Annotated in this window: 48 protein-coding genes, 1 pseudogene and 1 riboswitch (2 of these 50 only partly in view); of the genes and pseudogenes, 20 read left to right on the top strand and 29 right to left on the bottom strand. The window is 34.7% G+C overall.

Features of this window, described 5'->3' with window-relative positions; genetic code table 11:
* Nucleotides 1-600, top strand: the 3' portion of a protein-coding gene (locus tag ABWU28_RS06190) for a hypothetical protein (protein ID WP_019236750.1). It extends 201 nt beyond the left edge of the window; the window shows 600 of its 801 coding nt (coding positions 202-801); its start codon lies off the left edge, out of view; the stop codon is at nt 598-600.
* On the opposite strand, the gene gshA is transcribed toward ABWU28_RS06190, so the two are convergent.
* Nucleotides 597-1,751 (bottom strand): glutamate--cysteine ligase, encoded by a 1,155-nt coding sequence (gene gshA, locus ABWU28_RS06185; protein WP_010406439.1) that lies wholly within the window; start codon nt 1,749-1,751, stop codon nt 597-599. The genes ABWU28_RS06190 and gshA overlap by 4 nt on opposite strands.
* Before the next feature lie 82 nt (nt 1,752-1,833).
* On the opposite strand from gshA, the gene hslV reads away from it, so the two are divergent.
* The gene (hslV, locus tag ABWU28_RS06180; RefSeq protein ID WP_010406442.1) at nt 1,834-2,388 is read left to right on the top strand and encodes an ATP-dependent protease subunit HslV; all 555 of its coding nucleotides are present in this window, start codon (nt 1,834-1,836) and stop codon (nt 2,386-2,388) included.
* Between the two features lies 1 nt (nt 2,389).
* Nucleotides 2,390-3,841, top strand: coding sequence for an ATP-dependent protease ATPase subunit HslU (gene hslU, locus ABWU28_RS06175; protein ID WP_010406444.1), 1,452 nt, complete (start codon nt 2,390-2,392; stop codon nt 3,839-3,841).
* A gap of 70 nt (nt 3,842-3,911) precedes the next feature.
* On the opposite strand, the gene ABWU28_RS06170 is transcribed toward hslU, so the two are convergent.
* Together ABWU28_RS06170 and ABWU28_RS06165 are read right to left on the bottom strand one after the other, a co-directional pair.
* Complete coding sequence (locus ABWU28_RS06170) at nt 3,912-4,784, bottom strand: FKBP-type peptidyl-prolyl cis-trans isomerase (protein ID WP_052264717.1); 873 nt, start codon at nt 4,782-4,784, stop codon at nt 3,912-3,914.
* Nucleotides 4,777-5,559 (bottom strand): polyprenyl synthetase family protein, encoded by a 783-nt coding sequence (locus ABWU28_RS06165; protein WP_006014603.1) that lies wholly within the window; start codon nt 5,557-5,559, stop codon nt 4,777-4,779. The genes ABWU28_RS06170 and ABWU28_RS06165 overlap by 8 nt, the downstream gene beginning before the upstream one ends.
* Nucleotides 5,560-5,686: 127 nt before the next feature.
* On the opposite strand from ABWU28_RS06165, the gene acpP reads away from it, so the two are divergent.
* From acpP to thyX, 5 genes are all read left to right on the top strand, one after another.
* Nucleotides 5,687-5,947 (top strand): acyl carrier protein, encoded by a 261-nt coding sequence (gene acpP, locus ABWU28_RS06160; protein WP_007302173.1) that lies wholly within the window; start codon nt 5,687-5,689, stop codon nt 5,945-5,947.
* Nucleotides 5,948-5,953: 6 nt separating this feature from the next.
* Entirely contained in the window at nt 5,954-7,216 is a 1,263-nt protein-coding gene (gene fabF, locus ABWU28_RS06155; RefSeq protein ID WP_019236756.1) for a beta-ketoacyl-ACP synthase II, read from the top strand.
* Nucleotides 7,217-7,762: 546 nt separating this feature from the next.
* Entirely contained in the window at nt 7,763-8,719 is a 957-nt protein-coding gene (locus ABWU28_RS06150) for an IS5 family transposase (protein WP_213863789.1), read from the top strand.
* A 149-nt stretch (nt 8,720-8,868) separates the two neighbouring features.
* The gene (gene murA / locus ABWU28_RS06145) at nt 8,869-10,146 is read left to right on the top strand and encodes a UDP-N-acetylglucosamine 1-carboxyvinyltransferase (protein WP_214303196.1); all 1,278 of its coding nucleotides are present in this window, start codon (nt 8,869-8,871) and stop codon (nt 10,144-10,146) included.
* Nucleotides 10,147-10,155: 9 nt separating this feature from the next.
* The gene (thyX, locus tag ABWU28_RS06140) at nt 10,156-10,998 is read left to right on the top strand and encodes an FAD-dependent thymidylate synthase (protein ID WP_254229278.1); all 843 of its coding nucleotides are present in this window, start codon (nt 10,156-10,158) and stop codon (nt 10,996-10,998) included.
* A gap of 24 nt (nt 10,999-11,022) precedes the next feature.
* Here thyX and ABWU28_RS06135 read toward each other — a convergent pair whose 3' ends face one another.
* The 12 genes from ABWU28_RS06135 to ABWU28_RS06080 form a co-directional block, all read right to left on the bottom strand.
* Nucleotides 11,023-12,192: a hypothetical protein gene (locus ABWU28_RS06135; protein ID WP_353275152.1), complete on the bottom strand. Its 1,170-nt coding sequence runs from the start codon at nt 12,190-12,192 to the stop codon at nt 11,023-11,025.
* Between the two features lie 188 nt (nt 12,193-12,380).
* Nucleotides 12,381-13,337 (bottom strand): IS5 family transposase, encoded by a 957-nt coding sequence (locus ABWU28_RS06130; protein ID WP_213863789.1) that lies wholly within the window; start codon nt 13,335-13,337, stop codon nt 12,381-12,383.
* A gap of 269 nt (nt 13,338-13,606) precedes the next feature.
* Nucleotides 13,607-14,803 carry a 5-aminolevulinate synthase gene (gene hemA, locus ABWU28_RS06125; protein WP_007302191.1) on the bottom strand — a complete coding sequence of 399 codons (1,197 nt, stop codon included), beginning with the start codon at nt 14,801-14,803 and terminating at the stop codon, nt 13,607-13,609.
* 61 nt (nt 14,804-14,864) lie between these two features.
* Nucleotides 14,865-15,335, bottom strand: coding sequence for a hypothetical protein (locus tag ABWU28_RS06120; RefSeq protein WP_353275151.1), 471 nt, complete (start codon nt 15,333-15,335; stop codon nt 14,865-14,867).
* Between the two features lie 8 nt (nt 15,336-15,343).
* Nucleotides 15,344-15,475 carry a hypothetical protein gene (locus tag ABWU28_RS06115; RefSeq protein ID WP_353275150.1) on the bottom strand — a complete coding sequence of 44 codons (132 nt, stop codon included), beginning with the start codon at nt 15,473-15,475 and terminating at the stop codon, nt 15,344-15,346.
* A gap of 11 nt (nt 15,476-15,486) precedes the next feature.
* Nucleotides 15,487-16,788, bottom strand: coding sequence for a group II intron reverse transcriptase/maturase (ltrA, locus tag ABWU28_RS06110; protein WP_353274935.1), 1,302 nt, complete (start codon nt 16,786-16,788; stop codon nt 15,487-15,489).
* 26 nt (nt 16,789-16,814) lie between these two features.
* Nucleotides 16,815-17,201 (bottom strand): hypothetical protein, encoded by a 387-nt coding sequence (locus tag ABWU28_RS06105; RefSeq protein ID WP_353274937.1) that lies wholly within the window; start codon nt 17,199-17,201, stop codon nt 16,815-16,817.
* Complete coding sequence (locus ABWU28_RS06100) at nt 17,191-18,018, bottom strand: hypothetical protein (protein WP_353275149.1); 828 nt, start codon at nt 18,016-18,018, stop codon at nt 17,191-17,193. Before ABWU28_RS06100 ends, ABWU28_RS06105 begins: the two co-directional genes overlap by 11 nt.
* Before the next feature lie 38 nt (nt 18,019-18,056).
* Nucleotides 18,057-19,961: a molecular chaperone HtpG gene (gene htpG / locus ABWU28_RS06095; protein WP_353275729.1), complete on the bottom strand. Its 1,905-nt coding sequence runs from the start codon at nt 19,959-19,961 to the stop codon at nt 18,057-18,059.
* Between the two features lie 158 nt (nt 19,962-20,119).
* On the bottom strand, nt 20,120-21,340 hold the full coding sequence (locus ABWU28_RS06090) for a P-loop NTPase fold protein (RefSeq protein WP_096097163.1): 1,221 nt from the start codon (nt 21,338-21,340) through the stop codon (nt 20,120-20,122).
* A gap of 14 nt (nt 21,341-21,354) precedes the next feature.
* Nucleotides 21,355-21,942 (bottom strand): recombination mediator RecR, encoded by a 588-nt coding sequence (recR, locus tag ABWU28_RS06085; RefSeq protein ID WP_180708353.1) that lies wholly within the window; start codon nt 21,940-21,942, stop codon nt 21,355-21,357.
* Nucleotides 21,943-22,074: 132 nt separating this feature from the next.
* Complete coding sequence (locus ABWU28_RS06080; RefSeq protein ID WP_353275148.1) at nt 22,075-23,463, bottom strand: ankyrin repeat domain-containing protein; 1,389 nt, start codon at nt 23,461-23,463, stop codon at nt 22,075-22,077.
* Nucleotides 23,464-24,037: 574 nt separating this feature from the next.
* On the opposite strand from ABWU28_RS06080, the gene ABWU28_RS06075 reads away from it, so the two are divergent.
* Nucleotides 24,038-24,994 (top strand): IS5 family transposase, encoded by a 957-nt coding sequence (locus ABWU28_RS06075; RefSeq protein WP_213863789.1) that lies wholly within the window; start codon nt 24,038-24,040, stop codon nt 24,992-24,994.
* Between the two features lie 126 nt (nt 24,995-25,120).
* Here the strand turns inward: ABWU28_RS06075 and ABWU28_RS06070 are convergent, their stop codons facing one another.
* Nucleotides 25,121-25,906 (bottom strand): ankyrin repeat domain-containing protein, encoded by a 786-nt coding sequence (locus ABWU28_RS06070; protein WP_353275147.1) that lies wholly within the window; start codon nt 25,904-25,906, stop codon nt 25,121-25,123.
* A gap of 123 nt (nt 25,907-26,029) precedes the next feature.
* Complete coding sequence (priA, locus tag ABWU28_RS06065; RefSeq protein ID WP_353275146.1) at nt 26,030-27,994, bottom strand: primosomal protein N'; 1,965 nt, start codon at nt 27,992-27,994, stop codon at nt 26,030-26,032.
* A gap of 98 nt (nt 27,995-28,092) precedes the next feature.
* Here priA and ABWU28_RS06060 point away from each other — a divergent pair, with 98 nt between their 5' ends.
* From ABWU28_RS06060 to ABWU28_RS06050, 4 genes are all read left to right on the top strand, one after another.
* Nucleotides 28,093-29,061, top strand: coding sequence for a hypothetical protein (locus tag ABWU28_RS06060; protein WP_264376649.1), 969 nt, complete (start codon nt 28,093-28,095; stop codon nt 29,059-29,061).
* Between the two features lie 9 nt (nt 29,062-29,070).
* Nucleotides 29,071-30,654: a collagenase gene (locus ABWU28_RS07260; RefSeq protein ID WP_410541993.1), complete on the top strand. Its 1,584-nt coding sequence runs from the start codon at nt 29,071-29,073 to the stop codon at nt 30,652-30,654.
* A 30-nt stretch (nt 30,655-30,684) separates the two neighbouring features.
* Nucleotides 30,685-32,526: an ankyrin repeat domain-containing protein gene (locus ABWU28_RS07255; RefSeq protein ID WP_410541992.1), complete on the top strand. Its 1,842-nt coding sequence runs from the start codon at nt 30,685-30,687 to the stop codon at nt 32,524-32,526.
* Between the two features lie 211 nt (nt 32,527-32,737).
* Nucleotides 32,738-33,694 carry an IS5 family transposase gene (locus ABWU28_RS06050; RefSeq protein WP_213863789.1) on the top strand — a complete coding sequence of 319 codons (957 nt, stop codon included), beginning with the start codon at nt 32,738-32,740 and terminating at the stop codon, nt 33,692-33,694.
* 193 nt (nt 33,695-33,887) lie between these two features.
* Here ABWU28_RS06050 and ABWU28_RS06045 read toward each other — a convergent pair whose 3' ends face one another.
* From ABWU28_RS06045 to rimM, 3 genes are read right to left on the bottom strand one after another with little or no spacing between them, the layout of a single operon-like run.
* A complete protein-coding gene (locus tag ABWU28_RS06045; protein ID WP_353275145.1) occupies nt 33,888-34,580 on the bottom strand; it encodes an inositol monophosphatase family protein in 693 nt (230 codons plus the stop codon).
* On the bottom strand, nt 34,581-35,147 hold the full coding sequence (gene efp / locus ABWU28_RS06040) for an elongation factor P (protein ID WP_007302193.1): 567 nt from the start codon (nt 35,145-35,147) through the stop codon (nt 34,581-34,583).
* Nucleotides 35,148-35,206: 59 nt separating this feature from the next.
* Nucleotides 35,207-35,707, bottom strand: coding sequence for a ribosome maturation factor RimM (rimM, locus tag ABWU28_RS06035; protein WP_006014540.1), 501 nt, complete (start codon nt 35,705-35,707; stop codon nt 35,207-35,209).
* Nucleotides 35,708-35,804: 97 nt separating this feature from the next.
* Here rimM and ABWU28_RS06030 point away from each other — a divergent pair, with 97 nt between their 5' ends.
* Nucleotides 35,805-37,265: a DEAD/DEAH box helicase gene (locus ABWU28_RS06030; RefSeq protein WP_353275144.1), complete on the top strand. Its 1,461-nt coding sequence runs from the start codon at nt 35,805-35,807 to the stop codon at nt 37,263-37,265.
* On the opposite strand, the gene ABWU28_RS06025 is transcribed toward ABWU28_RS06030, so the two are convergent.
* A complete protein-coding gene (locus ABWU28_RS06025) occupies nt 37,240-38,697 on the bottom strand; it encodes an IS4 family transposase (protein ID WP_353275143.1) in 1,458 nt (485 codons plus the stop codon). The genes ABWU28_RS06030 and ABWU28_RS06025 overlap by 26 nt on opposite strands.
* 64 nt (nt 38,698-38,761) lie before the next feature.
* Between ABWU28_RS06025 and mutL the strand changes: the two are divergent.
* The 6 genes and pseudogenes from mutL to ltrA (ABWU28_RS05995) all read left to right on the top strand — a co-directional run.
* Nucleotides 38,762-40,222 (top strand): annotated as a pseudogene (gene mutL, locus ABWU28_RS06020) (DNA mismatch repair endonuclease MutL); the annotation flags it as partial.
* Between the two features lie 414 nt (nt 40,223-40,636).
* Entirely contained in the window at nt 40,637-41,662 is a 1,026-nt protein-coding gene (hflK, locus tag ABWU28_RS06015; protein ID WP_007302431.1) for an FtsH protease activity modulator HflK, read from the top strand.
* A 2-nt stretch (nt 41,663-41,664) separates the two neighbouring features.
* Nucleotides 41,665-42,537: a protease modulator HflC gene (gene hflC / locus ABWU28_RS06010; protein ID WP_007302430.1), complete on the top strand. Its 873-nt coding sequence runs from the start codon at nt 41,665-41,667 to the stop codon at nt 42,535-42,537.
* A gap of 3 nt (nt 42,538-42,540) precedes the next feature.
* Nucleotides 42,541-44,004, top strand: coding sequence for a DegQ family serine endoprotease (locus tag ABWU28_RS06005; protein ID WP_213863890.1), 1,464 nt, complete (start codon nt 42,541-42,543; stop codon nt 44,002-44,004).
* A 372-nt stretch (nt 44,005-44,376) separates the two neighbouring features.
* Nucleotides 44,377-48,522: a collagen-like protein gene (locus tag ABWU28_RS06000; protein WP_353275142.1), complete on the top strand. Its 4,146-nt coding sequence runs from the start codon at nt 44,377-44,379 to the stop codon at nt 48,520-48,522.
* 416 nt (nt 48,523-48,938) lie between these two features.
* Nucleotides 48,939-50,819 (top strand): group II intron reverse transcriptase/maturase, encoded by a 1,881-nt coding sequence (gene ltrA, locus ABWU28_RS05995; RefSeq protein WP_353275141.1) that lies wholly within the window; start codon nt 48,939-48,941, stop codon nt 50,817-50,819.
* A gap of 241 nt (nt 50,820-51,060) precedes the next feature.
* On the opposite strand, the gene ABWU28_RS05990 is transcribed toward ltrA (ABWU28_RS05995), so the two are convergent.
* From ABWU28_RS05990 to ABWU28_RS05955, 8 genes are all read right to left on the bottom strand, one after another.
* Nucleotides 51,061-52,017, bottom strand: a complete 957-nt coding sequence (locus tag ABWU28_RS05990; protein WP_213863789.1) for an IS5 family transposase — start codon at nt 52,015-52,017, stop codon at nt 51,061-51,063.
* 535 nt (nt 52,018-52,552) lie between these two features.
* The gene (locus ABWU28_RS05985) at nt 52,553-53,233 is read right to left on the bottom strand and encodes a thiamine diphosphokinase (RefSeq protein ID WP_052265049.1); all 681 of its coding nucleotides are present in this window, start codon (nt 53,231-53,233) and stop codon (nt 52,553-52,555) included.
* Nucleotides 53,205-53,489: a SemiSWEET family sugar transporter gene (locus ABWU28_RS05980; RefSeq protein ID WP_052265050.1), complete on the bottom strand. Its 285-nt coding sequence runs from the start codon at nt 53,487-53,489 to the stop codon at nt 53,205-53,207. The genes ABWU28_RS05985 and ABWU28_RS05980 overlap by 29 nt, the downstream gene beginning before the upstream one ends.
* Nucleotides 53,478-53,581: riboswitch (TPP riboswitch) on the bottom strand. It overlaps the preceding gene by 12 nt.
* A gap of 76 nt (nt 53,582-53,657) precedes the next feature.
* On the bottom strand, nt 53,658-54,527 hold the full coding sequence (locus tag ABWU28_RS05975) for an SPFH domain-containing protein (RefSeq protein WP_019236939.1): 870 nt from the start codon (nt 54,525-54,527) through the stop codon (nt 53,658-53,660).
* Nucleotides 54,511-55,551, bottom strand: coding sequence for a M23 family metallopeptidase (locus ABWU28_RS05970; protein WP_019236938.1), 1,041 nt, complete (start codon nt 55,549-55,551; stop codon nt 54,511-54,513). The genes ABWU28_RS05975 and ABWU28_RS05970 overlap by 17 nt, the downstream gene beginning before the upstream one ends.
* On the bottom strand, nt 55,548-56,288 hold the full coding sequence (locus ABWU28_RS05965; RefSeq protein WP_019236937.1) for a YebC/PmpR family DNA-binding transcriptional regulator: 741 nt from the start codon (nt 56,286-56,288) through the stop codon (nt 55,548-55,550). Before ABWU28_RS05965 ends, ABWU28_RS05970 begins: the two co-directional genes overlap by 4 nt.
* Nucleotides 56,289-56,295: 7 nt before the next feature.
* Entirely contained in the window at nt 56,296-56,982 is a 687-nt protein-coding gene (gene bamD, locus ABWU28_RS05960) for an outer membrane protein assembly factor BamD (RefSeq protein ID WP_007302577.1), read from the bottom strand.
* A 67-nt stretch (nt 56,983-57,049) separates the two neighbouring features.
* Nucleotides 57,050-57,671: the 3' portion of a hypothetical protein gene (locus ABWU28_RS05955; RefSeq protein WP_007302576.1), read on the bottom strand. Its footprint extends 335 nt past the window's final position; only the last 622 of its 957 coding nucleotides appear in the window; its start codon lies off the right edge, out of view; it ends in the stop codon at nt 57,050-57,052.

Genomic DNA, 57,671 nt, shown 5'->3' with positions numbered 1-57,671 from the left:
ACATCAATAATATTTGCTCTTCATTTTGGTCTCAATTTAGCTGGATATAAATCTAAAAAACTTCAGAATGGTAAAGGGGGAAATGAACCTGAAAAACCAATACAGGTTGTGGGTAGCTTAGCCTTCTTGGCAAACTGTGTCATAGGAATATTGATGCAGACAAAAATCATTCATTTCTTAGCTAGAAACAACAAGGATGTAATAAGTTATATTAGCTTAACATCAGCAGTTCTATTTCTATTTTCAGAATGCATAAACTGTTATTATACATGGAAGAAGTATCTAGATAATAAGGATTCTGAAAAGTCTGCTAAATATGGCAAAGAAGTTATTTTTAGCACATTCACTTTGTCATTGGGCTTGTTAAGCTTCATATTAAAAAGAATGGAACTTCCAACCATACCAATAGACTTGGGTGGTGGCATAATCTATAATTTCAACTTAACTGTTACGGTTAGTTTGATACTAAGTATAGCATATCTAGTATCAAACATCGATAAGTTTGTCAATCAACCTAATAATGGTACTGATCCTTCTACTGGACTTGATGACGCTCACCATATTCAGCATAATGGCAGCATTGTAGAAATTAATTATTAGAGATGAAAAGACTTAATTTCTACTGCCAATGCTAGCACTGCTAATTTGCTAACAATATTCCAAAGTGGCAAAGTTTTATTTTCTTGGCTGATGTCATAAAATTCACAGTCAGTGGAATTCAAGCTAGAATATACATCTTTCCTGCTATTACATCGGTATAAGTAACATGTTGGAGTATCTCCTATATAGTATATTAGCGGTTCTGCAGAACTACTTTTAAATATGTCAATAGTTGGTACACCTTCTTGTATAATAACACTATTGATTGCTATTCCTTCTTTTATCTTTTTCATTTTATGACGCTTTTTTTTATTGAGATTTAATATTTCCTTTCCACTTGTTGCTGTTATAATGCCCATTCCATATGTGCCATTGCTTGCTTTGATAAAAACGTAAGGTTGTGTTTTTATTTCATATTCCTCATATTTTTTTTGCACTAGAGATAATATTTGGTCAACTTTAGTCGCTACTGCTCCTAGTGATGAATCATCATTAAAGTCAACTCCATTACAGCTTTCTGTAAGCACAGAAATAAGCCATGGGTCCATTTTAAATTCGCCACAAAATTCGGACACTAATTTTTGATAGATTTCAAAATATTGAAATTTCTGCCTACTGTGCCAGCCATATAATGGACTTGGCACTATCTCTTGTTTTACGTTTTCTAGCGTGTCTGGAATGTGGCTCGTCATATCACGGTTCAGTATAATAATATCAGGCACAAATCCTGAAGTTGTCTTCAGCAAAGAGTTTTCTTTCACAACAGTTTCATACTGTTCTATTAAATTGTACGTTTCATTATGAAAGAGGCCAATTCTAGTTTCAAAACCTGCGAGTTGCAGTACCTTTTCTATAGCAAATACATTTTCTATATACATTTTATTTCGTGTGTAATTCTCCGGTATTATAAGGGCCTTTTTATATTGTTTTGTTTCGAAGTAGCTTTTTATCAATTTTGCTGCTATCGCTTTTGATACTTCACTTAGGTTATTAAACCCTGCAGGAAATAAATTGGCGTCTACTGGAGCAATTTTGTAGCCTGAATTCCTAAGATCTATGGAGCTATAAAATGGTAATGTAAAACCATTAAATTTTGTTTTGAACCAATTATTTATATCTTTTTCCAGATTTGGATGAATTATGTTTTGCATCTACACTTTAAATGTTATAAGAAAAGTACTATATTATAAGTTATAATCTTAATATAATATAACGAATTAAAATAACAAAAAAATGATTCATCATGACAGCAGTAAAATGTATGGTACTACTATACTGTCAATTAGAAGAGACAAAAATGTAGTAGTAATAGGTGATGGGCAAGTCTCGCTAGGCCATACCGTTATAAAATCTGGAGCAAAAAAAGTTAGGCGTCTTTCTGGTGATTCCGTAATTGCCGGTTTTGCTGGAGCAACAGCTGATGCATTTACTCTCTTCGAAAGGCTAGAATCTAAACTTGATAAGCACCCAGGACAGTTAATGAGGGCATGTGTTGAACTTGCAAAAGACTGGAGAATGGATAAATATCTAAGAAAATTAGAAGCTATGATGATCGTGGCAGACAAGTCCATTTCATTGGTCATTACAGGAACGGGTGATGTTCTTGAACCTGAAGATGGCATTGCAGCCATTGGCTCTGGAGGAAATTTTGCTTTATCTGCAGCAAAAGCTTTGATTGACGTTGAAGGAATATCAATAGAGGAGATTGCAAAAAAGGCTATGAAGATAGCTGCTGATATATGTGTTTATACAAACCATAATCTAATTATCGAAAAAATAGAGGAGTAATATGTCAAGAACTTTGTGTGCCAATTTTTCTAGTCAATCTGTAGTGGGTCAATTTGATAATAATGATGACTATAATGAGAAAAATAGCCTCTATGAAAATGAAGGTACAGGAAGTAGCAGCATTCAAAGCTCACAAGCTTTATTAGATGATCTACCACCACAGAAGATAGTTAAAGAATTAGACAGATTTATAATCGGGCAGAATGATGCAAAGCGCGCTGTTGCTATTGCACTCAGAAATCGTTGGCGTCGAAATAAAGTCCCACTTCCACTACGTGAAGAGATTATACCTAAGAATATACTCATGATAGGCCATACGGGAGTTGGTAAAACTGAAATAGCTCGCCGTTTAGCAAAGCTTGCTGGTGCACCTTTTATAAAAGTTGAAGCAACGAAATTTACTGAAATAGGATATGTTGGACGTGATGTTGACTCGATAATACGTGATTTAGTTGACGCAGCAATAGTTTTAGTTAAGGAAAAAGCACGTAAAGCCTTAACTAAAAAAGCTTTAGGTTTGGCTGAAAAGATAATAGTCAACTCCATGGTTGGTGAAGATGCAACCGAGGAAAGCAAAAAAGTTTTCAGAGAAAGACTGAGAAATAAGGAATTTGAAGATGGAGAAGTTTCTATTAACGTCAGGGAGAGCAAGGGTATGTTACCCACTTTTGATATACCTGGCATGCCAGGTGGGCAAATTGGTGTGATGAACGTAACAGAAATCGTGGGCAAGATGTTTAATGGGAGCAAAAAAACAAAAACTATTACAGTTAAAGTGAAAGAAGCACGTGAAATATTGATTAATGAAGAAAGCGAAAGGTTAATGGATGAAGACAAGATAATCAAAGAAGCGATTGATCTTGTTAGCAATGAAGGCATAGTGTTCTTAGATGAAATAGATAAAATTGCAGCACGTACAGAAATAAAAGGTGAAGTCAACAGAGAAGGAGTGCAGCGCGATCTGTTACCATTACTTGAGGGAACAACTGTTTCAACTAAGTATGGCCCCGTAAAAACAGACTATATATTATTTATTGCATCTGGTGCTTTTCATTTATCTAAGCCATCTGATCTTTTACCAGAATTACAGGGTAGATTGCCAATTAGAGTGGAACTTAAGGCGCTTACTCAAGAGGATCTAATAAAAATATTAAAGGAACCAGAATCTAGTTTGTTAAAACAGTATATAGCGTTAATGAAAACGGAAAATGTAACACTTGAGTTTACTGATGATGGTATAGAGACTATAGCTGAAATAGCATTTACAGTTAATAGAGAAGTGGAAAATATAGGTGCAAGAAGACTTCATACTGTCATGGAGAAGCTTTTGGATGAAATAAGTTTTATCGCTTCTGAAAAAAATAGTGAAAAATTTGTTATAGATAGCAAATATGTAAGAGATAAACTAGAGTCAATTTCAAAGCAGCTTGATTTATCTAAATTTATACTTTAGAGGAAGCCTACTTTAAGTAATATAGAGCATTCAAGAGGTTTTATTTTTTCTTACTTCGTAATTCTTCAAGCTATTTTCCAATAGTAGAATTCAAGCTTAAATCAATTATTGCAATATCACAATCTATGCCTTTTGTTAACACATCAGTTAAAAGATCAGGTGAAGAAAGAACTGTTCTTTTATTACCAGCTCTCATTCCCACAACTCCAAGTTCTATAGCAAGTGGTATTTTTTTGTCACCAACCTTAAACTGCACTATTTGATCTTTGATTATATACTCACCATTATGTCTCTTTATGCTATATTGAACTGATATCTCATCGCCACATTTTACTCGTTTTCCAGTTTTGTTAATTAAGTCATTAAAAATCATTAGGTTATTTACTGAATCAGGATATTTATCTTTTACTTCAATCAGTTTGATGTAATAAGAGTTAAAACTCATTTTGTTGTCATCAGCGGCAATAGTAACTACACGCTCTCCACCTTCTTTCATACCTATTACCCCTAAACTCACTTCTTTTAAGTAATCCTGACCTATTTTCAAATTGACATCAGTCGGAAGTAGCGTTGCTAGGTTGTTGGAGACTTTGTACATTTGTAGCAGAACTTCTTGGCCACAGAAAACTTTACTGCCACTGCCTTCAGTAATTTCATAAAAGTTTATCATCTCTTCTTCTTTTTGCTGTGTTATTTCTTCTAAATATTCTGCTAACCCATGCTTTTCAATATAACGATCAAGAGCTGATTCAAGTATCGGCCTGACCAAATAACTTGCTATCATCTGTGTCAAACCACCATGTGTAGCATTTATTTCGTAAAGCTTTTCCCTTTTCTCTGGTTTATCTTTGTTTATATAAACAATCGTAATTATAAAAGCAGAAGCTAAAGTGAGAATCATTACTACAGAGATAAACATTTGTAATATAATTTTTCTAACCATCTTTTTTTACTTGATTCAATAAATCATATAAGTCACTAGTATTCCCTGAAAGCGTACTTAAATTATCTGAGGCCTGTTTAAAGAGACTATCTATATAGTTTTCCATTTCATTTTTTCCAAGCACGGACATTAAATTGTTTGTTTTATCTTGCTCATAATCTTCGATATCATCCTTGGCTTGAAAAATAAGCCCTAGATTTATTCCATAGTTATATAATGCTTCCCGCTCCTTGTCTGTAGCGCCTCCTATTATAGCCCCTATTTCACATGAAGCTGCAAATAGTTTTGCAGTTTTCATCAAATGAATTTCTTTTATTTTGTCAAAATCTGCACCTATATCTAAAATCTGCCCTCCCACCATTCCCTTCATTCCTATTGCTTGAGAGAGCACTTTTATGATCTCACAATTTAACAAAGATAATACCTCAAAAGCCAGGGTAAGTAATGCATCTCCGGCCAGTACTGCTGTTGCTTCACCAAATTTTTTGTGGCAGCTTGGCTGGCCTCTTCGAGTGTCACTGTTATCCATACATGGCAGATCATCGTGAATTAGGGAGTAAGCATGAATAAATTCAATTGCTGCTGCTGCTGTTATTGCTTTTTCAACCTTTATGTTGAATATCGACGAAGATGCTATAACTAAAAAAGAACGTATATGTTTTGCAGGAGCAAGAAGTACATAACGCATAGCTGATATAAGTTTATTCTCGCTATTTTCAGGTAAGAGCTTATTCACTTCTACAACAAGCAAATTTTTTGTTGTTTCGTCTAGCATTTTTAAATTTATTAACTATCGAGTGCTAAGAGATAGGAAGTTTTTAATAGTTTATATAATCATAAAAGCTATTGCAAACATCAAAATTTCTTATAACATCAGAGAATAGGTTATTTTTTAGTAAGAAATGAACGAATTGGCAAAAAGCACTAGAGAAGATATAGAAGAAAAAGTAAAGAAGATTATACTAGAGCACATCAGTAAGGATGTAGAGGGATTTAGTAGTTCTTCAAAGCTTTCAGACCATGGCACAGATAGTTTAGATGCAGTTGAAATAATCATGGCAGCTGAAGAAGAATTTGGTATAGAGATTCCTGATGAAGATGCGCAAAAAATGGAAACTATGGAACAGATAGTTGAATATGTAGTAAACAAAGCAAACAATTGATGTTGAATGAGCAAAAGAGTAGTAGTTACCGGTGTTGGCTTAATTACTCCACTAGCAGCAGATGTTAATAACACCTGGTTAAAGCTGAAAGAAGGTAAATCTGGCATAAAAGCAATCAGTACAGATAGGTTCAACTCTTCTGATCTTGCTTGCAGGGTTGCAGGACAGGTATCCTACAACGCTGAAAGCTGTTTTAATCCGCTAGATTATATTTCTGAAAAAGACCTAAAAAGAACAGATCGTTTTATTCACTACGGAATTGCAGCAGCTGTTCAGGCAGTAGAAGATTCACTAATTTTGGAAAATAAAAATATTAATAAAGAGCGAATAGGTGTAGCTATTGGTTCTGGTATAGGTGGTCTTCCATCAATTCAGGAAAATGTAATTACCATGCAGGAGAAGGGGCCTAGACGTGTTAGCCCATTTTTTGTTCCTGCAAGTCTAATAAATTTGATATCTGGTCATATTTCTATTAAATACGAATTTATAGGTCCAAATGACTCAGCGGTTACTGCATGTGCAACAGGTGCGCATGCGATTATAAACTCAGCAAGAGCTATAAAACTCGGTGAAGCTGACATTATGATTGCAGGCGGAGCAGAAAGTGCGTTATGCAGAGTTGGAATTGCAGGTTTTGCATCGATGAAGGCGCTATCAACTAAATTCAATGATAAGCCTGAAGAGGCCTCAAGGCCATGGGACGAAGAACGCGATGGATTTGTCATGGGCGAAGGGGCCGGTATATTAGTTCTGGAAGAATATGAACATGCAAAAAAAAGGGAAGCAAAAATATATGCAGAACTCACTGGATATGGACTCACAGGAGATGCGCACCACATTACAGCACCACATCCAGAAGGAAGAGGCGCACTTAAGGCAATGGAACTTGCTTTAAGGAGTGCACAAGTAAGCCCAAGTCAAATTGGGTATATCAATGCACATGGAACTTCAACAAAACTTGGGGATAAAGTTGAAGTAATAGCAATGAAGCAGTTATTCGGTGACTATGCCTATAAAATACCTGTTTCCTCGACTAAATCTTCTATAGGACATTTACTTGGTGCCGCAGGAAGTGTTGAAGCAATATTTAGTATCCTTGCATTAAACAATGGAATTGTTCCACCAACTTTAAACCTACACAAACCTTCAGAAGGGTGTGATTTAAATTTTGTACCACTTAAAGCTCAAGAGCATAAAATTCAATATGCGCTTTCTAATTCATTTGGTTTTGGTGGTACCAACGCGTCTCTCATCTTTGGAAAGGTGTAGTTAATTATGCTATTTTGAATCGACTACGAAAATGTCATTCGAGTAGCTGAAACTGGAATGGCTTTGTTGCATCGCTACCTATGAAAGGCTAACTATACAAGCAACTTATTGAAAATCTTATTTTTTTTGCAGTCAATCTGATCAAATTTAAGAATAGTAATTTATTGTTTGTATTAGTAAATTTAATTCTACTTAAAATAGCTAAAGCATTGAAATTCTTGAATTTTAGCTAGATTAGTGAATGGTAGTAAAATTTCTTTTACTCAAATTTAGATATTCACTGACCGTCCTTACTATAAATGCTAGAATAATAAGCTACTGATATTCTTCATCTTTTTTATCTTTAATCCGCCGTAGATAGCGATGCAACAAAGCCAACTGGAATCCAGTTAAATTGGTCAGCATAAAAGTAATGTTGAAATATAACATTTTGATGATGATGAAGAAATGGATCCCAGTGGGCTTTGTTGCACCACTCAAGGAAAGAACAGGCAGTTACTGATGGAATTTGTTATAAAATAGATATTTAGCCGACAAAGGAAAAATATGCCAATAAGAATGAAAGTCAGTAACTGCAATGAATATAACAAATTTCTTCAAGAAAGGGGAAATGTTTTTCATTATATCAACGATGCCATTGAAAATTGGTACGAAAATAGTCCAAAAGTAGCAGGTGGCAACAATGTCTACAGCGACAAAGTAGTGATTCTAATTCACATAATAACCTATCTATTCAGGATTGGTCTTAGGCAAACAGTGGGATTTATAGAGAAATATCTTGAGCAAATAGGGAAAATTTTGCAAATTATCAGCTATTCGCAGGCTTCAAGAAGGTTTAAAAAGCTTAATATCAAAATCAACGACTGCAGAGTTGATAAGAACGATATGGAAGATATTGAAATTGCTATAGATAGTACAGGTATCAGCATCTACAATAATATTCCAGGCCATAGTAAGGCAAATGGTACAGATAGAAAGTATCGCCGCTATGAGCAAACAAGAAAGCTACATGTAATGCTAGAGATAGGTAGTAAAAAAGTTATAGCTGCAAAATACAGTAGTGGAGTTTATTCCGACCACTATGGAGCCTGTGATCTTATTGAAAGAGTGGATACCAAGTATAACATAAGCACGATATATGCAGATAGGGCATATAATCGAAAGAAGTTATACAAACTGTGCGATGAGCTTGACATAAAGACAAGGATTCCTCCGCAAAATAATGCAGTAGAGCATCCAAAGTTGGATTATATGAATGAGAGAAATTCTACAATCAAGCTCATAAAGTCATATGATGAAGATGGTATGAAGAGGTGGAAAAAAGAGATAAATTATTGGAAGAGATCTTATATAGAAAGTTTTTTCTCGCGACTGAAGCAAATATTTGGATTTAGTTTTAGGAATAAATCTGAGATTAATCGTGAGAAGGAACTGCTACTCAAGTGTTATTTGCTTAACAAATTTACTGAAATAGGCATGGCTAAGTTTGATATAGCTTCATGAATTTATTATACATTACCCACTATCCGAAGAGCTGTGCAACAAAGCCATCCCAGTGTCAGCTACTCGAATGACTGAAGAAGAAAAAGCAAAATTTTGCCTTTTACCGCTAACCTATTATACTTACTTGATAAGTTCTATCGCTTGATTAAATGCATAAAATATTAGTAAGAAGTAACCATAAGCCCTTGATTGGAAAAATCAAGATTAATGGTTCAAAGAATGCAGTCTTGCCAATAATGGCGGCAAGCTTGTTTAGTAATTCTTCAATAACTTTGCATAACGTACCTGATTTAATTGACGTGCATTTGATGTCTGAGCTGCTTAAGAGTCTTGGTGCAGAAGTAAATTTTATATGCAATAAAGACTATAAAGCAAATCATACTTTGGAAATTGACTGTAGCAATATCAATAACCATTTAATATCACATGAAATTGCAAGCAGACTGCGAGCATCTTTTTTAATGCTAGGTCCAATGCTCAGCAGATTTGGTAGAGTTTCAACAGTATTTCCTGGTGGATGTAATATTGGAAAACGTCCTGTTGACATTCATATCAAGGCACTTGAAGCAATGGGAGCTAAAATTGAAATTGATAGCTGTAATATAACTGCAACAACAAAGGGAAAATTGCAAGGCAAAGAAATAACATTTGAAAAAGTAAGTGTTGGCGCAACAGAAAACATAATCATGTCAGCAACACTTGCAGAAGGAGTAACAACAATAAACAATGCCGCAACGGAGCCGGAAGTTCTTGATTTAATAGAGTTTCTGAAGATTATGGGTGCCAATATTGAAGTTAATAATACAAAAATCACAATAGAAGGTGTTGAAGCATTAAATGGGTGTGAGCATAAAATAATACCAGATCGCATAGAGGCCGGTACTTATGCTTTGGCTGCTATCATTACCGACGGCGAGCTAAAGTTAGAAGGAGTAAGTTTGTCTGATATAGAATGTATTGCAAATGAATTGAAGACTATAGGAGCCAGAGTTGAGTTACATGATGATGGTATTATTATTTCTAGAAAAAATGGCTCTATTAAATCTGCTCACGTTGCAACAAATCCATATCCCAACTTTCCCAGTGATATGCAACCACAACTAATGTCTGCTATGTCAATTGCAGGTGGAATATCAATCATTGAAGAGAACGTTTTTGAAAGTAGATTTGCACATGCAAATGAGCTAAGAAAATTAGGTGCTAATATCAGCATCGAAAAAAATAAAGCTACTATAAGTGGAATAAAGAGCTTATCTGGAGCTAATCTGCATGCTAATGACTTAAGGTCAACAGCAGCTTTAATTCTCGCTTCTTTGGTAGCTAAAGGAGAAACTACAATAAATAACTCACATCATTTATGGAGAGGCTATGAAGCAATGGACGAAAAACTCAATTCATGCGGGGCTGATATTTTCGTTTCATCTTGAGGATATATTATGAATGAGACAACTAAGCGAACTACAGTAAAAGAAATAGATGACATTCTATACGAAGAACATAAAGTATTAGATCATGGATTTGTTCGAGTAATTGATTATATGGGCTCTGATAGCGCCATAGTTCAAGCTGCTCGCGTTTCTTATGGAAAGGGAACTAAACAGATAAATCAAGATGAGGCGCTTATAAAGTATTTGATGAGGCATCATCATACAACTCCATTTGAAATGTGTGAAATTAAGTTTCACGTGAAACTTCCAATTTTTATTGCAAGACAGTGGATAAGACATAGAACTGCAAATGTGAATGAATATTCCGGAAGGTATTCGATACTTGATAATGAATTTTATATACCAGAACAGGTTGCAAAACAATCTGATAATAATAAACAAGGCAGCGGTGAAGCTTTTGACTCAAGTACTTCAAAAGAAATAATAGATTCTCTAATAAATGATTCTAATTTAGTATATTCTCATTATGAGAAATTTATTGAACAGGGCCTTGCAAGGGAAATTGCCCGAACTAATCTAACACTTAATTACTATACTCAGTTTTATTGGAAAATAGATTTACACAACCTTCTTCACTTTTTAAGGCTTAGAGCTGATCAGCACGCCCAATATGAAATTAGAGTCTATGCAGAAGTTATGTTGGACATAGTAAAGAAATGGGTCCCGCTGGCCTATAATGCTTTCATTGAATACTCCTTAAAATCAGCCTGTATTTCAAAAACTGGTCTTGAAATAATTCGCAAGCTAATAAAAGGAGAAAATGTTACGAGAGAAGAAAGTGGCATGGGTAAAAGAGAATGGGATGAGCTGATGTCTATACTTGGTAAATAGCCAAAAAGATCGAGTTATGTCCTTTCACAGACTTGCAGGTGTGAGCAACAATTTATTCATACCTTTATCAACTGATATATCAATTATTTTTGAATTTATTCTTTCCATTGTTTCGTAAAGCTTTTCGGCTTTCTTTAACATTAGTGTTGCATTTCTAAGCATAATATAAACTTGGCAATAATCTGCAAAATTTTCAATATACATATCATATGAATAACGGTTTACAGCAAGTTCCATTACCCTACAAACTTCCTCTAATGTAAAATTGGCAGCTCCTGTATCAGGACAAAAGCCAACCGCTCCTTTATTAGAGTCAAAAAATATGTATTTATCATTCTCTGCTTTATACACCAACATAGAATGTCCAGCACCCTTGACATCTGCTCTATTATGAGTAAAACAAAAAGAATTAAATTCTAAGTAGCATCCTATCTCCACATTATTTAAGACATGTTTGATTTGTTCTTGCTCAGTATCGATCCATACTTTTGTTGAAGATAAATCATCACATAATTGCTCATATATTGTTTCATCAGAATAAAATGTATCTCCTTCTCGCTTTTTAATGCTCTGAACATCAAGAATAGGTAAAAATTGCGATAAAAACTTCATCATCAATAACTTAATCGTTTGTTCTTTTCTTCCATCAATATAATTCATAAAATCTTGTTCAGATATAATATTATCAGACTCGAGAAATCCAACAAAATCTTGCCTATTCTCTAATTTTAGAAAAGTAACAAAGTAATTTAATGAGTGACATAACCCTCTTTCGAGAGAAAAACCTAAAATTTCTTCAAATCTATCTTTTAATTCTACAATTTTAGATATACTATCTGACATAAAAGTATTCAAATTAAATTGAATAGCTTTCTCACTTTCAAATAATTTATCATATTGTTCTTCAGCTGATAAATCCGGTGCTTTGTATACATATCTACCATTTTCTCTACGTATACCTTCTATATCTTTAATTATACCTTGTTCTACATTTTTACTGATAGAAATTTGGTGCTTTCCTTTATTGGCAAATTGATTTAAAAACTCCGCAATTTCCTGTTTTGAGAGTCTTGTTTCAACTTGTCCATCTTCTCTATCTTCAGTTTTACAAAACACTTTAACTCTAGGATGTTCCTTATCAGTATAGACTTTTAATACAATAGATTGAGCAATGCGATTAACATATTTTGGCATATTGTTTATTAAGATATTAACTATATATCTTAATAATAGTATAACCTACACCACTTGTCAATTAATATATTAGTAAATTAGTATTATTTATTATATAAAAAAGTAAATTACATAGTGGATGGTCAGTGCTTAACACTGGAATGGCTTTGTTGCACAGCTCTTCGGATAGTGGGTAATGTATAATAAATTCATGAAGCTATATCAAACTTAGCCATGCCTATTTCAGTAAATTTGTTAAGCAAATAACACTTGAGTAGCAGTTCCTTCTCACGATTAATCTCAGATTTATTCCTAAAACTAAATCCAAATATTTGCTTCAGTCGCGAGAAAAAACTTTCTATATAAGATCTCTTCCAATAATTTATCTCTTTTTTCCACCTCTTCATACCATCTTCATCATATGACTTTATGAGCTTGATTGTAGAATTTCTCTCATTCATATAATCCAACTTTGGATGCTCTACTGCATTATTTTGCGGAGGAATCCTTGTCTTTATGTCAAGCTCATCGCACAGTTTGTATAACTTCTTTCGATTATATGCCCTATCTGCATATATCGTGCTTATGTTATACTTGGTATCCACTCTTTCAATAAGATCACAGGCTCCATAGTGGTCGGAATAAACTCCACTACTGTATTTTGCAGCTATAACTTTTTTACTACCTATCTCTAGCATTACATGTAGCTTTCTTGTTTGCTCATAGCGGCGATACTTTCTATCTGTACCATTTGCCTTACTATGGCCTGGAATATTATTGTAGATGCTGATACCTGTACTATCTATAGCAATTTCAATATCTTCCATATCGTTCTTATCAACTCTGCAGTCGTTGATTTTGATATTAAGCTTTTTAAACCTTCTTGAAGCCTGCGAATAGCTGATAATTTGCAAAATTTTCCCTATTTGCTCAAGATATTTCTCTATAAATCCCACTGTTTGCCTAAGACCAATCCTGAATAGATAGGTTATTATGTGAATTAGAATCACTACTTTGTCGCTGTAGACATTGTTGCCACCTGCTACTTTTGGACTATTTTCGTACCAATTTTCAATGGCATCGTTGATATAATGAAAAACATTTCCCCTTTCTTGAAGAAATTTGTTATATTCATTGCAGTTACTGACTTTCATTCTTATTGGCATATTTTTCCTTTGTCGGCTAAATATCTATTTTATAACAAATTCCATCAGTAACTGCCTGTTCTTTCCTTGAGTGGTGCAACAAAGCCCACTAGAATCCAGATTGTTTAGACTGGATCCTATGGTCAAGCCATAGGATGACAAAAGAGTAAACTTTACCTGTGTGAGCTATAGATCCCAGTGTTAGCTACTTTCATGATAAGAAATAAAGCACTGATTTTGTACATTAACTATGCTTTTAAATAGATACCTTATTCTTGGCAACTTTAAACTCAACAACAGACACAAACAGATAATTTCTCAAAAACTTTTACAAGAGATTTTGTTAAATGCTCTATCATTTCATTTGTATGGTAAGGCGTAGGAGTAATACGGAAGCGCTCAGTCCCCTTTGAAACTGTTGGGTAATTTATATGTTGTACATATATTCCATACTCATCAAATAACAATTTTGATGCTTTTTTGGACAACTCAGGATCGCCAATTATGATTGGAATTATATGAGTTTCTGTTTGCATAAAATTCACTCCTGCATTTCTCAGTGAGTCTTTTACTTTCTCAACCACCTGCTTCTGCTTTTCTCTTTCAATGTTGCTTGATTTTAGATGCTCAACGCTTGCCTTTGCTGCTGCTGCTAAAACGGGCGACATAGCAGTAGTAAAAATAAATCCTGGGGCTGAACTTCTTATTACATCCACCAAGCTCTTTGAAGACGCTATATATCCACCCATCACTCCAAAAGCCTTTGATAATGTACCCTGAATAACAGTTATTCTATCCATCAAACCTTCTCTTTCTGCAATTCCGCCACCGCGCGGTCCATACATGCCAACTGCGTGTACCTCATCCAAATAGGTAATTGCATTATACTGATCTGCTAGATCACATATCGCTTCAAGCGGTGCTACATCACCATCCATTGAGTATACAGATTCAAGTGCTATTATTTTCGGCGTTTTTATATCTATAGACTTTAGCAACTGCTCTAAGTGATCAACATCATTATGCCTAAATATGTGCTTCGGTCTTTTTCCTGATTTTATACCTTCTATCATTGAAGAATGGTTTTTCTCATCTGAAAAAATTACCACGCCCGGAATAACAGACGATAAAGTACTAAGTGTAGTTTGGTTGGCAAGATAGCCACAAGCAAAAGTTAAAGCAGCTTCTTTTTGATGCAAGTCAGCCAAAGATTTCTCGAGCTCAACAACTTCCTTTGTTGTACCTGATATATTTCTTGTTCCTCCAGCACCAACAGATGAATTTTGAATAGCAGCAATGACACTATCGTTTTGTGACATTCCCAGATAATTATTACTGCACCAGACAATAACCTCTCTATTTCTTTCATAATCCATAATATAGGGAAGTTTGCCAGGTAATGACGCAAAATGCGTAAATTCACGATAGCGCCCTTCTTCTTTTATATCTTTGATTTTATTTAAGAATATTTTTTCGTAGTCTACCAAGTTTTTATCTATTAACAATCAATATAATTATAATAAATTATTAAATGATAGACTACTATATTTAGTATACAGACCTTTCCTTGAACACAATCTCTGCAGGCTCACCATTCTCAATTAAGCTTTTAGGTCTACAGCAGTATGTAACTGTAGCTGCAATAAGACAACAAGCTGCAACTGCTATTCCTACCGCTAACATTTCCAAGTAAACTGCAACAGCCACCCCTGAAACAATACCAGCTATTGCAAGTGCAGCAGCAGCTACGACATACTTCTTTGTATTTTGTGGATTTTTTTTGAGGCCACTTTTGCTGCTTTGCTCATTAATTCTTGGCAATTCTGTTTTTGGCTGTCCATTTCCGTTAGCAACTTGTTCTACATGCTCAGTAGGTTGATTAACGTTAATATCATTATTAACATCTTCAATTTCAATCGAAAGAAATTCATCTTCATCATCACTTGTTAATTCTACTCTTAAAGTACAAGGAACAGAATTACTAGAAACAGTACCATTAGCTGTTGCTTCAGCTTCCACTGTGTCAATTACAGATATTCTTGTTTGTTCGGTAGAAGCTGTAGCTTTACTCCTCTCGTTTGAGTTTTATTACTACAACTCCCCCTAAAGAACCGTGCTTGCAGATTTCCCGCACACGGCTCATCAATATTAGTTTTCACAGTCGTCCCTCTTATGCATATAAAGAAAAATGTATTTTTGGCTTTGGTAATGGATTTACTTCTACGTAGTGTACAAACTGTTCCCAGGTCATACTCTTTTTCTGACTACGCCGATTTATCCATTTAAATGCTAGCTTTCTTACTGATGTGTAAAATTGTTTCAAACACCAATAATTTCCGCTAATACCAAAGTAGTTATAGTGTCCTGTTAATTTAGCCTTCAGTACTTGCCACCAAGCTTTAAGTCGAATACTTCCGCGGACTATTTTCAACCACTCCTTGATTTCTTTTAGTTTTCTGGCTAGATTTAACTTTGAGGTTTTATGTCCCATTATTAATCTACCACGACGACTTTTTGCACCATAGTGCGTAAACCCCAGAAAATTGAAACTTTCCGTCCTTCGTTTCTCTCTTATCGCTTGTTGCCACTCCCTCTTGCCAAACTTTACTACTCTGGTCTTGTTTTCAGATACTTCCAACCCAAATTTATTTAGCCTTTGTTTCAGTAATTCCAGAAATTCTTCCGCGTCTACCTTACTTTCGCAACAAACCACAAAATCGTCGCAAAACCTTATTAGTTGTATATATCCTCTGGATCTTGGTTTAAATTTCTTTTCTATCCATAAATCCAACACATAATGTAAGTATATATTTGCTAATACAGGACTTACTATACCACCTTGGGGTGTACCTTGTTTTGTTGCTTCATAATTTCCAGCTTCGACTATCCCTGCCTTGAGAAACCGCTTTACTAACCACCGCAAATTTGGGTCAGTTATTCGTTCCCTTAGACATCTCATTAGCCATTTATGCTGTATATTATCGTAGAACTTCTTGATATCCACTTCTACAATGTAGTTTATTGGCTTGTACATAACTGCTTTATCTAGTGCATTTACCGCTTGATGACAGTTTCTTCCAGGTCGAAATCCATATGAGCTGTCCAGAAAGTTTGCCTCGTAAATATTTTCTAGTATCTTCTTCAGCATAATCTGTACTAATTTATCCTCGGTCGATGGTATTCCGAGTCCGCGTTTCTCTTTACTTCCAGCTTTCGGTATATATACCCTCTTTACTGGTTGTGGTTGATATTGCTTCCTCTTCATACTTTCTACTAGCACTTCGAGTTTCTCATTCAGATTTTCTCCGTATGATTCCACTGTTATCTGGTCTACTCCACAAGCCTTGTTACGCTTCAGTTCTTTATAACATCTCGCAAGATTCTCTGTATTTATCAGATGGACTAACGATGTGAATTTTAGTCGCTTATCTTGCTTTGCTCTTACTGCTATCTGGTTTAGTTTATTTTGCATGTTATTCCAACCTCCGTTGTATTGGCCTAGCAATCCCTATTCCAGTTACTATATTGCTGATCGCTTCCCCTTGTACGTGGCTTTCCCACATTCTGAGTACTATCAATCAGTCCGACTTCCCCTGCATCTTCCGCTAGTTCTTGCCTTTGTTGACTTGTTCCAGCGTACCTTTGTAGGAATGCATAGGATCTCCCAAGTTCACTTGAAGTCCATTTCAATACATGGCACGGTCTCAGATCCCGATAGAGTGAGTGATAACTTGCCTTTACGCTATCCTTCATGCTGTCTTCCATGGCCATGAAAATGTCGACCTCTATGTCTTCAGGTATTTCGGAACTCAATCCCTTCACTTTCGTTGTACCCTGCATTGTCCATCCCACTAGCTCTATTACACTCGTTACCTCATGCAACATAGTGGTCTGTTCCAAACTGTTGGCTAGACTTTGTTTGTGTTGGATTTTCACCAACTGTTCTCCAAGCACTTCTTGGCGCACCATACTCTACCTTACTATCTCGAAACTTAAGGGTGAACTCTAAAATAGCATCAACCCTGCATATTTCTTTACCCAGTTGCTTAACAGGCATATTTGGACAATATTTAACGTTTAAAGAATCCTGATCACTACAGACAATCTCTATATGTCTATCATTAGCATCAGGCAATTGCAAACCGTGTCCCAAAAATATAAGAGAGAGCTGCATTAACAAAGAGCCATCATAACCAGCCTGATTGCAACTAGTAATTAATTCTTCTAATAGATTATCATTTGGAATTTCTGCTTTAGCATGTTCAAACATTTTTGTAAAAACATGTTTTGCAATTTGGCGTTGGTCATTTTGATTACATTTATCACGAAGTTGGCTAACGAAATTCTTGTCTATAACTTGACCATTAATTACAAAATCCATCCTGGGTAGGTCTTTGTAAGCTTGCTTGCCAGAATTTGCATCCCTATTATTCTCACTTGCCTTTACTTGACTTAGCAGAGATTGTGTTAGTTGAAACTGTAACGTAATTGGTACACTAGGTTCAACATCAGAATCCCTCACATCAGCTTCTTCTTGACTCTCATCACCTGAATCTCCAGAGTAGCGACGCTCCTTAATTTCTTCTCGCCCTAAAATTTCAAACTCCTCTTCAGTGCCTGAATCTCCAGAATGGCGTCGCTCACTTTCTCCTGCAGTATCTACTGCTGGCGGCATGAGCCCACCAAGTAAATTCCACCCCATGTTTTACCCCCTAATTATTAGCTAAACTAAGTATAGCATTAAATAGAAATTTTGCCAAGCAAGTTATTGAGCCTTTTAGCAAATAGACTTACGTCTTCCATCTCTTCACCTTCCACTATACAAGCTTGATAGAACAATAAGTAAATCATATCTCCAAGTGTTGGATTTTCACCATTTTCAGCGTGAGATTCCATTATGTTTCTTATCAAAGGATGCTTAATGTTAATTTCAAGTACTTTTGGCGTGCGGTAATTTAGCTGCTTCTGTTCACGTAAAAAACGCTCCATACGGAGATCCATAGTTCCTTCATCAACTGCTAGACACACAGGACTATCGGTTAATTTCTTAGAGATCTTTACACTTTTTACTAAGCTTCCAAGAACCTTGGTGAAGTATTCGAGTATAGAATCCGCGTTTTCTTCGCTTTTGTTTTCATCTGATTTATTTTCTTCATCTTTCTTACCTTCTTCTGAAGAAAATTTTTCTAAATCAACATCAGCGCGGGTCACAGACTTAAATTTTTGATCTTTATATTCATGAATCACGCTAGTCCAGAAATCATCAACTGGATCAACAAATAGAAGCACTTCCAATCCTTTGCTGACGAATCCTTCAAGTTGTGGACTGTTTTTTACTGAATCGAGACTATTTCCTGTGAGATAGTAGATATGTTCCTGTTCAGGCTTCATTCTGCTTATATAATCATCAATACTAACTAGCTTATCATCACTGGTGCTATGAAATCTGCAAATGGAAAGCAATGCTTCTCTTTCATCAGTTGGCATAGCTTCGCAAAGACCTTCTTTTAACACCGCACCAAAATTGCCCCAGAATTTTGTATATTCCTCTAAATTCTCTTTTGCTTTTTTGCCGAGCTCTGATATTATGCGCTTAGTTAAAGATTTCCTAATCTGCTCAACAACGCGATTGTTCTGCAGTGTTTCTCTGCTGATATTGAGAGGCAAATCCGGTGAATCAACCACACCTTTCAAAAAACGCAAGTACTGCGGTATAATCTGCACATTATCTTCAGTGATAAACACTTTATTTACATACAATTTTACAGAGCAGCGTCTATCTGGATGAAATAAATCAAAAGGCTTGATAGAAGAAACATAAAGCAAGTTCGTATACTCTATTGCACCTTCATTTTTATTATGAAATATCATCCAAGGCTCACCGCCCACATGTGCAACACCACGGAAGAAGTCGTTGTGCTCTTCTGGAGTAACGTCATTTTTTGGCTTAGTCCAAATTGCAGCTTTGCTATTTAATTTTTCACTTTTTCCTTCTTCATTTACAAACTCAACGGGAAAATTTATGTGGTCAGAGTAAGTAGTAACGATGTTTTCAATACGGAATTTGTCTAAAAATTCGCTTTCTTCAGGACGCATGATGAGCGTAATTTTTGTGCCACGAGAGATTTGACCATCTAATTTGCTGATTGAATACTCTCCATCTCCTTTAGATTTCCACACCCAAGACTCTTCTTCTCCGGCTTTCCTTGATTCTACTATAACTTCTGAAGCAACCATGAAGCTTGAATAAAAACCAACACCAAACTTTCCAATCAGCTCTACAGCTTGGCTCGAATCTTTATTATTCTTAATTGCATCCAAGAATTTTTGCGTACCAGAACTTGCAATCGTGCCAAGATTATCTATTAAATCTTGCCTGTTCATGCCAATTCCATTGTCGGTTATATACAGCTCATTCTTATCTTTACTGGAGCTAATAGTAATCTTCAACTCATCACTTGAATCTAATAAATCAGCATTTAATTGTGATTCATAGCGCAATTTATCACATGCATCTGATGCATTTGATATTAACTCACGCAAGAAAATATCCTTATTAGTATAAAGTGAATGAATTACTATATTTAGTACTTTGCCTACTTCAGCGTCAAATTTTAAACTTTCAGTTTCTTGTATGTTGTGCATTTTGAGCTCCATTATTAGCCTACTACTCTAATAATTTAAGTATTGCACTGCGATCTTTCAAGGTCACACATGCTAAAATTTATGTGGGCCAACTTATGGTTCCAATGCTAAACTGGAATAAGTACAACCATTGTGTCATGCAAATTAAGAAGAAAGTGCTAGAATATAATATCTCTTATTTGCTTCAAAGATTTGTTAGTCTTTGATTCTTTTTTTTTAAAAGTAGTCTCAAGAGAGATTTTAAGCTTTTTCCATTCTTCTTGACCATTTGGCATTAAATCACTCTCAATCTTCTCCAGTACTTTCTGAGGTGATGAATATAATTCCTCGTACAAATCAGTGTTTACTGACTGTAGTATTACTAAAAATGTAAATAAATTCGGATCAAGTAATTCTTCTTTTGCATGGTTCAAAAAACATAGCTTTATTCTTCTTATACAGTATTGTATTGCCTGCAGTGATAATGAGAAGCTTTCTGCATAAAATATAAAGCTATCTATAATTAAGCTCTTTGATTTTTTCGGTAATTCAGAACTTTCAAACAGTTTTCTTATAAACTGCTCTGTTGGCTGTTTTGGCAAATGCAAAGAGAGATCAGTAAAAGATTTTAGGCTAAAATTTGGTCCAAGTATTGTGCTAATTGCTCTTTGCACATTACTCTTATCTTGGCTAACAGAGATAATGAAAACCAGTCCCTCAACATCAAGCATGTACTTTATGGATTCTAAAAAATCGACAATGAATTTAGGGCGACATATATCAAGATCATCCACCATTATATAAATGTTTTTGTCTTTCCTGATTTTATTAACCACATCTGCTAGTTGTATTTTAAAATCTCTAATGTTCTCTTTTCTCCTTTGGAGAAGATTTAACTCACCCAAGACAAAACCAATGTCTTTCTTATCAGCCTCTTTTGCAGCATCGAGAAATACTGAAAGCATAGCAAGTGGAGATTTACTGATCAGCTTTCCTAATGTATTGAGAGAAAATAGTTCTTGGTTTATGTTTTTGAACTGCTGTATAACACTCCTTTTTACTTTGTATGATGCGAATAGATCCTCAAACAAGAAATGCAAAAAAGAAGGCAATGGTTGATCTAGCGCACTAATATCCCATGCGCTGTAATAAGCTGCAATTTCATTTTGCTGCTCTAGATCCTTTACCCATTCTTTCAAAAAAAATGTCTTACCCCACTTATCATATCCTTCTAAGGATACGATCGAAAAAAACTGATCAATTGTCTTAATTATATTACTAAATCTACTTGCAACTTGTTTATAGCCTAAGCAATCATTCTCCCAAGTTGTTACCTTAGGCAATTGCTCCTCTTCTTTTTTTTTTAATGTTATTAGCGATATAAGTTTTTTTAAGCACATACCTTCTTTTGTATTTACTCATACTCTTGTCTTGAAGTAAGCGCTATCTTCAGAGTCCCTTCATCTAGGTAGTCAATTTCTCCACCTATCGGTATACCACAAGCAAGGCGCGATATTTTTACATTCGAATTCTTTAGCAATTCAATTATATATTGCGCAGTAACTTGGCCTTCTAATGTCGGATTGATTGCAATAATGACCTCTTCAATTTTAAATTCTGTAACTCTTTTGGGAATGTTATCAAGATTCAGTTCTTTTGGACCTATGCCATTTATTGCTGATAGCCTTCCACCCAAAACATGATACATACCTGAATATATATTCCCTTTTTCAAATGCCCATAGATCACCCAATTCTTCTACTACACACATTAACTTGGTGTCACGCTTTGGGTTAGTACAAATAGAACACGGCGATTTAGTATCTAGGTTTCCACAAATTTTGCACTCTATTATAAGATCCGCTAGCTCTCTAATCAAAGATGCAAGCGGTAGCATGACTTTCTCTTTATTTTGGAGCAAATGTATAACTAATCTTCGTGATGATGATGGACCTAAACTTGGCAATTTAGAAAAAGCATGAACTAAATTCTTTATATTAATGTTCATTTAACAAATTCAGGATATAGTTTATAAAATGATAACATCAAACCTTTCGTAAAGAAAGCTTAGTTTGATTGGCTATGAAAAAGATTTCCCACTTTTTTTAGAACTGTCTTGAAAAAATTAATGTAATCACAATCTACTGTAACCTAACTCTGATTCAGGTATAACTGAAATTATCTCACACATTTGCGTAGTTACTACGGTACTTCTTTTTTGAAAATGACGTAATTTATTTTTCAACATATTTCTTTCTTCTACATAACTGTCTGACTCTTTATTCAAACTAGAATTTTTTTCTTCATACTTGGAAAGTATTGTATCGATCAAATAATTAAAAAATAATATTAGACCTGTAGTGTTGGCAAGCAATGCAAGAGAATAATATAACATATCTTCACTCACTTCTTCATTTATTATGTCATGGGAATTTCTATACATTCTAAAACAAGAGCCGAAGGCTGCTAAGCATACACAAGTAAGTTTTGTTTTGTTTAGGACGCACTTAATTCGTGCTAGTTTTTTATTATTATCTTCTAATTTTATACGCAACTCACTAATTTTACTACTATAGTGCTGAATAAACAATTCTATGGCCTCTTTGTTATTAGCATAATTATATGCTTTGTAAGATTCCTTATCTATGAGTTCAGTATCTATATCCTTTGATTTGAGAAGCTCTTTGATTGCTTCATTTTTGTTAAGAAGCATAGCTTCGTGTAGAGGTGTGTACTCATTTTCAACATCTTTTCTTCTGTTAATATTTTCACGAGTTAAGTAGTTAAAAAGAGCTGAAATGCATTCTGAATTATTGCTTTCAATAGCCAGAGTAATTGCATCTTTTCCATCCTTGTTATTAGTATTAATAACTTTGAAAAGCGGCTTTTCATTCTCTTGCTTATGTTCAAAATATTTGCGTTTGTAAAACTCACTTGAACAGTATGGTTCCTTAAGAATACACAAAAGTTTTTCTACAAAACAAGTACAATTTCTTTTTATAGCTACATGTAAAGGTGTGTCATGATTCTCCTCGTCTTGCAACAATAAGACATCATACAAATAACCCTCTTTATATAAAAAATTAATCTCTTGATCAAAAGAGATATCTTCTTCTCCTTTACAGATATTTAGTAGCCGTAACCCTATACTTTCTGTAGTACTGTAATCAATTGCAGAGCTACGTTGCACTTTAGATTGATAAAGGGTTACGTCCATACTATTCCTACCTTTAAACAACCCAGCTATACCTCTAAATATTACAGCTATACCTGATTCACTCCGAGCAGCACAAGGTGTTTCATCTGGAATGTTAATCTCAACATTTTCACTAGAAAAAAGTTCTAAAACATGCGAGTTGCTTTTTCTACTGGAAAAAGGCACATCGTTCCTTTTATCTTTAATCTCAGCACTCTTTGCATTCAAAGAATTTAGAGAGTTAGCTAAACAATCAAGATCTGTAGCATTTTTAGACTCAAGGTCTTCTGCTTGAAAATTTGCTGCAGTGTTTATTTCACCTTTCATATTTCTTTATTTTACAGGGATTGCATTTCAGGTAGGGTATCTCATCTTTAAAATTTTTCAACTCTATTTAAATTTTTTTAAAATAGTTTTTGATAAAAATACTTATGAAACTAACTTCTGTGTTAATTTTTTAGAAGATTTTATAGCTAAAAAATTACTTCCGCATATTTTAAATCTGATTACAATTACAGTTAGAGATATTTATTGAGCTCAAAAATCTATCTTCGGTCTGCAGACTTTTAAATCACACTCACTAAAAATGTAGCGTATCCTCTTCAGAGCATATCTGTCGTATGTGCACTGCATTTTTTCTAATCTTTTTTATACAGGGGGATCTTATGTTCAGAATTCCAGATACTTGACCTTTAATTTAGCTAATAAAAACCAACTGGTACCTGCGGTTTTTATAGCTACGTTTTCTCAAATAAGTTTTAAATGAATAGATTTCTTGCATAATAAGATGTCATCCCAGTGCTTGACACTGGGATGGCTTTGTTGCACCACTCAAGGAAAGAACAGGCAGTTACTGATGGAATTTGTTATAAAATAGATATTTAGCCGACAAAGGAAAAATATGCCAATAAGAATGAAAGTCAGTAACTGCAATGAATATAACAAATTTCTTCAAGAAAGGGGAAATGTTTTTCATTATATCAACGATGCCATTGAAAATTGGTACGAAAATAGTCCAAAAGTAGCAGGTGGCAACAATGTCTACAGCGACAAAGTAGTGATTCTAATTCACATAATAACCTATCTATTCAGGATTGGTCTTAGGCAAACAGTGGGATTTATAGAGAAATATCTTGAGCAAATAGGGAAAATTTTGCAAATTATCAGCTATTCGCAGGCTTCAAGAAGGTTTAAAAAGCTTAATATCAAAATCAACGACTGCAGAGTTGATAAGAACGATATGGAAGATATTGAAATTGCTATAGATAGTACAGGTATCAGCATCTACAATAATATTCCAGGCCATAGTAAGGCAAATGGTACAGATAGAAAGTATCGCCGCTATGAGCAAACAAGAAAGCTACATGTAATGCTAGAGATAGGTAGTAAAAAAGTTATAGCTGCAAAATACAGTAGTGGAGTTTATTCCGACCACTATGGAGCCTGTGATCTTATTGAAAGAGTGGATACCAAGTATAACATAAGCACGATATATGCAGATAGGGCATATAATCGAAAGAAGTTATACAAACTGTGCGATGAGCTTGACATAAAGACAAGGATTCCTCCGCAAAATAATGCAGTAGAGCATCCAAAGTTGGATTATATGAATGAGAGAAATTCTACAATCAAGCTCATAAAGTCATATGATGAAGATGGTATGAAGAGGTGGAAAAAAGAGATAAATTATTGGAAGAGATCTTATATAGAAAGTTTTTTCTCGCGACTGAAGCAAATATTTGGATTTAGTTTTAGGAATAAATCTGAGATTAATCGTGAGAAGGAACTGCTACTCAAGTGTTATTTGCTTAACAAATTTACTGAAATAGGCATGGCTAAGTTTGATATAGCTTCATGAATTTATTATACATTACCCACTATCCGAAGAGCTGTGCAACAAAGCCCACTGGGATCCAATAAGAAAAATGCGCTGGAACTTTCGAATTCCAGTTATGCAAGAAATCTAATGTTAAAAAACTCACAGTTATCCTAGTACTGCTTTATTATCTACAGTCTTTTCATACTTGACAGAAGAGAGTTGAGGATTAACAGCTTCTTCTATTGATTTAGCCTGTTTATAGTCTTGACTTAGGAAATATATAGCCACTCCAACTGCTATTCCAGCAACAAGAGCAGATACTGCGAGTGTGCATAATATAATAGTCATTGAAGGGACTAAAGCACTACCAACACCGAGTCCAATGCCAAGAAAAACGCCAGGTATAATGCCAATCAAACTATTACATCTAGCACTTTCTTTTTTCGATTTAGCTTGGTCTTTCATACATTCGATGAGTACTTTTTTTGTATTTCCATGAGCTAAATCTAGTGAAATGTTACCTTCTTCATTCTTTATCAAAGGATTTGCACCATATTTTAAAAGGGCTTCTATTGCCTCAGTGTTATTACTTATAACAGCTTGGTGTAATAATGTATTTTTACTACTTTGATCTTGAAAATTTATCAATTTGTAGAAATACTGAGGAGTAATAAACCTATTCACAGTTTCATCTAAAATCTTCATCACGTCTTGAAATGATAATTTCTCTTTTTTCTCAGATATTGCACTATTGTATTCAATGCAGTGGTGCAAAATAAGATACACCATCTTTTTTCTTATATCTACAGCATCCTTTATAGATAAAGCTGATTTAAATAACTCTTTGTTAATTAATATTTCGTTATTCTCACCAAGAAACCCCTTCAATTCTCTAGTTTTGTCTTCATACCCTATCCCTTTCTTACAGACGATTTCAAGTAAAGTAGTCATATTATTTACCCATTCTAATTATATCAATAATACAATAAATTCTAATAAAAGTCAAATTTTTAATTAAAAAATTAATAGAACTTATTAGCAATTCCTACAAATGTCAAATAAATTCCGACCGCATCAAAAGAAACTCACAGGGTCAACATCTATTGTTACTTCAATATTTGAACTCAAGTTACAGCAATGTTTCAGCTTTTTCTTTATAGACAGACTGTATTTATTGTGTATTTTGAGTAACACTCTATACCGATATTTATTATTTAAGAAATTTATTGCTGCTGGTGATGGGCCAAAAATTTCAAATTCTTTCAATGTCAAGTGCTGAGAGGTAGTTGAAAATTGATTATGCAAAAAGTTTGTTATCTCATTTGCTGCTTTTTGTGTTGCAAATTGATCCTTACCGCAAACTATAAGCGCTATTAATCTACTAAATGGGGGCATTTTAGCTTTGCTTCTTGACTCAAGTTCAATTTCATAAAACAAATCCCTTTTTTGCTGCTGCAATGCTTTTATTATCAAACTTTCAGGATTATTAGTTTGCACTATTACCATTCCTTTTTCATTAAACCTTCCCGACCTTCCTGCAACTTGATGCAATAATTGATATGTCTTTTCTGCTGCCCTAAGATCAGAATTTTCAAGTCCTAAATCTGCATTGATCACTCCAACCAAAGTTAACTTAGGGAAATTATGCCCTTTAGCAATCACTTGTGTACCGATTATAATATTCACTTCTTCTTTGAGCACTGAGTCAATGACGCTACCAAGCGATTTCTGATCGCTGCTGATAATTGCAGTTTTTGCATTTGGTAATAGTTTTACTATCTCTTCAAGTAACCTCTCAATTCCTATACCACAAAGGGATAATGACTGCTCACTTTGACAATTCGAGCATTTTTCTGGAAGTTTTGATTGGTAAGAACAATGGTGACACAAAAGGACGTTCTTTTTCTTGTGGTACGTAAGCCATACAGTGCAATTTGAGCAGGAAATTTTATATCCACATTTTTTACAAACTGCAAGTTGCGCATACCCCCTGCGGTTTAGAAAGAGCATAACTTGCTGTTTTTTCTCTATGGTTTGTTTTATCCCTTCGAAAAGCTCATTTGAAATCCATTGTTTATTATTCACTACTTTTATGTGCGGCAACTCTGCACCACCGAATCGTTCGGTTAGCTTTACATGGTTGTAATTCCCTTTTTTAACATGATAAATTGTTTCAAGCAGCGGAGTAGCGGATGATAAAATAATCGGAATATTTTCGAGTTTGGCTAAGATAATTGCCATATCTCGAGCATTATATATAATTCCTTGTTCCTGTTTAAAGGATGAGTCATGCTCTTCATCAACGATGATCAATTTTAGGTTCTTATAAGGCAAAAAAAGTGATGACCTTGCCCCAATAATTATCTGCGCACTTCCATTTGCTATATTAAGCCAATTATTTCGGCGAGCTTTGGGAGTAAGTCCTGAATGCCACTCAGCTATATTTCCAGATATCTGACTGTGAACACGATTTACTAATTGTGAAGTTAGGACAATTTCTGGCAGAAGGATCAGGACTTGTGCATCGTTTACGATTTCAATTAACCTTGCAATCACAGAGAGATAAACTTCCGTTTTTCCAGACCCGGTTTCACCGTCAAGCAAAGTCACTGAATACTCATTCAAATTACTTATTATCTTATCGCGAGCTGCTTGCTGCTCAGGGCTTAATTGGTAATCTATTTCACTTATTTCCTGCTTTTGCTTAGTGAAAACTAACTTATCTATCTGATTTACCTTTAATACTCCTCCCATTATTACTTTGGCAAGCATACCGATAGGTATTACATTATACTGCGCAACCCACTCTGCAAATTCGATCAGTTTTGGTCTGATACTCGGTAACTCGATCTTTTGTTCAATGCATTTTAATTCTCGATCACTCTTGCCGCTATATTTCCAAACTATTCCAATCAAACGCTTTCTGCCAAATGGTACCACTACGTAATCTCCAATTGAAGTTTCAGTATCTTTCTCAATTGCATATGAAAATAGCTGATCAATTGGAAGTGGTAGTAATACGTCAACTATTCTTGTCATAAGTTAGCGCTGTTTTTAGATACATAAAGAAGCCTTAATGCTTTTTTCATAGTACACAATTTATAATCATAAATATTGGAAATGTGAGGAAATTCTGTATGTTTAGCGATAAAATAGTCCTAGACTTTGAAATAGAAAAAGGTGACCGAATAGATCGGTGTTACTTCTCTACACGCATCAAACTTACAGATAAGAGCAAGAGTTTTCTATGTGAAAAGCTCGGTAAACCTAACAATTTAGATGATTACTTTAATCTTAATCCTGAGAATTTTTATATTTATTACAACAAATATAGTGGGCACTATGGTATAAATGAGCTGTATGTCAGAGATAATAATGGTAGATATTTAGCTACTAAACTTCCACTTGATCAGAGCGGATTTTCGATAGAGTTATCATTCGACGAGGTGAATTATGGTTTTTATCCTCTGTATGCAATCTATAATCCCACTCAATATGACAAAAAGCAGGAAAAGAGCTTTGAAGATAATGGTGAATTGCAGCCGTTTGTGTCAAGTGTATTGGATTACTTTCTAAATGGCTTAACCATTCAAGATATGTTTTTGCAAATACAAAATGAGCTTGTTGAAAAAGAAACAAAATTAGAAGAAGACAGAAGAAAGGCAGAGGAAGAATTAAATCAAAAGAATGAAAAGTTAAGAGAACTCATAGAAAATGATGAGATTAAAGTACTTAAAGTAATAAAAGGCCATAGTATTGGGAATGGACGTTCAGCAGCAATTTTACAGCTTAATGGTGATCTTGATGCAAGTAAATACTACATAGCAGAGTATGAAAGTAATGAATACTTACATTGTACGAGCTCTGGTTATGACATACTGCTTGACCAGAGCGATTTATTTTTTGTTCTCAATAGCAGCTCTTATCTTGAACTTGAAAGCGGTTTCTACTCAATACTTGCTGGCAACTATGCTAAATATCTCGATACTAAGAATCGGCTTTTCAGCGATGATCAACTATCTCAGCAGTTGTGCAAAAACAAGGTAAAGGCTGAATCTACAGTTAACGCATTTTTCTCAAGACTTATTTATAGTGAAAATTTTTAAGAGGTGGATATGAAATTTAAAACAAATTCTGAATATGATAAATCACAAACTTTGATTAAAAAATTATTTCCAAATAAAGAAAGTATAGTAATAAACGATCAGCTTACAATAGAAGTAAAATATGGGGGATTAGCTAGTTATACCCCTGAGTATATAAAACAAACTGTAAAAGATGCTTACGGAGCCTGGTCTGATAATTTCTATTCACAAAAAAGCGTTCATTCTGGTCCAGTAAAATTGCAGCTTTATGTGCTGAAAAATTACGATGATTACAAAGCTCACATCAAGGAACTTTCAGGTGGTAAGGACCATAGAGAATTATGGGGTGGTGGAACAGTAAGAGCACACGAAGCTGACGGCACGATAGCAAAGACTTTTATTGTTGGAGATGTAAATGGCTTACTTTGTGCAAAATCTAAAATTTTAATGGAAAAAATGAGCGATGCATTTCTTGAGTACTCTACCGGTAATATGGATACAGTACCTGAAGTTTTACGTACCGGTATGAAGCTTTTCATGTGGAGCTATGATGCAGCTAAAAAAGAAAGCACTCGCGATATGCATTATACAAAAGAAGCATACAATAAAATGCATGAATCTGGGCATGATACACCATATAAAATAGCAAGTATGTCTAACGACTATAGAATATCAGATTGCTTAGTGACATTCCTACAAGAAAAACATCCTCAATTCATAAAGCAATTGCTTACTGAAATGTCCTTCAATAGAGTAGAAGCGATATCAAAATTCAAGCATCTTTTGAATAACTCAGAAGTTGAAAAAGAATTTAAGCAGTGGATGGATGTAAAAAGTGGCGATAAAATTGTGGCAGATCTTGTGCCAGATAGTGAAGTTATGACTTTTGGCGAACACAAGCTTCAAATAAATATAAAATATGATGATGAGGAATTAACTCAGAGCAAATTGAGTAGTGTAAAAAATGCCATCGAGAGTACTATAAAAGATTTTGATTCAGCATTTGGCATTAATAATTCTCAGCCTTGGCACAACATACCAAATAAAGTTAATGTTTTCGTATTTAATACAAAGAGTGACTACGAAAATTATCTTAAGGAGTTGAACGTTAACTATAAAGGCGCTTCTGGCTTAACAGTTCAAGGGCGTGGCTCAGAAGTTCATGTTTATTTTTATCTACAAGACCAATTTGATGACTCGTGTAAAACTTTAAAACACGAATTGGGGCACGCCTTAACTATCATTAATTCCTATTATGGTACAGGTGATGTCTTATCTAAGGCCATGCATGAAGGGGTTGCTAACTATATGGCAAGTTTAGAAGATGGTCGGCATGTCAATGACCACGGAGATAAAGAGGCCTTGATTGCAATAAAGAATAAAGGTCTCAAACCAGATGAAATATTGCGCAATAATATTTGGAGTAATAAAGGGGAACATTATCATTCGGATGCTGAACAAGTGATCAAATTTCTTGAAGATAAACATCCAGATATGATTGATAATTTGCTCAAGAGCCTTTCTAAATCTGGTGCAAATAGGTCTCAAGGTAATAAATTATTTGAGGATTTTTTGACTGAGCTGAAAGGTTATGATCAAGAATTTAAACAATGAGTTAAGGCTGAGCTGAGTGGTGAACAACATATGGAATATAATGTTGTTGAATCTAACAGTGTTGAAAGTTCAACAAGCCAACAAAGTGCAGGCAAGGGTCTATATGGTTATAGCCCAGTACATAATGTAAGTGGTGATAAAACCAAGATAGAAAGTGTCAGTAGAGAAGATTCTATGCAACCTGCTAAAAAAGTGAGTGAAGACGAACAAGGAAAAGCTGTTACAACAAAAGTTATGAAGTATAATAAACAGCCTTTCTTAAAGGTGAATATTGATGACAATAATGTAGAAAACACTATAGGAAAAGTAAACGAGATAAATAAGGTAACAGGTGCGACGAGTTTACATTTTGCTGCTTCATTGGGAGATTTAAGCAAAGTAGCAATGCTACTAAAACACAATTCATATACTGATACAAGAGACCATAATGAACAAACGCCACTACATTATGCCATTCAGTCAGGAAATACGGAAGTAGCAAAATATCTTATTGATCATGGAGCAAATCTTAATGTTCATGACAATTATTATCAGAAAACTAATACTAAATATGTGTATTATAAGACACCTTTACACTATGCCATTGAGTCTGGAAATATAGAGATAGCTAAATACTTAATAGATCGTGGTGCAAATCCTAATATTCAAGATGCTTATTCCAAAACGCCATTATACAGTGCTATTTATTCAGGTAATACAGAAATAGTGAAGTATCTATTAGATCATAACGCAGATCCTAATAGTAAAAGTTATTATACTTTTCCGTTACTTGCTGCTATTAAGCTAGGGAATGCGGAAATAGTTAAGAGTTTAATTGAGCATGGCGCAGATCTTGGTATCAAAAACACGTCAGCTCAAACACTGCTGCACTATGCAATTGAGCTAAAACATACGGAAATTGCTAAATACTTAATAGATCGTGGTATAGATGTTGATACCCGTGATATTAGCTCTGGTAAATCTCCACTACATTTTGCCATGTACATGAAAAATATGGAAGTAGTTAAATATCTCATAGAGCATAATGCGGATATTGATATTCAGGATAGCTACGGCTTAACACCTTTGCATCTTGCTGTTGATCTTGGGAATAAGAAGATGATAGAGCAGTTAGTTGAAAAAGGTGCGAATATTAATGCTCAGGATAATGATGGTTGGACACCTTTAGTTCATGCAGTGAGGCATGGAAAGTTAGATACAATAGAATATCTAATAAAAAACAAAGCTGACGTTGACGTTGTAGGCAAAGATGGCAGGACACTTGTTGAACATGCTGAGTTATGGGCAGAAGAGAAAGGACTAGCAAGAGATGTAATAGATAGCAAAGGCGGTAATGATTCTTATTATCGTGAGCTTTCAAAAGAAGCTGCAACTTGGGAAAAAGCTGGAAAGGATATGCTTAGCTATCTCAAAAAAATTACTATGCAAGAAGAAGAATCTAACGATATAGACCAAATGCCAGCAGATCAACCTGCGAGTGAAGAAAGGAGTAAAAGATCGATAAGAGGAGACGAAGAGAAGCAAGAGGAAACAATTGTTATAGATAATGTGAAACAACATCCTTTAAAAATCAAAGTGGGTGAGGCTGTTGAAATAGGGAAATATAAGGTAGAACTGCAAGTTACGTATGATGATGTAAGAAATTTTTATGACACTATACGTGGTAAATATCATGATGGTAGTGGATACAATTATGAGCAAGTAATGGTTTTGTACAATGAAATTGTTAGGCCAGCATCACAGCATCATGATGAACCATTTACTCTTGCTGAGTCCTATATTGCAGATGGGCATCTATTTATTAAAAATCAAGATTTTGGAATTTTGAATGATTTTAATGAGATGTTCTATAAAAGTGATGAGTTTATGTAATGTAAAAGGTGGATGAGAATTAATTGATATAAGGAATTAGATCTTTCACTGTCATCCCAGTGTTTCTTTCCCCTGCCATTCCGGCGTTTCCTTCTCCTGTCATCCCAGTGCCCCGACACTGGGATGGCTTTGTTGCACCACTCAAGGAAAGAACAGGCAGTTACTGATGGAATTTGTTATAAAATAGATATTTAGCCGACAAAGGAAAAATATGCCAATAAGAATGAAAGTCAGTAACTGCAATGAATATAACAAATTTCTTCAAGAAAGGGGAAATGTTTTTCATTATATCAACGATGCCATTGAAAATTGGTACGAAAATAGTCCAAAAGTAGCAGGTGGCAACAATGTCTACAGCGACAAAGTAGTGATTCTAATTCACATAATAACCTATCTATTCAGGATTGGTCTTAGGCAAACAGTGGGATTTATAGAGAAATATCTTGAGCAAATAGGGAAAATTTTGCAAATTATCAGCTATTCGCAGGCTTCAAGAAGGTTTAAAAAGCTTAATATCAAAATCAACGACTGCAGAGTTGATAAGAACGATATGGAAGATATTGAAATTGCTATAGATAGTACAGGTATCAGCATCTACAATAATATTCCAGGCCATAGTAAGGCAAATGGTACAGATAGAAAGTATCGCCGCTATGAGCAAACAAGAAAGCTACATGTAATGCTAGAGATAGGTAGTAAAAAAGTTATAGCTGCAAAATACAGTAGTGGAGTTTATTCCGACCACTATGGAGCCTGTGATCTTATTGAAAGAGTGGATACCAAGTATAACATAAGCACGATATATGCAGATAGGGCATATAATCGAAAGAAGTTATACAAACTGTGCGATGAGCTTGACATAAAGACAAGGATTCCTCCGCAAAATAATGCAGTAGAGCATCCAAAGTTGGATTATATGAATGAGAGAAATTCTACAATCAAGCTCATAAAGTCATATGATGAAGATGGTATGAAGAGGTGGAAAAAAGAGATAAATTATTGGAAGAGATCTTATATAGAAAGTTTTTTCTCGCGACTGAAGCAAATATTTGGATTTAGTTTTAGGAATAAATCTGAGATTAATCGTGAGAAGGAACTGCTACTCAAGTGTTATTTGCTTAACAAATTTACTGAAATAGGCATGGCTAAGTTTGATATAGCTTCATGAATTTATTATACATTACCCACTATCCGAAGAGCTGTGCAACAAAGCCATTCTAGTGTCACGTGCTGGAATGACACCTATTTGTTCCTATAGTTGTCTTTTCTCGTCTATCTTATTTTGCCACCCTGCTGCAATGAGGGGTAGGTAAGACCATTTATTATTTTCACTACGTGACTTTTGCTCTTTTGAATGAACTTTAGTTTATATCTCCAGCAATGACAAGCGCGTTATCTTCCCTTAATCTCCCACCGCTTTCTTGCAGAAAAAGCCTACCGAGTGAAGTTTTATATTTATTAATTCCAGAGTAAATTATTCCATTGTATCTTCCGGCAGCAAGATATGCAAAACCTAGTACCGTTGAGCCAAGGGAGCGTAGATTATTATTGTCAAGTGGTAATTTATTTAACAAATTACCACTTATGTCTATTATTCCCCCTTCACGAGCTTTCATCCGCATTTTTACATGGCGAGATTTGAAATCTTCAAGAAAAGCTCCTTTCTTTTCCTCTGCCCAGAAAGTTTCTCTAAGGGCTGGAGCATCAATCACAGCTGCTACAACTCTGTTTTTATGAATGAGACAAACTGATACTGCAAAATAAACCATACAACTAAAAAGGTTTTCCTTGCCTTCTATAGGCATAATAAACCAAATATAACCGCCGTCTTTTAGATCTTGGCCCACATCGTCTTCAAAAATAAAGTCATAGTTCTGGTTGTAGTTTTTCAAGCAATCGTATATAAGTTGCTTGGATTTTGAATAAGTTTTATTGATAAAGTCTGCTGACTTAACGCTTGAAATTTGCAATTCATTAAAATCACGTATAAGCTGCTTGGAGGCACTGCGTACAGAATCAAGCATCACATTGATTCGTGGTGATGAAATGGCCATTTACTCTTTTACTCTTTCGTAATAGCTGTTATCAGGAGTATGTAATACAATTTTATCCCCTTCTTTTATAAATTGAGGCACGTTAACACGTATTCCGTTTTCCAAAATTGCAGGCTTATAAGAAGCAGTAACAGTCTGACCTTTGATAACAGACTCTGTCTCTTTTACAGTTAGTGTAACGTGATCAGGCACATGTGCAGAAATTATTTTATCTTGATAAGTTACTACTTTAATTTTCATATTATCTTGCAAATAAGCCTTCTTTTCCCCTAATAAGTCTAAATTTATAACAATCTGCTCGTAACTACTTGGATGCATAAGATTTACGATATTCCCTTCAGTAAAGAGATAAACATATTCCTCTTCATCTAAAATTGCCCTTCTGATTGTTGCATCAGAGCGAAACCTCTCATAGTACTTTGCTCCTGTTTGGATATTTTTCATTTCAGCTTGTATATATGCACCACCCTTACCAGGTTGAGTATGCATAATACTTATAACCGAAAATAAACCACCGTTATGTTCTAGTACCTGACCTGGCCTGATATCATTAGCCCTTTCTGCCATAATTACACTTTTAATTTGGTCTGATTATTATAAATAACTTTATACAAATATCAAAATTTTTATTGGCCAATGAATTCTGGCATGTTGATTACTATATACCTTTCCTTCATGTTGATGTATGGAAATACTTCTTTAGTAAAAGATAACATAATGTTTTTTTTTGTGCTGATAACCAAAATTTCTAATATATCCCCCGAGCCGAAATTATTCACAGACTTCACATAGCCATATAATTCATTACTCTCTAGTCTTACTTCCATATTCACAAGATCATCTTGGTAAAATTCATCCTCATCATTTAACTGTGGTAACTTATCTCTTTCTATATATAACTTTTTATTTCTTAAAAGCTCTGCTTCATTACGGGAATTCACACCGCTAATTGTTGCTATTACTAAATTATTACTGACAACAGACACCAAGCTTATTTTATAATTTTCACTTCCGATTATTAGTTCACCATATAGGAAAATATTTTCGGGCTTTTCAGTAAAGGTTTTTATTTTGACAGCTCCTTTGATTCCATGGGGAGAAGTAATTATTCCGAGGCATATATTCATATTAATATGATAGTTGAAATCAGCTTTTTGTCCATAGAATTGACAATTTACTGAATTAACATACAATTAATATTGTAATAATTATAGCGGGTAATGTGTGAGTTCTATCAGTAATCAAGAAAGGCAAAGTATTATAAGTAGCTTAGAAAAAATCAACTGCAAGCTAAAAGGTGAATCTATAAAACTTGATGATACAAAGGAATCTATAATAGTAGCACGTCGTAAATCTGTTGTTAAAGGGATATTGGAACATCTCAAAAACCCTTCCATTGCTAACTGTAATGTTATGATCGATGCAGAAACTGGGTTTGGCAAGACTTACGATATTGGAATGTGGAGCCATGTACTAGCCCAAGCAGGGTTTCATCATCTGGTTGCAGTACCAAACAGTGATCTAGTAAACCAAGCTAAAAAAATGATGAGTAGTGCATTTACTGTAAACATTAGGACACCTAAAGCTGCTGAGGAAATTAAAAATGCACTGAAGGCAACTAAACCTACAACAATTATAGTGACACATGACCTGTTATTACAGCAAGAAAATGATCGGAAATTAAAAGACCAAAATACCAAGTTGTGGATTAGTGTTGATGAAGCAGACAGTATTAATAAGCAGCAGGATTTTGAGAACATGTGCAAGCTTGATGAGAAATATCCTACGACTTACCTCACTGCAACACCAAAGAGAAGGATTTTAAATAGATGCGGAAAAGTTATCAGCCCGACAAGATTGAGTAGACGTTGTATTGCAAACGCCATCGACACAGCAAGTGTTATTGCAAAAACCAATAGGAGAACAAATTTCACTCTAGCATTTGTAGTGAATATTGCTGTTACTATAATACCTATGATTACATTATTTCCTGTTATAAATAGTAATGTTGCTGCTGTAATTGGTCTAACTTCAGATTATTGGCTGTATTCTGCTTTGATTGGAAACTTATATTATACAATTTCTATGTTTATATTTGGTATAGTAATGTTGCCAATTTGGTGGGTACTAACTAAAGCAACTGGTGTAGAGTCAAAAGAACTGCTTTCTAGATTTCTTGCTAACGTGCGTAGCTTATTTACTAGAGAAAAATCGAGCCCAGCTCATGAATATGTTGAAGAGAGCGAAGAAGTTTTTAATTACAATAAGCTTGTTGATACCGATGATTTATTAACTTCTATAAGATGGAATGTGCAAAGCCCAATTGGAGAAAGTGCTCTGCTTTTAGCTGATGATGTAAATAGTATAGTTAATCTTAACTTTGCGTTGCAGGGTAGAGATAATTTAGTATATGAAGGTAGTACACGTTATGAAGTGTATAATAAATTTCAGCCTGAAGGGATGTCTTATCAAGACTATAGGCTCAAGTTACGCGAAGCGAACTTTATAAGCTGCGTTAAAAAGCAACATCCTAGTCTGACAGAAGAGCAGATATCTGAATTAAAAGAAAAGGTGGATTTCAGTAGTACTGCTGAATATCTAAAATATAGAGTAATGCATTCAATGATCGATCTTACTCTCTCATATTTAATGCTCACTTTTACCCACAATTTTGAGAGGTCATGATGTGAAGCATAACTATGCTCTCCTTAAGATTTTCATAGCCCCGCCATAGAGTCATAGCCCCTGGTAAATTATCACTTTTTCTATTCATAAATCCACCTAATTTTCCTAACCAAATAATAGCTTGTTTTATGTTTGGAGGTTCTTCTGGTAATGTAGCTACTTTATGCTCACGTATGAAAAGGGCCTTCCACTCTTCATTGCTTAAAATTTTAGTACAGGTTTCCATGGGATTTGATAAAGCGACTTTTGTTAAATATAAAATTTTAAATGCAATAATGCTCTTTATAGCAATTAATTTCTGTAGCCTTTCCTTTGTAGTTAAACGAGAGCTTTCTATTTTACATCCTGATTTTAAAACCCTGAAATACTCCTCAATTTTCCATCTTAGCTTATACCAATTTATCCTTTCTATAGCATCTAAAGTGCTATTAACTGGTACATTAGTCAACAAAGTCCAATCAATAGCTTCCAATCCTTCAGGAGGATTTGTTTCTTTTGCACTTACCACATATACAGGGATTTTATCACTTATTTTATGCACTCTGTCTTTTGATCCATAAATTGAAGAAGATCTGATAGGTATATAGCCTTTCATATACTTAACTTCAATATTAGCTTTCCTTGATCTTTGGTTTCTACCTTTATTAACTTCTAGAGAAATTTTCTTCTTTACTGGCAGTTGAGTGATGCGTGTTTGCAAATCTGTTTTTCCAATTTCAGTGCAGATAAATCTTCTATTAGTTCGATTACGGATTACATAAAAACTACCTAATGTCTCAGTGATCCATAAAAATTTGAAGATATCTGCCTCTCTATCACCAAGGGTAACAAGTTGTACATTTGCAGGAAGGTTGTTTATGCTTTCTTTGAGAGCTGTTATCCACTTATAACTTTCTTTTTCTTCTATGGAGGTACGGTATTTCCTGTTTGCTTTTTCTTGTGACGTTTCTTTTTCCCTAATAGAACGTGCCCAACATTGTTGAGAAGATAGACCTAAAGGTAATCCGTCTTTGCTGACTATTAAGGCACTGTGCAACAGTAAACCCATTTTATGCTTCGTATAAGCTTTAGAAATACTACCTAGCCTCTTGGTTTTTATATGAGAGTCAAAATCCAAATAACTTGTATCTTGAACTGAAAAAACAAACTGATTTCCTTTCATTCTCTCCATAGTTTCTTTGTAATGGGAAGAATAAATTTCCTTATCCTTAAGCTTTTCATTGCTAAATAATCTGTATGCACCCTTAGCTTCTTTCCATCCACTACAGCTTTGATTAATTGATCCAGACGCCTTACCCTCTATACAATAGCCTGTTTTAATAAGTCTCTTATTAAGTCTTGTATCTCCTAAATTAACGTGTTTTAACTCTCTTTCCAGCCATTTATCCCCTAAGCCATCAGTATATTGCACATTTGTACTTACTTCACTCATTTTAATCCCAAATTTATTTGGTATCCATTTTACTCGCTTTTTTATTTGTGGGTAAAAGTGAGGGTATGAGGGGGGAGAAAAAATAGGAGAGCTTGTTCCTTATCCTTTATCGATAGGAACATATATTGAAGTACGAGATTTATTTTTTGCCACACCAAATAGACTAAAATTTCTCAAAACCGAAAGGGCAGAAACACAAAGCATTGTTGATATTGTAAACAACTTAGCAATGATCAATTATGGAATTGAGTTTACTCTTATCTCCGATAATAAGAAGCTTCTTAAGTATGCTAAGCAGAACTCATTATTTAGCAGGCTATGCGAAGTAGAAGAAGAATTTCATGAAAACTCTTTGCAAATTAGTGAAGAAGAAGATGGCATTAGACTTACAGGATACATCTGTAAACCTACTGTCAATCGTAGCAATTCAACTCAGATCTATACATTTGTTAATGGTAGACCAATTAAAGATAATCTACTTATTGGTGCAATTCGTTATGCGTATCACGACCTTATTCCAAGCAATAGATATCCTTTTGCAGCGCTGCACTTAGAGATACCGTATGATCAAGTTGATGTAAATGTGCATCCAAATAAATCAGAGGTAAGGTTTCAGAACAAGAGGCTAATATATGAAATAGTGAGAAGAGGGCTAATAAAAGTGCTATCAAAGAGAATAGATCTTGCAGAAACTGTATTGGCTCAGAATGGAACAAAAACGAATCATCTATCATCAGATCCTTTTAGTAGGTCTAGTCTTAAAAATGAATTTTATGGAAGAAGGTCGGATCCTTTTGAAAACCAGTTAATGAGAAAATTTACTTCTCCAAATATAGAGACAAAAAGCTTATCAGAACATTCAAAATCGTTTGATTATACTGGTATGCAAAAATCTCCTCCACGAGCAGAAACTACAATTTTGGAAAGGAAACAAACCGATCTAATAAGGGACTATCCACTTGGGTTTGCACACTGTCAAATCTACAATACTTATATTATTGCCGAGGTAAGAGACAAACTAATTATAGTAGATCAGCATGCAGCCCATGAAAGACTAGTATACGAGTGCTTAAAGGAGAAATCAAGTATAAAAAGACAAAAACTTCTTTTGCCTGAAATGGTTGAAATCAAAAGTCAAGCCGGTATGGAAATGATAGAAGTTTATAAGGATAAGCTTTTCGAAATGGGCTTTGATATCGAAATTAAATCAGAAAATGCGATCATAGTAAAAGAAATACCTGCAATCTTAGGGTCAATAGATGTGAAGAAAATGCTAATTGATATAGTGGATAGATTAATAGAAATAGAAGATACTCTACCTATAGAGGATAAAATAAATAAAATACTAGCTACAATTGCTTGTCATGGATCAATTAGAGCAGGTAGAAAGATGAAATTAGAGGAGATGAATGAGTTGTTGAGGCAAATAGAAAAAACACCATATTCTGGACAATGCAATCACGGAAGACCAACCTATATAGAAATGAAATTAAGCGATATTGAAAAGTTATTTGAGCGAAGGTAAGAAATTGTCACAAATGTGTATAGATTATACAACCCTAGTTTCGTCATCTCAAAACTCAGATACACAATTGTTCGAACATTGCAATTTGCAGGTAATTTGTATAGTAGATAATGTCATTCTATTACTTGACGATGATTTATTATGCAGCTACTTGATTAAAATTAAGTTTCCTAAATCCCAGGCATTGTCTTTTATGTTAATAATTAATATACAACTAAAGATACTTATCAAAAACGACAATAAAGAATTCAAAAAAAGCCAGAAATTCTGTAGAATTGACCATATCATATAGAGAAAAAGGAAGTGTATGATCACATCCTTCACTCCGATCATTAATCTGCAAACAAAATAGTTTTGCATTTTTTGATAAGATTAAGTAATATCAGCGTATTAGTTATACAATTAATAATTTTTATGGATGAGCGTAATCCTTGGAATCTTGGAAAGAAACCGTCAGGTTCAAGTAATGAAGATATTTTAAGTAAAGCTGTGTCTGATATAAGATGCTTTTTTAATGGCTTAACCAGAAATAGAGGGAAAAAACCTTATTTCATCATTTTTATTGTTTTGTTGTTTTATCTTTGTACTGGTTTCTATATTGTCCATCCGAGTGAGGAAGGTATAGAACTTACTTTTGGCAAATATTCCAATACAGAAACATCTGGTTTGCGTTATCACTTTCCCTACCCTATTGGTAAGGTTTTTAAAGTGAATGTTAAAGAAGTAAATCGTGAAGAAATTGGGATAAGCAGCTCTTATGGGCGAGATACAGATCGTGGTGAAGGAGTGATGCTTACCGGAGATGAGAATATAGTCAACGTTAACTTTGAGGTCCAGTGGCGAGTTAGAGATGCCAAAGATTATTTATTCAAAGTGCGGGATTATAAACCTGGTTTCAGCGTTAAAAATGCTGCTGAAAGTGCTATGAGAGAAATAATAGGTAAAAATACGATCTCTTTTGCACTCGAAGGTCAAGGTAGGGCTGAAATCTCCAGAGATACTAGAATTTTATTGCAACAGATTCTTGATGGATATCAAATGGGTATAGAAATTTTATCTGTTCAAATGAAAAAAATTGACCCACCAGAAAAAGTGATTAGCTCATTTAGGGATGTACAAAGTGCTCGTGCAGATAAGGAGCGTACTATAAACGAAGCATATGCTTACAGTAATGATATTATACCTCGTGCAAAAGGTGAAGCAATAAAGATAAAATTAGATGCAGAAGCATATGAGAACGAAATAATAAATGAAGCGAAAGGTAATGCAAATCGCTTTTTATCTCTTTATGAAGAATATAGACAAAATCCTTCTCTTGTTAAGAATCGTATTTATCTTGAAACTATGGAAAATATTTTTAGCAAGGTAGATAAATTTGTTATAACAGACGATCTGAAAGGTATGTTCTCTTATTTACCTCTTACAAATCTAGGAAAATAGTCATGAGTAGTAATATTAAAATTGTTTTTGCTTTTGTATTTGTTGCATTATTGATTGCATTATCTAATTCAATCTTTGTTGTTCAAGAAACAAAACAAGCAATAGTTATACAACTCGGTAAAGTCGTAAAAGATGTTAGGGACAGTGGTTTATATTTTAAATTGCCATTTATAAATAACGTAGAATTTCTTGATAAGAGAATTTTAGATCTAAGTCCTGATAAAACTCCAAGGGAAGTGATAACTGCAGATCAAAAGCGTATTATAGTAGATGCTTATGCAAAATATAAAATAATAGATCCTATCACTTTTTATCAGACTGTGAAAAATGAATCAGGGCTAGTTAGAAGATTATATCCTGTCATAGAAGCTCACATAAGGGAGAATATAGGAAGATTTTCATTAATTAGTTTATTGAATGAAAAGAGATCAGAAGTTATGCAATTAATTCAACGTGGAGTTTATTCTGAAGCTGGAAAATTTGGCATAGAGATAATAGATGTAAGAATTAAGAGAGCAGATCTACCAGAAGAAAATAGTTCTGCAATATTCCGCCGCATGCAAACTGAAAGAGAAAAGGAAGCAAAAGAAATTAGAGCAGAAGGAGAACAAGCTGGACAAGAAATTAGATCAAAAGCTGATAAATTAAAAAGGGGAATTGTCTCTAGTGCAGTAAAAGAATCACATGAAATAAGAGGCCGTGGTTATGCTGAAGCAACTAGAATCTATAATGAGGCATTCAAGGTTGATGAAGAGTTTTTTAACTTTTATCGCTCTATGAAAGCTTACAGTAAATCATTTGCTGAGGGTAATACTAAATTTGTGCTTTCACCAAATAATAATTTCTTAGATATTTTGAACAAGGGATGGAAATAGTTTATGAAAAGTAAAGCATTTATTTTATCTATATTTGCATATTTTTTAATTTCATTTGCTTCATATGCTAATCTGTTTGCAAAAACAGTTGCAGATCCTGTATGTAGTTGTAATAAAGGGCTTGCTGATATAGTGGAAGAACTTATTCCCGCAGTTGTAAATATTTCAAGTGAGCAAATAGTTAAGCAAGAAAATAACAGTAGAACTAAAATCCCTTTTACGCCAAGAAATAATTTCTTTGATGACTTTAGAGAATTTTTCGAGCATTTTGATCAATTTTTCGATAGAGCTCCTAGCATTAATAGAGAAGTGACGTTACTTGGGTCTGGATTTATTATAGATAAAAGTGGAACCATAGTAACCAACTATCACGTTATTAAAAATGCCCAAGATATTACAGTTACTATGAACGATAATACTTATTTCAAAGCAGAAGTTTTAGGCTATGATGCAAAAACTGATCTTGCTGTGCTTAAGATTAATTCTGATAAAGATCTTCCTTTTGTTGAATTTGGTAATTCTGATAAAGCAAGAGTTGGTGATACAGTTATTGCAATAGGCAACCCTTTTGGTTTAGGTGGCTCTGTAAGTACAGGAATTGTGTCTGCAAGATCTAGAGACATTAGTATTGGTACTATGAATGAATTTATTCAAACTGATGCTGCAATTAATAGAGGTAACTCAGGGGGACCACTATTTCATCTAAATGGAAAAGTTATAGGCATTAATACTGCTATTTATTCCCCATCTGAATCTGGCGGTAACGTGGGTATAGGCTTTGCTATACCATCTAATCTAGCTATTTCAATTATTGACACATTAAAAAGTGGTAAAAAAATAAAACATGGTTGGCTTGGCGTGCAAGTTCAGCCTATAACAAAAGAATTTGCTGAATCCTTGAGTTTAAAAGATATCAAAGGTGCATTAGTTGCAAGCGTAGTAAAGGGCAGTCCTGCAGAGAAAGGAGGAATCAAAGTAGGTGATATACTATTAGAGTTTGACGGCAAAAAAATTGATAGAATGACGCAATTACCTCATATGGTTTCACGAACTGAGCCCGGAAAGAAAGTACAGGTTAAGTTACTTAGAAAAGGTAAAGAAGTCAATATCAAGGTTGCAATCGAGGAATCTACAAATGATGATTCAGGTAATAATCAAGAAGAAAATAAATCAACATCTAGTTATATAAGTGGTTTAACCGTTTCAAATTTGCCAAAAGAACTAAAAAACAATGCACCCACAAAGGGTGTAGTAGTTACTAGTGTAGATAGTAGTAGTAATTCTACACTACGTGTTATTAAGAAAGGTGATATAATTATTCAACTAGATGGAATCGATATTGAAAATACTAATGATTTTCAAAAACAAATTGATTCAGCAGTAAAAAAAGACGGCAAAGATTCAGTAATGCTGCTTATTTACCGCAACGGCAATCAATTTTTCACCTCAATCAAATTGAAGAAGTAGCTATTTATCTAGCTGGTCATGAAAAAATTGCTTGACAAATTTAACTAGCTTCTTTATCCTGAGGGTAAGGGTGTTTCTGTAGATTAATAAAATTTGTCCCTATACTGAAAACCTTTCCAACGAGGTTATGGAAGAACTAGATTTCAGTATCAAGCACTGGAACGATATCATCCATAAGATGAAAGAGCTGGAGTGGTAAGAAGTTCGATAATACAAAGCATTTTTATGCTCAGTTGTAAAAAAACAACTTTCTTTCACAAGTTAATTTATAACTAAATTAGTGTAAAATATAATCATATTTACTTATCATCATTATTAATCAATAATTAATACCCATAAATTAATTATATCTAATCGCAAAGGGAGGTGGAGATGCGTTTTAAACTAGAAAAGGAAGGTATCCTACAAAACGATTGTAATAATAGAACTGGTCGTAGGATACCTGCACAAATAAGATTAAATAACAAAACAACATTTAGCCTGCCTAGTGTATCTTACATTATCATCGACAACAATATTGGCCTGAGTTTTCAAATTTGGGATTTGAAGCATGACGTGGCAAGTATACTAAACAACTTATCTGAATGGCCACAATTAAAGCTAGAAAGGGTAGGAAATGATTACAAATTCGCTTTAGTTACTAACTCTGATCAACCTTATTATTATTACTATGATGGCAAAAATACTATCATAGCTACTATTGATCGTATACCTCATGGTTACACAAATGGTTTACATGTTAAGGCATATAATCGTGAAAGCTGTAGTATTTATTATGAACTGCTAGAAAACAGGAAAGTTTTAATAGATCCAAAAGACATAATTAGTAGCGAAAATGTCAGTCTTATTTTGGAAGATCTTAAAAGTTCACCTGATAAAAGACTCAAAATAAAAATAGGAGACTATTTGTTTAAAGAATCAAGAAATATATACAAATTATATAGGAGCGCTCAGGTATATGATTCAATTGGTAGAAAAGTTGGCATATTGAATGATATCAATTCAGCATTTACTCGTATAAGCAATACATTCGAGTTATTCCCTTTTCATGAAATGGAGAGCTTGAACGCACAAGATACCTATTTTGCAGTAAAAAAGTTAGGCAATAGTTATGTTGGTTGCATATCGTATGAAAATAGAACATGCAAAAATTTTTATAATTTTAACCCTAATTCTTTTGGGTATGAGCACGACAATAGACCAGGTCCATATCCTTATTATTATAACTTAGAAAATTTTGATAACTTTTTGGAGGTTGATGTGAATATTCAAGAACATATAAATTTAGAAGCAGAAATTGAACTTTTAAAAGGCAGAATTGAAAGATTAGAACATACTGGTGTACAAGGTCCTAAAGGTGAGCCAGGTGAAAGGGGACAAAAAGGTGATAGAGGCTTCGATGGAGCGCCTGGTCCTCAAGGTAACAAGGGAGATACTGGATCGTCAGGTGCGCATGGATCAAAAGGCGATCAAGGCCCTAAAGGAGAAAAAGGGAATCAAGGCACTAATGGAGTAACTCCAAGTATTAGTCAAGTTGTTACCGAATTTTCTTCTAACATAGACCATTTATATCCTTTAGCAGCAGCTATAATGACAGAAGATCGGCTTAATCCCAAGGGATTTTCAGAAACAGTAGCACATCTTTTTGGTGAGCGTGTAAAGCAAGAAGATTCTTTAAAAGCGTTAGTTAAAGGCGTACAAGGTCCTCCAGGCCAAAAGGGTGAACCAGGCCGTAACGGTGAAAAGGGGTTAAAGGGTGACCAAGGTTCCAAAGGTGATAAGGGTGACCGAGGTTTTATTGGTCCAGAAGGTTCTGTAGGTAGCACTGGAGCACGTGGTCCTAAAGGTGAGCCAGGCCATTTGGGTCCAAAAGGCGATAAGGGAGAATCTGGTTCTCAGGGTAAGCCTGGTTCTCAAGGCCCAAAAGGTGAGAAGGGAGATGCCTCAAGTGCTACAGAAATCGCAACTGAATTGGTTACTAATAAAAAAGCTGAGCTAGGAGAAGCAGTTCTTAACGCAAATGGTATCAAAGGTGAAAATCTTGCAACTCAGATTGCCGGTAAAATTAATCTTAATTCGCAGGAACTTGTGAATAAAATTGATGTAGCAAAACTTACTGAAGGAGTAGTAAGTAAACTTTCTTTAGAGGAAGCAAAAAACATTATAAAAGATACTGTGAGTAAGATAACAAGCGATGCCACAAAGAAAAATAATCCCGATCCTATAGCCTTCCAAAAATATGAAAAATTTGCAGAAAAGCTTGCTAAACTACTTGTTGATAGAAGCAGTATGAGCGAGATAGAAGCTCACAATCTTATAAAAGGTAAGGTGAGCGATTGGGCACTTGCTAAGTATCTTCTGCTTCATAGTGATTTAAATAATCAGCCAAAGGCTCTAGAAATCGTGAAGCAAGAAATAGACAAGGAAAAATTAGTTGAGTATTTGCTTGAGTATGCCAAATTAAAAGGCGATGTGAATGCAGCAAAAACAATAGTTGAAAATATTGTTCATCAGTTCTTTGACACTCAAAAAGTAGGTGAATTAGGAAGAGCAGTACTAGAAGCAAAAGATGATCAAGATAAAAAAGTGCTGGTAAATGATCCAGTCTTACGTGAAGGAATAGCAGAAGAGTTGAGACAAAATCCAGGAAAGATAAAAGGTCCCAAAGGAGATACTGGTTCTAAAGGTGATAAAGGAGATACCGGAACAGATGGATTGCCAGGTGCACAAGGTCCTAAGGGAGAGCCAGGCATAAAAGGTGAGCCAGGTATAAATGGAACAAAGGGAGATATTGGTCCTAAAGGATTAGACGGAGCCATGGGAATAAAAGGTGATATGGGTGAGAAAGGAAAGATAGGTTCTAAAGGTGACAAAGGAGATACTGGGTCTAAAGGTGATAAAGGTAGAGATGCAAGTCCTGAAGAAATTGCACAAAAATTAATTAATAATGGCACTATTGCTAATCAGGTGCTTGAATATCGTGACCAAGGAGGAGATTTAGTATTAGAGAAGCAAGTTGCAGGAAGAATTATTAGTAATCAAGATATTCAAACAGGAATAGCCATTGCACTAGCTGATAACAGAATGGAAGAGCTAGCAGATGTGTTACTAAGTGATGCTAATCATACATTAGTAGAAAACCTTGCAAATAATACCGGGCTAACACAAAGCATTGCAGAAGAACTAAGGAAAAATCCAGGAGAAGTCCAAGGTCCAAAGGGAGAAAAAGGAGATATAGGTCCTCAAGGATTAGACGGAGCCATGGGAATAAAAGGTGATATGGGTGAGAAAGGAGAACCAGGTGCAAATGGATTGCAAGGTCCAGAAGGTCCTAAGGGAGAGCCAGGTCTGAGGGGCTTCAATGGTACGCAAGGTCTTACAGGTAACAAGGGTGAGCCGGGTATAGAAGGATTAAAAGGAGATATTGGTCCTCAAGGCATAAAAGGTGAGCCAGGTATAAATGGAACAAAGGGAGATATTGGTCCTAAAGGATTAGACGGAGCCATGGGAATAAAAGGTGATATGGGTGAGAAAGGAGAACCAGGTGCAAATGGATTGCAAGGTCCAGAAGGTCCTAAGGGAGAGCCAGGTCTGAGGGGCTTCAATGGTACACAAGGTCTTACAGGTAACAAGGGTGAGCCGGGTATAGAAGGATTAAAAGGAGATATAGGACCTCAAGGTATAAAAGGTGAGCCAGGTATAAATGGAACAAAGGGAGATATTGGTCCTAAAGGATTAGACGGAGCCATGGGAATAAAAGGTGATATGGGTGAGAAAGGAGAGATAGGTTCTAAAGGTGACAAAGGAGAACCAGGTGCAAATGGGTTGCAAGGACCTAAGGGAGAGATAGGTTTGCAAGGACCTAAAGGTCAAGTTGGTAGATCTGGTCTTAAGGGTATGCCAGGTCCACAAGGTCCAAAAGGAGATACCGGAGCTCCAGGTGCGAATGGATTGCCAGGTTCCAAGGGAGAAGATGGAATAGGTGCTACATTAGCTGATCAGTTTTTACGTGAGATAAGAAAAGCAAAAAATGAAACTCTGGATGCTAAAAAAGCAGCAGAGGCAGCTAAAAATGCTTCAGAAGGTTTTACAAACAAAGTCGAAGAACTGCACAATAAAACAGCTATTTTTACAAAAAATGCTAAAAGTTTTAACACTCAAGCTTTGCGATCGCAAAGAGACACAGAGGCGCTCTATCGTCAAACAAAAGATATATTTTGTAGAACAAGTCCAGCAGATCAAATTTGTGGTGCACGTAGAAGAAGGAGGGAAATTAAAAAATCATCAGTGACAAGCGGAGCAAGCAGACCAACTTCATTTATATCTCAAGTAATAAATTTCTTTTACCCTGCGGTAGGACAGGATGAATATAAAGTAAAAAATGAAATACAGGAAGTAGCAAAAATAATAAATGCAGCAGATATTGTAATACAATTTGAAGAAGTATTAGGAGCAACAGCTGTGAAATGTGGCATTTCAAAGAGAAGTCTAAATTTTGATCCAATGGAACTAGTGTGACCCGGAAGTCATGAAATTGTGATGGTTAAATTCCATCCGCCATAACATCTGGCTGAAATTATAGCCCACATTTTAGGAAACTGGCAAACACCTAAGGTGCGAGCATGGGCTAAAAGGGAGTAATGTTAAACCTTATAATAAATTCTCCCAAGAAGAGTCAGGTAAGGTTACGAAAGAAACTTATGTTTGAATTGTCGTTACTGTGAATATGTGAAATAAGGTTGGTACACATAGACCAAAAGGTATGGAGAATAAGGATGATTAGAATTGGTTCGTTTAATCAAGATGTTTCCGATCTCCCGGCAAAAAAAAAATAAGAACCTAAATCTGACGCGAAACGGTTTCATGGAACGGAGTAACCACATAGAAGCTCTTATTATACTTTGTAATAAGCAAGTAGCCAACTGCAAGCTTCTATGTTGGAAGGATTGTCTAAAAAGCTAATGCCTAAAGTAATGCTTAGGATACGCAGACGTGGACACTGTAACTTGGAAGGTAAAGTTATGAATAGTAGTGAATATGTTATGAGCCAACAAAAAGTTAGGTATGAATGGAATGAAGTTCCTTGGCGCAAGCTAGAAAAGTCTTCATTTAAGCTACAAAAACGAATTTACCGAGCTTCTAAATGTAATGATATCAAAAAGATGCATGAGCTTCAGAGATTATTACAAAAATCGACAAGTGCTAGGATGATCGCTGTGAGAAAGGTAACTCAGGACAATAGAGGAAAAAGAACTGCAGGTATTGATGGAAAAGCTAACCTTAATCAAAAAGAAAGATTGCAATTGGCAAAATCCTTAGATATAAAGGAGAGAGCAAAGCCATCAAGGCGCATTTGGATTCCAAAGCTTGGAAAAAGTGAAAAACGTCCATTAGGGATACCAACAATAACAGATCGAGCAAAACAAACACTTGTTAAGATGATGCTAGAACCAGAATGGGAAGCAAAGTTTGAGCCCAACATTTATGGTTTTAGACCTGGTAGATCATGTCATGATGCCATTGAAGCTATATTTCAAGCACTCATCAAGAAAACAGTATTTGTTTTAGATGCTGATATTTCTGGGTGTTTTGATAATATAAATCATCATATACTGTTAGAAAAACTCAATACCACACCAACTTTAAGGAAGATAGTAAAAGGATGGTTGAAAGCAGGTGTGATGGAAAATAGGATATTTCAACCATCTAGAAGCGGTACAATCCAAGGAGGGACAATTTCTCCATTACTGGCATGTATTGCTCTACATGGGTTAGAAAATTATCTGAAAGAAATAATGGCAGAGGAGCTAATTAGCTACAGGAAAACGAAACCTGGCAGAACATGTAGGGAAAATGCGAAAAGATCACTCAGCGTAATCACTTATGCAGACGATTTTGTAGTACTTCATGAAAGTGAGGAAATTGTTTTGAAAGCAAAAACTCTGATTGAAGAATGGTTAAAAACTATTGGATTAGAGTTGAACCCTTCAAAAACAAGAATTTCTCATACTCAAAAATTCCTGAAAGGAATAAAACCAGGTTTCAATTTTCTTGGTTTTACAATACGGCAATATCCAACAAAACACAATAAGATGTCATACAAGTCTATCATCAAACCAAGTCGTAACTCTATAGAACAACACTCATTAGTCATTAAAAGTAAGCTAAAGAAAATGCGTGGTGAATCACAAGAAGCAGTAATAAGTCACCTTAATCCAATTATTCGAGGATGGTGTCAATACTACGCTTCGGTGGTATCATCTAAAGCCTTTGGTGCAATGGATAATACAATGTTTAGAAAACTTTGGAAATGGGCAATGTTTAAACACCAAAACAAAGGAAGATGTTGGATCAAAAGAAAATACTTCAAGAAGTATGGTAACGATAAATGGCGATATATGACAAGTAACGGAATGCGTCTTATTAAACACGGAGATCATGACATTAAACGACATGTCAAAGTGATTGGAGCCAAATCTCCATATGATGGAGACTGGACTTATTGGGGAAAGCGTATGAGTAAAATACTTGATAAATCACCACAAACAATAAAACTTCTGAAGATGCAACAAGGTAAGTGTGATTGTTGTCAACTTTGGTTTAAGAATGGTGATATCTTAGAAATACATCATAAGGACCAAAATAAGCAAAATAATACAATCACAAACTTATCTATGCTACATGGACATTGTCACGATAATTTACACAGAAGTATGCATGAAAAGCACCAAGCTAGAGAGAAGCCGTATGAAGCGAAAGTTTCACGTACGGTTTTGAAGTCGAGTGAGGAGGGGCAACCTTCTTCACTTAGATAACTCAACTGAATATGATCAAATAATTGCACCAAGTAACTCAGGAGGAGAGGAGCTAACAAACTATCAAGAGGGTGACAATAATATTATATAATAGATTTCTTGCATAACTGGCATTCAAAGGAAAATCAGTTGATGTCATGAAAGTAGCTGACACTGGCACCCAGTTAAATTTACGGAGTATAATGGATTCCAGTGGGCTTTGTTGCACAGCTCTTCGGATAGTGGGTAATGTATAATAAATTCATGAAGCTATATCAAACTTAGCCATGCCTATTTCAGTAAATTTGTTAAGCAAATAACACTTGAGTAGCAGTTCCTTCTCACGATTAATCTCAGATTTATTCCTAAAACTAAATCCAAATATTTGCTTCAGTCGCGAGAAAAAACTTTCTATATAAGATCTCTTCCAATAATTTATCTCTTTTTTCCACCTCTTCATACCATCTTCATCATATGACTTTATGAGCTTGATTGTAGAATTTCTCTCATTCATATAATCCAACTTTGGATGCTCTACTGCATTATTTTGCGGAGGAATCCTTGTCTTTATGTCAAGCTCATCGCACAGTTTGTATAACTTCTTTCGATTATATGCCCTATCTGCATATATCGTGCTTATGTTATACTTGGTATCCACTCTTTCAATAAGATCACAGGCTCCATAGTGGTCGGAATAAACTCCACTACTGTATTTTGCAGCTATAACTTTTTTACTACCTATCTCTAGCATTACATGTAGCTTTCTTGTTTGCTCATAGCGGCGATACTTTCTATCTGTACCATTTGCCTTACTATGGCCTGGAATATTATTGTAGATGCTGATACCTGTACTATCTATAGCAATTTCAATATCTTCCATATCGTTCTTATCAACTCTGCAGTCGTTGATTTTGATATTAAGCTTTTTAAACCTTCTTGAAGCCTGCGAATAGCTGATAATTTGCAAAATTTTCCCTATTTGCTCAAGATATTTCTCTATAAATCCCACTGTTTGCCTAAGACCAATCCTGAATAGATAGGTTATTATGTGAATTAGAATCACTACTTTGTCGCTGTAGACATTGTTGCCACCTGCTACTTTTGGACTATTTTCGTACCAATTTTCAATGGCATCGTTGATATAATGAAAAACATTTCCCCTTTCTTGAAGAAATTTGTTATATTCATTGCAGTTACTGACTTTCATTCTTATTGGCATATTTTTCCTTTGTCGGCTAAATATCTATTTTATAACAAATTCCATCAGTAACTGCCTGTTCTTTCCTTGAGTGGTGCAACAAAGCCATTCCAGTGTCAAGCACTGGAATGACAAGAAAGGGAGCACTGACTTGAACATTCCCCTGAACAGATACCTTGATACATTAAAGTTTCTAGGTTTGAGTAGTGAAATCCGATTCAGTGTGAAAATTAGCAAACTCCTTTTTAAGCTGTAGAATAAAATTTTTTATTTTAATGAAAAAATTGCTTCCGCATACTCAAGATGCCATTATAATGATGGTAGAGATATTTAGAGAGCTCAAAATTTATCTTGGTCTGCAGACCTTTTAACCAATTTTTCAATAAAAATTCAGCTACATCTGTTGTGTGTACATTCTGAATCTTTTTTATACAGGAGGATTTTATGTCCAGAATTCCAGATATTTGACCTTTACTTTAGCTAACAACAGGCGCCTGTAGTTTTTAGAATTAGTGTTAACACGGTTTTTCTACTTTTTTTTTCTTAATGTTTTAACTCAATACACACCATCATCATTTACTGCTTCTAAATATATCATTGCTAAACACACGCCGCTGTGTATTTCTATAGATAACTCATTGCCTAAACTTCGATTAAAGCAAGAATTCTTTCCTGGAAAAGCAAGGTTACTATGGCATAGTTCCCATTTTAATCCTTTAGTTGATATTTGAGCTTTCGGTATACCAAGTAAGGATATTTTAGTATTTTTTAGCAAAGAGGAAAAATAGCTAATACCTTTTTGTAAGGCGTACCCCACCATGGGAGGCGAAGGCATATAAAAGATACTATCTGTACTTAAAAAAAAGTTAATATTTTGTAGTATATGATCAATTGCTCCTCCAATAATACCCGTTACTATTGATGGCAATAACTTTACTGTTTTTAAGTGAGCCATTGCTTTAGAAAAGTCGCAATAATCTTGATCAGGTAGATATACTGTATTTAAGTTAGCACGTAAATTCGGATTTATACTATCCAAATCTCCTATTACAAGATCAGGTTTTACGCCAATTGATAGAAGCTTGTTTGCTCCTCCATCTACAGCAATAACAGGTATATCTTGTTTAAAAAACGATGAATCAGGTATTTCTCCATTTAGCACTACAATAGAGCGATATTCTTGCTCCACGCTACAATGTAGCATATGGTTATAAAACGCTCCGTGCAGTTTTTGCATCGTAGTAACATTTTTGAACAATTGATATTATACTGATCACTAATCCAGCAATATTACTGAGTATCACAAAAGCTAAACCCTGACAAATACCGTAAATAAGCCAAGATGATGAACAAATAAGATAACTCACCAACATTAGCATCGATACGTCACGAGTAAGTTTTGTGATATATGCTTTATATACTTGAGGCAATAACCCAATGAGAGATGTAACGAACGCGATGAAGCCAAAGCATTCTTCAATATTTACATACATACATTTTCCTACGTTTGTTTTAACAAGAGTCAGGTTCAAAGGGTTGTACTTTATGTACTCTCAGCTTTTTTAGAGCACCCCTAATGCGTGTAATTTATAACATCATTTAGTCTATTAATCAAGAAATTAACAGTGACTTGCATTCATGAAACCCAATCGGCTTCTATGCTAATTATTATCCAAACTAATAGTCGGCTGTGCATCCTGCTCAGAGATCAGAGCAACTAGCAAATTGTTTATCAATTGAACCTTTTGTTTTCCATCCAATTGTAAGCTTTTATTTTTTTCAAAATGGGCTATTACTTCTTCGATAATTCCTATTGCATTTTGCACTATATGCTTTCTTGCAGAGGTGATGGCATGTGCTTGTTGACGCCTCAGCATTGCTTGTGCAATCTCAGATGAATAGGCCAAATGCGATATTCTTGCTTCTGCAATTTCAATTCCAGCAATATTCAATCTTTGTTGTAGCATTGACCGCAATTCATTTGAAATTTTGTCAGAGTTTTTACGCAAAGATTCTTCATCGTTTTCGCTATCATACGGATAATTACTTGCCAGTTCTCTAATTACCGAGTCACTTTGCACAAAAACAAAATCATGATAATTATTAACATTATAATATGCCTTCGCAGGACTGCTCACTCTCCAAACAATTACTACTGAAATCTCTATCGGACTTCCATTAGCATCATTAACTTTAATTTTTTCTGTATTGATATTCTGAAATTTCAAAGAAACTCTATATTTACTCGAAAACGGAAGCGTTACGCATATTCCAGACTTAAAATAAGTTCCAATATAATGACCAAAAAACTCTATCACTCTTGCTTCATTAGGATCATTAACGAAAAATCCTTGAGAAAAAGTCAATATTGAAACAGCAGCAACTCCAAGTGCAATTGTGCTGTCATACACAAAAAGTACCAATAAAATTAACCCTAGCGCTATTAGTACAGGAAAAGCCCGAATTTTACTTAGATTTCTATCATTTATTGTATTTTTATCTGTACTGTCTTCATCAGATTGCTTTTTCACTTGCACCCTCTCTGCTGATTATTTCATCTACCTTACTTACAAATAATTTAAACTCTCTTAATTCACAATCAGGCAACTTTATCTCATTGCCATGAGCTATCGTAAGCGGATCAATATGTTTACCATTATATATAACTTCATAATGTAAATGAGGTCCTGTTGCAACACCAGTGCTGCCAACATAAGCAATGATTTGTCCCTGCTTTACTTTAGAGCCTAACTTTACATCGCTACTAAATTTGCTTATATGTGCGTAACAAGTTGAATATTTATTGTTGTGCTTTATTTTGATGTAATTCCCATAGCCACCATTCTTTCCTATATATTCTATTACACCTTCTGCAGTGGCGTGTATAGGAGTGCCAAGTTTAGCTGCATAATCTACTCCTTTATGAAAAGCAATTTTACCATGAATGGGATGCTTTCTATTACCAAAATTCGAGGATATACGAAAATCTCCGTTTAAAGGACTTACGAAACTCTTTAAGCTTATCCCCTCTTTATTAAAATACTCTTCTTTGCCGTTTTGTGACTCATAATAATATAAACTTATAGCTTTATTGCTTGTTGTTAGTGAAGTATATAAAATTTTTTCTTCAGCCTTCTGATCACTCTCACACAGAACTTCCAACTTGCTTTTGGGCACAATGTCTTTTTTAAAATCTACACCATAACCTTTATATATGTCGATTAATCTCATTACTGTATTTGGCGCCAAACCTTCTGCGTCAAAAAAAGAGGATTTTATGTCACTGGATATGAATAACAACTTTCTATCACTTTCTGTCACCAAAGCAGCTTTTTTTTTTCTGATCCCGTGCTGAAGTAACGCTGGAAAGTGGTTTAGGTTGCTTTCTGTTATTCCAGTGCTTGAACAGTTTTTTAATCGAAAATGTTGTATAGCGTGCTGTTTACAATCAATTTCCAGTGTCTGGGCACTGGAATGACAATAGTATTTCTGCGCAAATGTTTCAGTTGCATATGCTGGTAAAATACAAAGCAGTGGAAGTATTACCAGCCTCATAGTTTATCAGCAAAAATAAAATTACCTTCAACATACTGCACATCATCATTATCTTCTAGCTCTTCAACTAATATAGATAATTTATCAATTAATTCTTTGTCGCTAACTTCAATCAGGTCCTTTGGTTGCCATGAAAGACGAGCAAGTTCTGGTTCTCCAAATTTTGTATAGAAAGCATCACGCACTCTACCAAAATCTTTCACTTCACAAGTTATAACATATAATTCTTCCTTGTTATTTTCCTCAACATTCAATACTTCTAATTCAATTCCATAGTTAAATAAATCTTCAAAATTTATACCCTCTGCTTTATAGACAATTAAGCCTACATGATCGAAAAGGTAACTCACACATCCTGTTTCTCCCAAATTACCGCCTTTGCGAGAAAAGATATAACGTATCTCAGAAGCAGTTCGGTTGCGATTATTTGTCAGAGCATGGACAATAAGTGCAGCACCAGAAGGTCCGCAGCCTTCATATTGTATTTCTTCATAACTTTCTCCAGCAACGTTACCAGCTGCATTTTTTATTGCTGTTTCTATTTTATCTTTTGGTAGATTTTCCTTTCGCGCAGAAAAGATAGCAGAGCGAAGACGTGGATTAAGCTCGGGATCAGTTAGCCCTTGTTTTGCAGCAACTGTTATTTCCCTAATGAGCTTCGTAAATTTTTGCGAGCGCTTTGCATCCTGAGCACCTTTTCGATGTTTTATATTTGAAAACTGTGAATGACCAGCCATAAGAAAACTAATTCACCCCTTCTACTAACATATTTTCATACTGCTCAGCTTCTAAGTCAAGGCCAAGAGCTAAGTGAGCTGTTATTAAATAACTAATAACTCTAGAAGAATATTTAGAATCTTTATTGCTTATCATATCTTGAAAACGCTTAATTGCTGCTAAATATTCACCACGCTTTAGGTAAAATTCACCAATAGAATACTCTTTTTTTGATATATGTTCTGTGATTAATTTTTCTTTTTCTTTGATCTCTTCTATATATTCGCTATTCGGAAAAAGATTAATATATTCAGTAGCTAGCTCTAAAGTTTTATATGCAATTTGTTGCCCAAGCTGCACTTTATTAATTTGCATGTAATAAGATAATACTCTTAAGTAATATACATATGGCAAATCTTCACCATTTGGATAAACGTATATATAATCATCCATATCACTTGCAGCACTGCTGTAGTTACCCATATTATAGTAAGAAACTCCAGATAATAATTTTGCTTTCATTGCCCAATAAGATAAAGGATACAAATCCTCTATCTTTTGAAATGCTCTAATAGCTTGCTTATATTTTTTCTGATCATAAAGCTTAACTGCCTCCTCATATAGTTCAGTTTCAGTGTGTTCAAGATCATTCGCATATAACTGCGTGAAGGGGCAAGTCAGAAGAAAAAAGCATATGATTAAAGTCTTATACATAAGATTTTTTTTGATCAAAATAAAGTATAGACTAAATATTACCTAAATAAACAAATTTTTGGCATTATCATCGAACGAAAAGCGTCTCTTGGCCACCATTACCTATATTGCTCGCACCACCACCTATTGCAACACCCTTTCCACTCACTTCTACGTTCTCTAGCTTTCTACTATAAGAATGTGTGATCAATCCACTTCCTACCATCAAAAGAGCAATACCTACCAGACCTAAAGCAGGCCCAACAGCAGATGATGCTAATGCTACTCCAGAAATCAATATTATTTTCCTGATTAGTAATAAAGAAGAACCAGCGAGCATTAACTTAGCTGAAGACATATTGCTTGTCTTTTTTTCAAACTTCTCATCAAAGTCTTGCTCTTTTTCTACTTCATATTTTTTACTTTTCTTGTACTCGCGATAGCAGAAAGTAGCACTCGCTACAAAGTAAAATAGACTAGAAATTGAAAAAGCTACGTCTCCTATTATTCCTTGCTCCAATGCTTCACCTACTATGCTAGCCACAATAACTAATGTAACTAAAGCAGCATCAGCATAGTTAAAGTAATCATCAACGGTACAAGGAAGGTCTCTCTTTTCTTTTTCTACTGTTTTCCCACTTTCAATATTCTCCAATTCTCGTTCTTTTTGTGCTATTTTTCTATTATTATAAATTAAATATAGCGTGCAA

It is taken from the genome of Wolbachia endosymbiont (group B) of Pilophorus perplexus (genome assembly GCF_964028155.1).
In the GTDB taxonomy this organism is placed as follows: Bacteria; Pseudomonadota; Alphaproteobacteria; order Rickettsiales; family Anaplasmataceae; genus Wolbachia.
The sequence above is the reverse complement of the archived record's forward strand: the minus strand, read 5'-3'. Positions and strand labels throughout refer to the sequence as shown.

What these genes read in the sequence shown, in the direction of transcription:
- gshA (WP_010406439.1), bottom strand. Translation starts at nt 1,751, where the DNA reads ATGCAAAACATAATTCATCCAAATCTGGAAAAAGATATAAATAATTGG.
- hslV (WP_010406442.1), top strand. Translation starts at nt 1,834, where the DNA reads ATGATTCATCATGACAGCAGTAAAATGTATGGTACTACTATACTGTCA.
- hslU (WP_010406444.1), top strand. Translation starts at nt 2,390, where the DNA reads ATGTCAAGAACTTTGTGTGCCAATTTTTCTAGTCAATCTGTAGTGGGT.
- ABWU28_RS06170 (WP_052264717.1), bottom strand. Translation starts at nt 4,784, where the DNA reads ATGGTTAGAAAAATTATATTACAAATGTTTATCTCTGTAGTAATGATT.
- ABWU28_RS06165 (WP_006014603.1), bottom strand. Translation starts at nt 5,559, where the DNA reads ATGCTAGACGAAACAACAAAAAATTTGCTTGTTGTAGAAGTGAATAAG.
- acpP (WP_007302173.1), top strand. Translation starts at nt 5,687, where the DNA reads ATGAACGAATTGGCAAAAAGCACTAGAGAAGATATAGAAGAAAAAGTA.
- fabF (WP_019236756.1), top strand. Translation starts at nt 5,954, where the DNA reads ATGAGCAAAAGAGTAGTAGTTACCGGTGTTGGCTTAATTACTCCACTA.
- ABWU28_RS06150 (WP_213863789.1), top strand. Translation starts at nt 7,763, where the DNA reads ATGCCAATAAGAATGAAAGTCAGTAACTGCAATGAATATAACAAATTT.
- murA (WP_214303196.1), top strand. Translation starts at nt 8,869, where the DNA reads ATGCATAAAATATTAGTAAGAAGTAACCATAAGCCCTTGATTGGAAAA.
- thyX (WP_254229278.1), top strand. Translation starts at nt 10,156, where the DNA reads ATGAATGAGACAACTAAGCGAACTACAGTAAAAGAAATAGATGACATT.
- ABWU28_RS06135 (WP_353275152.1), bottom strand. Translation starts at nt 12,192, where the DNA reads ATGCCAAAATATGTTAATCGCATTGCTCAATCTATTGTATTAAAAGTC.
- ABWU28_RS06130 (WP_213863789.1), bottom strand. Translation starts at nt 13,337, where the DNA reads ATGCCAATAAGAATGAAAGTCAGTAACTGCAATGAATATAACAAATTT.
- ltrA (WP_353274935.1), bottom strand. Translation starts at nt 16,788, where the DNA reads ATGCAAAATAAACTAAACCAGATAGCAGTAAGAGCAAAGCAAGATAAG.
- ABWU28_RS06105 (WP_353274937.1), bottom strand. Translation starts at nt 17,201, where the DNA reads ATGTTGCATGAGGTAACGAGTGTAATAGAGCTAGTGGGATGGACAATG.
- ABWU28_RS06100 (WP_353275149.1), bottom strand. Translation starts at nt 18,018, where the DNA reads ATGGGGTGGAATTTACTTGGTGGGCTCATGCCGCCAGCAGTAGATACT.
- htpG (WP_353275729.1), bottom strand. Translation starts at nt 19,961, where the DNA reads ATGCACAACATACAAGAAACTGAAAGTTTAAAATTTGACGCTGAAGTA.
- ABWU28_RS06090 (WP_096097163.1), bottom strand. Translation starts at nt 21,340, where the DNA reads ATGTGCTTAAAAAAACTTATATCGCTAATAACATTAAAAAAAAAAGAA.
- ABWU28_RS06080 (WP_353275148.1), bottom strand. Translation starts at nt 23,463, where the DNA reads ATGAAAGGTGAAATAAACACTGCAGCAAATTTTCAAGCAGAAGACCTT.
- ABWU28_RS06075 (WP_213863789.1), top strand. Translation starts at nt 24,038, where the DNA reads ATGCCAATAAGAATGAAAGTCAGTAACTGCAATGAATATAACAAATTT.
- ABWU28_RS06070 (WP_353275147.1), bottom strand. Translation starts at nt 25,906, where the DNA reads ATGACTACTTTACTTGAAATCGTCTGTAAGAAAGGGATAGGGTATGAA.
- priA (WP_353275146.1), bottom strand. Translation starts at nt 27,994, where the DNA reads ATGACAAGAATAGTTGACGTATTACTACCACTTCCAATTGATCAGCTA.
- ABWU28_RS06060 (WP_264376649.1), top strand. Translation starts at nt 28,093, where the DNA reads ATGTTTAGCGATAAAATAGTCCTAGACTTTGAAATAGAAAAAGGTGAC.
- ABWU28_RS07260 (WP_410541993.1), top strand. Translation starts at nt 29,071, where the DNA reads ATGAAATTTAAAACAAATTCTGAATATGATAAATCACAAACTTTGATT.
- ABWU28_RS07255 (WP_410541992.1), top strand. Translation starts at nt 30,685, where the DNA reads ATGGAATATAATGTTGTTGAATCTAACAGTGTTGAAAGTTCAACAAGC.
- ABWU28_RS06050 (WP_213863789.1), top strand. Translation starts at nt 32,738, where the DNA reads ATGCCAATAAGAATGAAAGTCAGTAACTGCAATGAATATAACAAATTT.
- ABWU28_RS06045 (WP_353275145.1), bottom strand. Translation starts at nt 34,580, where the DNA reads ATGGCCATTTCATCACCACGAATCAATGTGATGCTTGATTCTGTACGC.
- efp (WP_007302193.1), bottom strand. Translation starts at nt 35,147, where the DNA reads ATGGCAGAAAGGGCTAATGATATCAGGCCAGGTCAGGTACTAGAACAT.
- rimM (WP_006014540.1), bottom strand. Translation starts at nt 35,707, where the DNA reads ATGAATATATGCCTCGGAATAATTACTTCTCCCCATGGAATCAAAGGA.
- ABWU28_RS06025 (WP_353275143.1), bottom strand. Translation starts at nt 38,697, where the DNA reads ATGAGTGAAGTAAGTACAAATGTGCAATATACTGATGGCTTAGGGGAT.
- hflK (WP_007302431.1), top strand. Translation starts at nt 40,637, where the DNA reads ATGGATGAGCGTAATCCTTGGAATCTTGGAAAGAAACCGTCAGGTTCA.
- hflC (WP_007302430.1), top strand. Translation starts at nt 41,665, where the DNA reads ATGAGTAGTAATATTAAAATTGTTTTTGCTTTTGTATTTGTTGCATTA.
- ABWU28_RS06005 (WP_213863890.1), top strand. Translation starts at nt 42,541, where the DNA reads ATGAAAAGTAAAGCATTTATTTTATCTATATTTGCATATTTTTTAATT.
- ABWU28_RS06000 (WP_353275142.1), top strand. Translation starts at nt 44,377, where the DNA reads ATGCGTTTTAAACTAGAAAAGGAAGGTATCCTACAAAACGATTGTAAT.
- ltrA (WP_353275141.1), top strand. Translation starts at nt 48,939, where the DNA reads ATGTTGGAAGGATTGTCTAAAAAGCTAATGCCTAAAGTAATGCTTAGG.
- ABWU28_RS05990 (WP_213863789.1), bottom strand. Translation starts at nt 52,017, where the DNA reads ATGCCAATAAGAATGAAAGTCAGTAACTGCAATGAATATAACAAATTT.
- ABWU28_RS05985 (WP_052265049.1), bottom strand. Translation starts at nt 53,233, where the DNA reads ATGCAAAAACTGCACGGAGCGTTTTATAACCATATGCTACATTGTAGC.
- ABWU28_RS05980 (WP_052265050.1), bottom strand. Translation starts at nt 53,489, where the DNA reads ATGTATGTAAATATTGAAGAATGCTTTGGCTTCATCGCGTTCGTTACA.
- ABWU28_RS05970 (WP_019236938.1), bottom strand. Translation starts at nt 55,551, where the DNA reads ATGAGGCTGGTAATACTTCCACTGCTTTGTATTTTACCAGCATATGCA.
- ABWU28_RS05965 (WP_019236937.1), bottom strand. Translation starts at nt 56,288, where the DNA reads ATGGCTGGTCATTCACAGTTTTCAAATATAAAACATCGAAAAGGTGCT.
- bamD (WP_007302577.1), bottom strand. Translation starts at nt 56,982, where the DNA reads ATGTATAAGACTTTAATCATATGCTTTTTTCTTCTGACTTGCCCCTTC.